Genomic DNA, 56,829 nt, shown 5'->3' with positions numbered 1-56,829 from the left:
GAGCGGCTTCGCCGCCGCCTATCGCAACCTGAAGCGCCGGGACGGCGACCGGCCGGTCGCGATCATCGGCGCGGGCGGGGTCGGCCGGGCGATCGCGTTTGCGCTGATCTCCTGCGGCGTCACCCGCCTGCGCCTGTTCGACCTCGACCGCGACAAGACGGCAGCCCTCGCCCGGCTGCTCGAACGGCGCGCGGATGTCGAGATTTCGGGCAGCGTCGCGGCTGCCGTCGAGGGCGCTGCCGGCATCGTCAACGCCACACCGCTCGGCATGCTGCCAAACCGGGACACGCCCGTGCCGCCGACGCTGATCGAGGCCGCGCAATGGGTGGCTGACGCGGTCTACCACCCGCTCTGGACGCCGCTCCTGCTCGCCGCGCAAAAGGCTGATGCGACGGTGATGACCGGGCGGGAGCTGGCGATCCACCAGGCACTCGACGCGTTCCGGCTGTTCACCGGCGCCGAGCCGTCCGAGACCGCGATGAGCGAGACGTTCGACAGGGTCATGGCGGAGCGGGCCGAGGCGGAACGAGCCGCGTGAGACTAACCCGGCACGGGGCCGGGCGAGACAAGAAACTGATTCAAGTAGAGGAAGCAACATTATGAAAATGCAGTGGATTCTGGCCACGGCGCTGAGCGCGGCCTTGGGCTTGCCGGCCTTGGCGCAGGACAAGGTCAAGCTCGTCGACGTGGTCGAGCTCTCGGGCGCGGGCGCGACCGCCGGCACCAACTGGAAGAACGGCATCGACCTCGCCGTCGCCGACATCAACGCCAAGGGCGGCATCCTCGGCAAGCAGATCGAGATCACCCATTACGACACCCAGACCAATCCGGGGAACACCCGCGCCGCCGTGCAGCGCGCCATCGACGAGGGCACCTATGCCGTGCTCGGCCCGGTCTTCTCCGGCCCGATCGGCGCCTCCATGCAGATCGCGCAGCGCGCCGAGATCGCCCAGTTCGTCGGCGGCGAGGCCGCCAACCTGACCATGCAGGGCAACAAGTACCTGTTCCGCACCTCACTCAGCCAGACGGCGGCGATGCCGAAGATCGCGGCCTATCTCAAGAACACCGTCAAGGCCGGTTCGGTCGCCGTGGTCTGGGTCAATAACGACTTCGGCAAGGGCGGCCGCGACGCGATCCTCCCCGAGCTCGAGAAGGCCGGCATCAAGGTCGCCGTCGACGTCGCGACCGAGCAGGGCCAGGCCGACTTCGCCGCCGACGCGATCAAGGTCAAGAACTCCAATGCCGACGCGATCTTCGTCTACCTGAACGAGGAGGAAAGCGCCCGCTTCCTGCGCGCCGCCAAGCAGCAGGGCGTCACCAAGCCGATGGTCGGCGAGACCACTCTGCTCGGCTCCAAGGTGATCGAGCTCGCGGGCGAAGCCGCCAACGGCGTCAAGGGCCATGTCGGCCTGTCGATCGACGCGCCGATCCCGGCCTTCCAGGAATTCGGCAAGAAGTTTCAGGCCAAGTACAACTACGTCTCCGACCATAACGGCCTGAAGGGCTACATGGCCGTCTACATGATCAAGTGGGCGACCGAGAAGCAGAAGACGTTCGACAAGAAGGGCGTCGCCGACACGCTGCGCGGCGCGACGATCAAGCCCTCGGACGAGCCTGGCATCATGATCGAGACTACGATCGAGCAGAATGGCGACCTCGACCGCGAGAGCTTCCTGGCCGAGGTCAAGGATGGCAAGCAGGTGATCACGGCGACGCTGCCGAAGATCAAGCCGTAAGGGCTGACGAGCCGCGTCCTCTCCCTTCTCCCACCCATCTCGGGCTTGCCCGAGATGGGCAGATATAGGTGCCAAAGTCGGGAACGCCCGATTTTGGTGCGGGAGAAGGTGGCTCGGCGAAGCCGAGACGTATGAGGGGTCGCGCAACGCTCGCAGCTTTAATCGCGTCGGATAGGCTGTTCGCCGGATAGACCTGAGCGACCCCTCATCCGGCCCTTCGGGCCACCTTCTCCCGCAGGGGGAGAAGGGAAGAACCTCCTTCCGACGCGCCACACGAGCGAGAGCCCGCCATGGCTGAATTCATCGCCTATCTCATCGCCGGCATCGCCACGGGCGCGATCTATGCTCTGGCCGCCATCGGCTTCACGCTGGTCTGGCAGACCTCGCAGACGATCAACTTCGCCCAGGGCGAGTTCGTCATGCTGCCGGCCGTGCTGGTGCTGCTCGCGATCAAGCTCTTTGGCGCTCCCATCTGGCTGGGTGCACTGATCGGCATCGCCGCCTTCATCCTGATCTTCGGCGCCGGCTTCAAGCTCGCGGTGGTCGATCCGATGATCAAGCATGGCGTGCTGCCGCTCGCCATCGCCACCATGGCGCTCTCGATCATCATGAAGGAAGGCGCCAAGGACGCGTTCTCGGCCGAGGCGCAGAACTTCCCCTCCTTCGTGCCGACGCAGACCATTTCCGTGTTCGGCGCCTCGATCTCGCTGCAGCATCTCGCCATCATCATCGTCGCCTTCGCTGTGATCGGCCTGTTGCAATGGTTCGTCGGCGGCACAAGGCTCGGCCGGCAGATGCAGGCGACGGCGCAGAACCCGACGGTGGCGCGCATCCTCGGCATCCCCGTGGAGCGCATGGTGCTGCTGACCTTCGTCATCAACGCCGCGCTGGCAGTCGTCGCCTCCGCGCTGATCTCGCCGATCTACCTGGCGAAATTCTCGAATGGCGAGGTCATCGGCCTGTTCGCCTTCATCGCGGCCATCGTCGGCGGCTTCAACCAGGTGCGCGGCGCGTTGGTCGGCGGGCTTGTCGTGGGCATAGTCGACAGCATGGCCGCAGCCTACATCTCGACCTCCTACCGGCTGGCCGTGCCGCTCGTCCTGCTCGTCGTCATCATCCTGCTCAAGCCGGAAGGCCTGATGGGCCGCAAAGAGGAGCGCCGGGTATGACCGCGCCCGCAACCCATGGCGCAGCGACCGAGCGGCGCGGCCTCGCCCTCCCCAGCTCCATCGACGGCACGCTGGTCACGCTCGTGCTCGGCGCCGCCATCCTCTGGTTCGCGCCGGCCGGCATGGGCCGCTACGGCACCTACGTACTCTCGCTCTGGCTGGTGATGAGCATCGCCGTGATGGGGCTGAACCTGACGCTCGGCTATGCCGGCCTGAAATCGCTGGCGCAGGCCGCCTTCATGGGCTTGGGCGCCTATGCGACGGCGCTGCTGACCAGCAAGCTCGGACTGAACTGGTACGCCGCCTTCGCGATCTCGGGCCTGCTGACCTTCGCGGTCGGGCTCGTGCTCGGCTTCCCGGCCTTGCGGGTCCAGGCGCATTATCTCGCCTTCGTCACGCTCGCCTTCTCGACATTGATCTGGCTGATCCTGCGCAACGAGCAATGGCTCACCGGCGGCGTCTTCGGCCTCTCCAACATCCCGCGGCCAAGCTTCCTCAGCGTAAAGCTCGACGGCGCGCTGGAATTCCACCGCTTCGTCGTGGTCGTGACCTTCATCCTCGCGGCCGCGCTGTGGTGGATGATCCGCTCCCCCTGGGGCCGCGCCTTCATGGCGCTGCGCGAGAACCCGGTCCGCGCCGCCAGCCTCGGCGTCGACACCCGCATGTACACGCTGCTCGCCTTCGCGATCGGCTCGGCCTATGCCGGCTTCGCCGGGGCGCTCTACGCGCCGCTGGTCGAGTTCATCGACCCCTCGCCCTTCTCGCTGTCGCAGAGCTTCTTCCTGCTGCTGATGGTCGTCGCGGGCGGCTCGGGCTACCTGCTCGGCCCCTTCATCGGCGCGCTGCTTGGCGTCGTCCTGCCGGAATGGCTGCGCGTCGTCGGCTCGCTCTACCTGATCGTCTTCGCGACCATCGTCATGCTGCTGCTGATCGCCTGCCCGCAGGGCGTCAGCGGGCTGATCGAGCGCGGTTGGGCGAAGCTCACCGGCAAGGCGGGAGGCCGCTGATGGGTCAGGTCCTCGAAGTCAGCAACATCCACAAGGCCTTCGGCGGCATCAAGGCCGTGAACGGCGTCTCCTTCGCCGTGCAGGAGGGCGAGATCCTCGGCATCATCGGGCCGAATGGCTGCGGCAAGTCGACCCTGTTCAACTGCATCCTCGGCCAGCTCGAGCCGAGCGAGGGCTCGGTCAAGCTCGACGGGCGCGACGTCACCGGCATGCGCCCCTCCGACCTCAACCGGCTCGGCGTCAGCCGCACCTTCCAGCTGCTGCAGGTCTTCCCAGAGCTTTCGGTGCGCGAGAACCTGATCCTGGCCGGGCAGGAGCACGAGGGCACGATGCTCTCGCGCTTCTTCGGGCGGCGCGATGCCGGCCTCTCCGAGAAGGCCGACACAATGATCGGCTTCTTCAAGCTCGGCCATCTCGTCGACGCCAAGGCCGGCGGGCTCTCCTACGGCCAGCAGAAGCTGCTCGACGCCGCCATGGCCTTCATGGCCGGCCCCCGCCTCGTGCTGCTCGACGAGCCGGCGGGTGGCGTCAACCTCACCATGCTGGGCGACCTGAAGGAGCGGCTGCGCGCCATCAATGCCGAGCAGGGCGCGACCTTCGTCGTGATCGAGCACAACATGGACTTCGTCATGTCGCTGTGCACGCGGGTCGTGGTGCTGGCCGAGGGCAAGGTGCTGGCCGAAGGCACGCCGGCCGAGGTCAGGGCCAATCCGCAGGTCGTCGAAGCCTATCTGGGACATTGAGGAGCGACGCCATGGACGCACATATCCTCGAACTCGACGGCGTGGTCGGCGGCTACGGCGCCATGACCATCCTGAACGGCACCACCTTCAAGGTCAGGCGCGCCGCGATCACCACCGTGATCGGGCCGAACGGCGCCGGCAAATCGACCGTGTTCAAGGCGATCTTCGGCCTGCTCAAGGTGCGCGAAGGCCAGATCCGGCTGGAGGGCAAGGAGATCACCAACTGGAACCAGCGCAAGCTGCTGGAGGCCGGCATCTGCTATGTGCCGCAGGGCCGCAACATCTTCCCGGAGCTGTCCGTGCGCCACAATATCGAGCTTGGCGCGGTCGCGGCTGGCTCTGATATCACCGACATGCCGAAGCGGCTGGAGGCGGCGCTCGACCGCTTCCCGGCGCTGCGTCGCAAGGCCGACCAGCAGGCCTCGACCCTGTCCGGCGGCGAGCAGAAGCAGCTCGAGATCGTGCGCGGCCTGCTGCTCGACCCGAAGCTCGTGCTGATCGACGAGCCCTCGATCGGGCTCTCGCCGATGCTGGTGCAGGAGACTTTCGGCATCCTGCAGGACCTGCGCTCGCGCGGCGTCACCATCCTGATGGTCGAGCAGAACGCCCGCTCGGCCCTGGAGATATCCGACGAGGGGCTGGTGCTTGAACTCGGCCAGACCCGGATGCAGGGTCCGGCAGCCGACATCCTCGCCGACCCACGCGTCGGCCAGCTCTTCCTCGGCGGCGCGATGACGGAGGCGGCATGATAGCCGTGCTGCTCCTTCCCTTCTCCCCCTGCGGGAGAAGGTGGCTCGGCGAAGCCGAGACGGATGAGGGGTCGCGCCGCCTTACCCGCATTTATCGGTTAGCGCGGCGCGACCCCTCGCCCCAGCCCTCTCCCGCAGGGGGAGAGGGGGCAGGTCGCGCTTCCAGTGAAGGGTCTGCACTGTGACCGCCAAGCTCCAGATCGCGCTGATCGGCGCCGGCCTGATCGGCCGCGCTCATCTCACCCGCATCGAGTCCTCCGCTGATTGCGAGCTCGCGGCGATCTGCGACCCGAGCGAGGCGGCACAGGCGTTGGCAGCCGAACGCGGCGCGCGCTGGTTTCCCTCGCAGCGCGAGATGCTGGCGCTGATCAAGCCCGATGGCGCGATCACCGCCACGCCGAACGCGCTGCATGTCCCGGGCGCGGTCGATTGCCTGGAAGCCGGCGTGCCGGTGCTGGTCGAGAAGCCGCTGGCCGAGAGCGTCGCTGCGGCGCAAAGGCTGGTCGAGGCGCAGGCGCGCACCGGCATCGCCGTGCTCGCCGGCCATCACCGCCGCCACAACCCGATCGTGAAGGAGGCGCGCCGCATCGTGCAATCAGGCGAGATCGGCCGACTGGTCGCGGTCAACGCGCTCTTCCTGATCAAGAAGCCCGACGATTACTTCGACGTCGCCTGGCGGCGCGAGCCCGGTGGCGGCCCCGTGCTGATCAACCTGATCCACGACATCGACAATCTCCGCTTCATCTGCGGCGAGATCGACAGCGTGCAGGCCATGGCTTCGAACGCGACACGCGGCTTCCCGGTCGAGGACACGGCAGCGCTGATCTTCCGCTTCGCCAATGGCGCGCTCGGCACCGCGACCGTCTCGGACGCGACGCCCTCGCCCTGGAGCTGGGAGCTGAGCTCCGGCGAGAACACGGCCTATCCGCAGCGCGAGGGGCATTGCTACCTGATCGCCGGCAGCGAGGGCTCGCTGTCCCTGCCGAAGCTCGAGCACTGGCACCATGAGGGCCGGGCCGGCTGGTGGGAGCCGCTGTCGCAGGCGGATCGCAGCGTGGCGCCGGTCGAGCCGCTGGCCGAACAGCTCCGGCATTTCTGCGCGGTCATCCGCGGCACGGAACAGCCGATCACCAGCGCCGCCGATGCGGCCCGCACGCTGGCCGTGGTCGAGGCCGTGGCGGAGGCGGCCAGGACCGGCGGCACGGTGGCGCTTTCGGAAGCCGCGGCGCCCGGAACGCAGCATAGGCCTTGAAGGGCGGTGCTGTTCCTGGCGGAGCCCAAAACTAGCGGCTCAGGCAATCGGGCTGATATGCTCGAACACCAAGCGAAGCCTCGAGGAAACGCCGTGAAGATCCGCGCCGCCGTCCTGAATGCCAGCCCCGTCGCCGCGCCCTATGCGCAGACCAAGCCGCTCGCGATCGAGGAGGTCGAGCTCGCGCCGCCCGGCCATGACGAGGTGCTGGTGCGGGTGCGGGCAGCGGGCCTGTGCCATTCCGACCTCTCGGTGATCGACGGCAACCGGCCGCGCCCGGTGCCGATGGTGCTCGGCCACGAGGCGGCGGGCGAGGTCGTCGAGCCCGGCGCCGGCGTGAGCGACCTCAAGAAGGGCGACCGCGTCATCATGGTCTTCGTGCCCTCCTGCGGCCATTGCGCGCCGTGCAGCGAGGGCCGGCCGGCTTTGTGCGAGCCCGGCAATGCTGCCAACGGGATCGGCGAGCTGATCGGCGGCGGGCGGCGGCTCTCGGCCGGGGGCAAGCCGGTGCATCACCATATCGGCGTCTCCGCCTTTGCCGAATACGCCGTGATCTCGCGCCATTCGCTGGTGAAGGTCGAGGCCGATATCCCGCACGAGATCGCCGCCCTGTTCGGCTGCGCCGTGCTGACCGGCGTCGGCGCCGTGGTGAACACGGCGAAGGTTCGCGCCGGCGAGACCATTGCTGTAGTGGGGCTGGGCGGCGTCGGGCTGAGCGCGCTCCTCGGCGCAGTGGCCTCGGGCGCCTCGCGCGTCATCGCGGTCGACCTGGCGGAGGACAAGCTCAGGATCGCACGTGAACTCGGCGCGACCGACACGTTCAACGCCGCCGATGCCGACGTGGTCGAGAAGATCAGGGCAGCGACCAAGGGTGGCGTCGATCACGGGCTGGAAATGGCCGGCTCGGTCAAGGCGCTCGACCTCGCCTACCAGATCACGCGGCGCGGCGGCACGACGACGACCGCCGGCCTCGCCAATCCGGCCCATTCGCTCTCGCTGTCGCCGGTGCGGCTTGTCGCCGAGGAGCGGACGCTGAAGGGCTCCTATGTCGGCAGCTGCATCCCCGTGCGCGACATCCCGCGCTTCATCGACCTCTACCTGCGCGGCAAGCTGCCCGTCGACAGGCTGCTGACCAGCACGAGCGGGCTCGACGGGATCAACGAAGGTTTTGACGCGCTGGCGGAAGGGCGGACGATCCGGCACGTCATTCTGATGTGAAGTGCGGGGTTTTGATGTAAGGCGCGGGAGCCCTCTCCTGTAAGGAGAGGGTGGGGTGAGGTGTCGGCCGTTTGACACTGCTGCCGTGACCTAACCGCCGTCCCCACCGAGTTTCACTGGTGTTCTGGCCTACACCTCACCCTGCCCTCTCCTTACAGGAGAGGGTTCCCCGCGCGTTGTTCTGCGCCGTCGCGTTTATCCGTGCTTGTGCACGATGGTCTTGGTGACCGCGAACTCTTCCAGCGCCAAAAAACCCTTCTCGCGGCCGTGGCCGCTCTTGCCCATGCCACCGAAAGGCAGTTCGATGCCGCCGCCGGCGCCGTAGCCGTTGATGAAGACCTGGCCGACGCGGACGCCCTTGGCGACGCGCTGCTGGCGGCCGCCATCCCTGGTCCAGACCCCTGCGACAAGGCCATAGGACGTCGCATTGGCGAGCTTGATCGCGTCGCCCTCGTCCTCGAAAGGGAAGGCGGAGAGGACCGGGCCAAAAACCTCCTCCTGCTCCAGCCTGTTGCCGCGCGGCACCGGGCCGAACAGGGTCGGCGTGACGTAGAAGCCGCCATTGGGCACGCCCTGCGCGATCTGGCCCTCGGCGAGAAGCGGGATACCCTGCTCGCGCGCCTGATCGACGAAGCTTTGCACGCGGCTGCGCTGCCTGGCGTTGATCACCGGGCCGCAATCGAGGTCCATCTCGGGTGTGCCGGCGCGCAGCTTGACGAACTCCTTGGCGACGGCGCCGACGAACTCGTCATAGACCTCCTTCTGGACCAGCACGCGGCTGCCGGCCGAGCAGGTCTGCCCGGTGTTCTGGACGATGGCCTTGCAGACGATCGGCACCGCCGCGTCGAAATCGGCATCGCTGAAGACGATCTGCGGCGACTTGCCGCCGAGCTCGAGCGTGCAGGCGATCAGGTTCTCGGCACAGGCCTTCTGCACCAGCTTGCCGGTCTCGGGCGAGCCGGTGAAGGACATGAAGCCGATGCCGGGATGGGCGGTGAGCGCCGCGCCGGCCTCATGGCCGCGGCCGGTGACGATGTTGATCGCGCCATCGGGGAAGCCGACCTCGCTGGCGAGCTCGGCGAGGCGCAAGGCGGTCTGGCAGGCCTCCTCGGCGGGCTTGAGCACGACGGCATTGCCCATGGCGAGCGAGGCGGTCAGCGAGCGGCCGAACATCTGCGCCGGGTAGTTCCAGGGCAGGATATGGCCGGTGACGCCATGCGGCTCGTGCACGACGTTGACCGTGTAGCCATTGAGGAACGGGATGACGTGGCCGTGCACCTTGTCGGCCGCGCCGCCATAGAACTCGAAATAGCGCACGGTCGCCTCGATATCGGCCCTGGCCTGCGCCATCGGCTTGCCGGTGTCGCGCGCCTCGATCTTCGCCAGCTCGTCGAAGTGGTCGGCAGCCTTGGCGGCAAGCTTCGCGATCAGCCGGCCGCGCTCGGCGGCGGTGAACCTGCCCCAGGCGCCCTCATAGGCGGCGCGTGCGGCGCGGACGGCGTCGTCGATGTCCTCGGCGGTGCCGCAGGCGATGCGGGTGAACTCCTCGCCGGTCGCGGGCGCCAGCACGGCCATGGTCTCGCCGCTGCGGCCGGCGACCTGGCGGCCATTGATGAAATGGGTCATGGGGTTTGCTCCATCCGTTTGAAGACGCTTCGAGCATGGCGGGATCCGGCTTGGCAATTGCCCGAAAAGCCACCGCGCCGTGCGCGCAAGACAGGGTCCGCCCTATTGACGACAAGCGCGGGAGCCCTCTCCTGTAAGGAGAGGGTTGGGTGAGGTGTCGGCCGTTTGACACGGCAGCCGTGAGCTAACCGCGGCCCGGTCGAGTTTCACCGGTGTTCCGGCCTACACCTCACCCTGCCCTCTCCTTCCAGGAGAGGGTTCCCCGCGCTTTTCTTGGATAGGCCTGAAGCAGAGATGACCATCGACATCGCCGCGCTGAAATCCTGGATCGGCAGGAGCGAGGAAGCCTCCGACGTCGTCACGCCTCGGCTGGTGCAAAGCTTCGATGCCACCTTCGCGCCGCACCTCGCCGGTCGCGCCGAGGGCGAGGCGCCGCTGGCGCTGCATTGGTGTCTGGCGCCACCGATCTCGCCGATGGCCGCCATCGGTCGGGACGGTCATGCCGCCAAGGGTGAGTTCCTGCCACCCGTGCCGCTGCCGCGCCGGATGTGGGCCGGTGGGACGATCGAGACCCTCTCCCCGCTGCGCATCGGCGACGAGGTGACGCGGCGCTCCACGATCGGCGACGTCTCCTACAAGGAGGGCCGAACCGGGCCGCTCTGCTTCGTCGCGGTCGACCATGAGATCGTCACGCCCCGCGGCGTGGCGCTGCGCGAGCGGCACAACATCGTCTACCGCGAGGCCGCGAAGCCCGGTGCGCCAGCAGCCGCCGCCCCTGCCACGGCCGAACCGCGCGAGGCCGACCTGACCTGGGAGGTCGAAAGCTCGCCGGTCTTCCTGTTCCGCTATTCGGCGATCACCTTCAACGGCCACCGCATCCACTACGACTATCCTTATGTCACGGAAGAGGAAGGCTATGCCGGGCTTGTCGTGCACGGGCCGATCCAGGCAACGCTGATCCTCAACATCATCGCGACGCTCTCGGGCGGCGAGCCGATCAAGCTCGACTATCGCGGCGTCGCGCCGCTGATCGCCGGCGCGCCGTTCAAGGTGAAGGCGAAGCGGCTGCCTGATGGCGCCACCGCGGCCTGGACCGAGGGAGCCGATGGCGGCTTGCGCATGGAAGGCGTAAGCCGGCTAACTTGACGCCCGGATTCAGCCTGGCTCGAAGTTCGGCGTGTCATGGTCGTGCCGCAGTGCTAGCGTCTCGTGGTGCGCGCAACACTCGGGAGACGGCCAATGGCACGCGACATCCGGTTCAATCGCCGTGACACATTGAAGGCCGGAGCCGCCATAGCAGCCAGCGCCGCCCTGCCCGCCTCGCTCGCCGCGCAGAGCCCGGCCAAGCTGAAGCTGCGCGTGCTGGAGACGACCGATCTGCACGTCAACGTCGTGCCCTACGACTATTTTCGCGACGCCGCCGACGATACGGTCGGCCTCGCCAAGACCGCGAACCTGATCAAGATCGCCCAGGCCGAGGCCAGGAACAGCCTGCTCTTCGACAATGGCGACTTCCTGCAGGGCTCCTCGCTCGGCGACTATGTCGCCTACAAGAAGGGGCTGAAGGCCGGCGACACCCACCCGATGGTCGCGGCGATGAATTCGCTGCCCTATGTCTGCGGCACGCTCGGCAATCACGAGTTCAACTATGGGCTGGACTTCCTCGAGAACGGCCTGGCCAAATCCGAATTCCCGCTGGTCTGCGCCAATGTCGCCAAGACCGAGGGCGCGCCGCTGATCGACCCCTGGATCGTGGTCGACCAGAGCCTGGAGGACGAGGCCGGCTCAAAGCACGTCCTGAAGATCGGCATCATCGGCTTCGTGCCGCCGCAGATCATGCAATGGGACAAGGCCAATCTCGACGGCAAGCTCGTCGCCACCGACATCGTCGACGCCGCGCGCAAGCACCTGCCCGACCTGCTCGCGGCCAAGCCCGACCTCGTCATCGCGCTCTGCCACTCGGGCATTGCCGGCGGCGAGCGCAAGGGCATGGAGGAGAACGCGGCGCTGCACCTCTCGAAGCTCGACGGCATCGACGTCATCCTGACCGGCCACCAGCACCTGGTCTTCCCGGGCGGCAAGGCCTTCGACGACATTCCCGGCGTCGACAACAAGAAGGGCGCGCTCAACGGCAAGCCCGCCTGCCAGCCCGGCTTCTGGGGCTCGCATCTCGGCATCGTCGATCTCGACCTGGAGAAGCGCGACGGCGCCTGGAAGGTCGCCGATTTCAAGGTCGAGCCGCGTCCGATCTACGAGCGCACGCCCGATCGCAAGATCGTCCCGAAGGCCAATGCCGAGGCCAATGTGCTGGCGACCGTGAAGGCCGACCACGAGGCGACGCTTGTCTACATGCGCGAGCCGGTCGGCGCGACCGCGAGCCCGATCAACAGCTATTTCGCGCTGGTGACGGATGACCCCTCCGTGCAGATCGTCTCCGAGGCGCAGGTAGCCTATGTCCAGCCGCTGATGGCGCAGACGCGCTGGAAGGATTTGCCGATCCTCTCGGCCGCCGCGCCGTTCAAATCGGGCGGGCGGGCCGGGCCGGCCTTCTTCACCGACATCCCGGCCGGGCCGATCGCGATCAAGAACGTCGCCGACATCTACCTCTATCCGAACACGGTGCAGGTGGTGAAGGTGACCGGCGCGCAGGTGCGCGAATGGCTGGAGCGCTCGGCCGGCATCTTCAACCGCATCGATCCGGCCAAGACCGAGGAGCAGCCGCTGATCGACCCCGGCTTCCCGGCCTTCAATTTCGACGTGATCGACGGCGTGACCTACAAGATCGATGTCACGCAGCCCTCGCGCTATGACGGCAATGGCGGGCTCGCCAATGCCAGCGCGCACCGCATCGTCGACCTCGCCTTCGACGGCAAGCCGATCGACGAGAAGGCGGAGTTCATCGTCGCGACCAACAACTACCGCGCCTCGGGCGGCGGCAATTTCCCGGGCACCAAGACGACCGTGGTGCTGGAGGCGCCGGACCTCAACCGCGACGCGATCGTGCGCTACATCATCGAGAAGAAGACGATCGAACCCAAGGCCGACGGCAACTGGGCGCTGAAGCCGCTGCCGGAGGGCGTGATCGTGACGTTTGTGACCTCGCCGGCCGCGGCCGGGAAGCTGCCGGAAGGGCTGAAGGCCGAGGCGGTTGGGGATGGCGGCGAAGGGTTCGCGAAGTACCGGCTGCGGGGGTAAAGCTTCAGTGCAACGGCCGCGCTCCTTCAATGGATTGGCCGGCATCCATCTCCGTCACCTCCGAGACTGACCGCTGTCGCCTTGGCGCGCCGGTCTCAAAGGTCACGCGAGGCCCCACAGGCGGCATCTGGATGCTGATCGCCGTGCTCGTGGAGATTGGTGAGAAGGCCGCCGCCGGCTCGCGCTCCTCGGCCTTCCCCTGCCCCGTCCGACTCACTTCGGCCTCGTAGGCATCGGCGCTTTCGCGGTCGAGTTGGCGCAGCCGGGCGATCTCGCCCTTGAAACGACCGAGCTGGCGCAAGGCCTTCTTGAAGGTGCCGCGCAGCTCCGGCCGCAAATAGGTCAGCGCCGTCGCGCGGTCGCCGATGCCGTCCTTCAGGACGACGAAGAGCGCCGTCGCCATCACGCGGTCGTTGACCGGCAAATAGCCGCCGCCCCGCCACCAGCTCCAGTCGCCGCTCGTGACCCGCTCCGGGCTGGTGTTTGAGAGGAAGACGCCGAAGCCGAGAAAGGCGGTGCAAAGGTCGATCACGAACTCGTACTCCTCCGCCTCGACCGGCAATTCCGTGCCGGGCGGCACGAGGACATGCGCGAGTTCGTGCACGAAGGTCGAGACCAGGTTCTCCTGATCCTTCAGCAGGTCGGCGTCGTAGGAGATCTCGAAGGCGCCCGGCGCGAGCATGCGACAGGTGCCGAGCGGCTCCGGCTTGTCATGGACCAGCGCGACGCGCTCATTGACGATGGAGCCTCGGCGCGGCGGCTGCTGGACCAGATCGATCCGGCATTCCGGGCCGACCCGGATATAGCGCCTGATCTGGTCGAAGATCCGCTCCGCCAGCGCGTGGCCGCGCTCGTCATCGGCGATGAAATGGCCGCGCCCGGCGACGACGAGGGTGGAGTCGCCCATCGAATAGCCATCGGCCAGATTGCGGATGAACCACTCGAAGACGCCGAGCTGCCAGGCCACGGTCTCGTCGTCGATGATGCGCGTCGGGAAGGGCCACATCTCAACCGATCTCTCGCTATTCCCGCAGAAGAGCCAACATGACGAGCCATCGTCGACAAAAGGCCGGCGAAGCCAAAGTATCGTTACTGTTTTTCGAGGCTTCGCCTCCCCCGTCAGGTTGATTTGACGGCGGCCTCACGCGCTTCCACCACCATGCCGTGCGTGAACTCGACAAGCTGCTCAACGGATAATATCATCCCTTCCTGCGGGTCGAAGCAGATGCCATCATGTCCGGCAACGAGCGCAGCGGCGACTGCCAAGGCAAATGCGCCTTCCATATAATCGCCGCCCCAACGGAAGGCGACGATCCGTGCCAGCGGGCTCAGCGCACCGTCGAACAGCTCCGTCACTTCCGGTTCGTACTCCGGCTCGAAGAAGTCGATCTCCACGCCGGTCTGCTCTCCGGCCAGCGCACCGGGTTGAAACCCGCCTGCCTTCTCGAAGACGACCTCGGCATCGAATGCGAGTTCGATCCCCAATTGCCGGCTCGACTCCACCAGCGTTTCAACGGTGATCGGGTCTCGCGTCGGCAACGCGACATACAGTTCCATGGACATCGGAATGACCTCGACTCTGCGGCTGGATTAGCGGATTGCGTGTTTGTTTTCGATTTTCCCTCTATGAGTGAAATGATATTTGTTCATGATTTGTTTCGCAATATCCCGTGTGCGGAAATTCGCGAATCCACTCAAAATTCTTACTGATCCATCTAACTAGAGCCTGTGGTGATCTGCCAGAATCAAGTGCCGTCATCCCGGACGCAGCGAAGCGGAGCTCCGGGATCCATCGTAGAGCGCCGGAGTCTTACGATGGATCCCGGAGCTGCGCGGCTTTGCCGCTTGTCCCGGATGACGCGGAGAGGGTTCCGCGTCATCGCAACATGCTCCAGTAGTTTTGGCGCATGATGGAAGTAGGCGAGCCCCCTACCCCTCCACCAGCCTTCTCGCAATCACCTGCGCCTGAATCTCCGCCGCGCCTTCGAAGATGTTCAAAATCCGCGCGTCGCAGAGCACGCGGCTGATCGGGTACTCCAGCGCAAAGCCGTTGCCGCCATGGATCTGGAGCGCGTTGTCGGCCGCGGCCCAGGCGACGCGGGCGCCGAGCAGCTTGGCCATGCCGGCCTCGAGGTCGCAGCGGCGCTCAGCGTCCTTCTCGCGGGCGGCGAAATAGGTGAGCTGGCGGGCGATCAGGATTTCGGACGCCATCATCGCGAGCTTGTCGGCGACGCGCGGGAAGGCGATCAGCGGCTTGCCGAACTGGATGCGCTCCTGGGCATAGCGCAGGCCGAGGTCGAAGGCCGATTGCGCCACGCCGACGGCGCGCGCCGCGGTCTGGATGCGGGCGGCCTCAAAAGTCTGCATCAGCTGCTTGAAGCCCTGGCCCTCAACGCCACCGAGCAGGTTCTCGGCCTTGACCTCGAAACCGTCGAAGGCGAGCTCGTATTCCTTCATGCCGCGATAGCCGAGCACCTCGATCTCGCCGCCGGTCAGGCCCGCGACCGGGAAGGGCTCGGCATCGGAGCCGCGCGGCTTCTCGGCGATCAGCATGGAGAGGCCGCGATAGCCGGGCGCGTCGGGATCGGTGCGGACCAGCAGCGTCATGATGTCGGCGCGGACGGGGTGGGTGATCCAGGTCTTGTTGCCATGAACCTTCCAGACGTCACCATCCCTGACCGCCTTGGTGCGGAGCGAGGCGAGGTCGGAGCCGGTATTGGGTTCGGTGAAGACGGCGGTCGGCAGGATTTCGCCGGCGGCCAGCTTCGGCAGCCAATGCTCCTTCTGGGCGTCGGTGCCGCCGCAGAGGATCAGCTCGGCGGCAATCTCGGAGCGGGTGCCGAGCGAGCCGACGCCGATATAGCCGCGCGAGAGCTCCTCCGAGACGACGCACATCGAGACCTTGGTCAGGCCCATGCCGCCGAATTCCTCGGGGATGGTCAGGCCGAAGACGCCGAGCTCGGCCATCTTCTCGACCACCGGCATTGGGATGTAGTCATTGGCGAGGTGCCATTCATGGGCGTGCGGCGTCACCTCGGCGGCGCAGAAACGGCGCATCTCGGAGCGGATCGCTTCCAGCGTCTCGTCGAGGCCGGGGTCGCCGACGCTGGCGAGCCCGTCGCTCTGGCTGAACAGCGCGACGAGCCGGGCGCGGTTCTCCGGCGTGTTGCCCTCGGCGATCAGCGCCTCGGCGGCCTCGCTGCAGGCTGAAACGATCGCCTTCTGCGACAGGCCGAGCGCCGGCAGGCGCACGATCTCGCCCTGGCTCATCGGGATGCCGCCAAAAATCTGCGCGGCATACTCGCCGGCACCGATGCGCAGCGCGTAGTCCTCGACCGCGCCATAGCGGTCCTCGGCCTGGAGGCGCTCGCCATAGGCCTTCATCTCGCGCAGGGCCATGACATAGGTCGCGAGCCAGGACAGGCCATGGGCAGCGTGCTGCTCGGCTTCCAGCTTGGCGGCGGAGATCTTGCCGTCGACCAGCACCTTCTGGCGCACAGCGGCGACGGCCTCCTCCAGCAGGGTCTCGAAACCGGGCAAGGCGGCGGCGATCAACGCGATGGCGGAGCTCTGCATCGCGGGCTTGAGGGCGGCTTCGGCGCTCATGGCTTCTCTCCCCTTGTTGCGATGCAGCATAAGGGAGATTTCGCGGATTGCGAAAGCCGTCTTTCGGAGAAGACCGTCATTGCGAGGAGCGAAGCGACGAAGCAACCCAGGGGGACTGCGCTCTACGTCCCCCTGGATTGCTTCGCTGCGCTCGCAATGACGGCGCTATTTCCGGCTGGCGAGCACGACACCCAAAATCGCGACCGCCATGCCGGCGAGCTGGACCGGGCTCAGCGTCTCGCCGAAGAGCAGCCAGGCCTCGACCGCCACGGCCGGCGGCACGAGGTAGAGGAAGGTCGCGGTGCGCGAGACCTCGCCACGGCGGATCAGCCAGAGATAGAGCCCGATGCCGCCGAGCGAGAGCGCGACCACCGACCAGGCCAGAACCAGGGCCATGGTCAGGTTCCACTCGATCCGCATCGGCTCCAGCGCATAGGCGAAGGGCAGCGTGACGATGAACGCGGTGAGGTATTGCCAGGCGGTGACGGTGCGCAGGTCGCCCGTGACGACATGCGCCTTCTGGTAGAAGGAGCCGAGCGTCACCGCGAGCATGCCGATGACGTTGACGATCACAGGCAGCAGGATCCCGGCGAGCGCGACGGGATCGACGCCGACGAGCTTGGGCTCGAGCACGAGCGCGATGCCGATGAAACCGCAGAGGATGCCGGCCCAGCGCACCGGCGAGATGCGCTCGCCGACCAGCATCGGCGAAAGCAACGCGCTCAGGATCGGCTGCAGGCCGGCGATCAGGCCGGAAATGCCGGCCGGCAGGCCATGGCGCACCGCCCACCAGACGCCGCCGAGATAGACCGCGTGCAGCAGGATGCCGGTCACGATGCAGTCGAGGATCGCCCTGCCTCTGGGCCAGGGCGCCCGCATGGCGAAGGCGATCGCGGCGATCAGCAGGCCGGCGGAGGCGTAGCGCACCAGCAGGAAGGTCAGCGGGTCGGCGTAGAGGGCCGAATAGCCCGCGACGATCCAGCCGCTCGACCAGAGGAACGTGAAGAGCAGCGGCATCAGCCGCAGGAACAGGGCGGAATCGAGCATGGAACCGGCTTTCTAGGCGCCTGATAAGCCGGATGATGGCAGTTGTCGCCGCCATCGACGCCGATGGGCCATGTGCGGGGAATGGGGCTGGCGCGCGCCTTCCCTTCTCCCTCTTGCGGGAGAAGGTGGCTCGGCGAAGCCGAGACGGATGAGGGGTCGCGCGACGATAGCAGCGTCGGCGCGTGACATCCTCGGTTATTGGATAGGACAGCGCGCGCCCTCATCCGCCCCTGCCGGGGCACCTTCTCCCGCAAGAGGGAGAAGGGAAGAAGGCGTGTCGCTTGCCTCCGGACTTGCCGCTTCCATCGCAAGCGTCACACAATCCCCGGCCCGCCGTCCCGAGCCTGCCCATGTCGCTGCTTTCCGTCCCGGTCCGAGCCTTCGAGCGCTTCATCGCCCATGATTCCTGGGCGATCGCGAGCCATATCGCGCTCTCGGTGCTGATGTCGCTGTTCCCCTTCCTGATCCTGGTGACGGCGCTTGGCGGCGTCTTCGGCACGCAGGACGCGGCCGACGAAGCCACCATGCTGCTGCTCGAGGCCTGGCCGCGCGAGATCGCCGTGCCGATCGCGCGCGAGGTGCGCTCGGTGCTCACCGCCGTGCGCGGCGACGCGCTGACCTTCGGCGCGTTGCTGGCGCTCTACTTCTCCTCCTCAGGGGTGGAGGCGCTGCGCATCGGCCTCAACCGCGCTTATGAGGCCTATGAATGGCGGGCCTGGTGGCATACGCGGCTGGAATCGATCCTCTACGTGGTCGGCGGCGCCGTGTTCATGCTCGGCTTCGCCTTCCTCGTCGTGCTCGGGCCGCTGCTGCTGCGCGGGCTGGTCGGCTTCCTGCCGGAGCTGGCGCCGCTTTCGGCCGCGCTCAGCTTCCTGCGCGTCGCGGCCGCGACCGTGCTGATCGTGCTGGCGCTCGTCGTCGCGCATAAGCTGCTGCCGGCGCGGGCGCCGCATATCGCGGTGCTCTGGCCCGGCATCCTGGTGACGCTGACCTTCTGGCTGCTCGGCGGGCTCGGCTTCGGCTGGTATCTCGACGGCTTCGCCGGCACCTATGTCACGACCTATGCCGGGCTCGCCACCGCGATGATCGCGCTCGTCTTCCTCTACTGGCTGGCTGCGATCTTCCTGTTCGGCGCGGAGCTGAACGCCGCCTACGCGATCAGCCGCAAGCCGCGGGCGGAGCCGGGCGAGGCCATCGCCTCGCTGTAGGCTCAGGCGCCCAGCGCCTCCGCCACATCCTCGAAGTTCCGCAGGCCGGTGCGCGGGGCGTAGACCAGCACGGCCATGTTGCCGGGCGCATGCTCGTTCTTCCACATCTTGTGATGGGCGAGCGGAATCTTGTCCCAGGGGAAGACCTCGGACATGCAGGGGTCGACGCGGCGGTCGAGCACGAACTGGTTGGCGGCGCTGGCCTGCTTGAGATGGGCGAAATGCGAGCCCTGCACGCGCTTCTGCCGCATCCAGACATAGCGGGCGTCGAAGGTGATGTTGAAGCCCGAGGTTCCCGCGCAGAACACGATCATGCCGCCGCGCTTGGCCACGAGGCAGGAGACCGGGAAGGTCGCCTCACCCGGATGCTCGAAGACGATGTCGACATCCTTCTTGCCGGTGATGTCCCAGATCGCCTTGCCGAACTTGCGGGCCTCCTTGGTCCATTCGGTGTATTCGGGCGAGTTGACCTTGGGCATCTGGCCCCAGCAATTGAAGTCCTTGCGGTTGATCACGCCCTTGGCGCCGAGGCTGAGCACGTAGTCGCGCTTGCTCTCGTCCGAGATCACGCCGATGGCGTTGGCGCCGGAGGCGGCGCAAAGCTGCACGCCGAAGACGCCGAGCCCGCCCGAGGCGCCCCAGATCAGGACGTTGTCGCCCGGCTTGATCGTGTGCGGGGCGTGGCCGAAGAGCATGCGGTAGGCGGTCGCCAGCGTCAGCGTGTAGCAGGCCGATTCCTCCCAGGAGAGGTGCTTCGGCTTCAGCATGAGCTGGCGCGACTGCACCCGGCAGAACTGGGCGAAGGAGCCATCCGGCGTCTCGTAGCCCCAGATGCGCTGGGACGAGGAGAACATCGGGTCGCCGCCATTGCACTCCTCGTCGTCGCCATCGTCCTGGTTGCAATGGACGATGACCTCGTCGCCGACCTTCCAGCGCTTCACCTTGGTGCCGACGGCCCAGACGATGCCCGACGCATCGGAGCCGGCGATATGGTGCGGCGCCTTGTGGACGTCGAAGGGCGAGATCGGCTGGCCGAGACCTGCCCAGATGCCGTTATAGTTGACGCCGCCGGCCATCACGAGGAGCAGCACCTCCTCCTCGCCGATCGCCCAGGTCGGCACGACCTCGATCTGAAAACTGTCCTGCGGCGGGCCGTGACGCTCGCGCCGGATCGTCCAGGCATACATGTTGGCCGGGACATGGCCGAGCGGCGGCAGCTCGTCGAGCTCGTAGAGATCCTTCAGCGGCACCTGCGACGGCGCGTCCTGCAGCGTGGCCATGGCCTTCTCCCTTTTATCCCGTCGTGAGCGGCCCGACGGCTTTGGAGGGATCATGACGCCTAATGCTGCGCTGCGCCATCCCCCTTAGGGCCTATGACGCAGCGCAACAACACGAACTGGAAACCATGGCGCGCGGTTCCGCGTGCCTGCCGATGCGGCCATGCTATTTTTACCCGGCAAACCGCCGGAGGCCGCCCATGCGCTTTCTCCCGCCTATGCCTGGCCTATCCTATTTGCCCGCCGAACATCTGATCCTGCTCGCCGGCCTTCTGGCGATGGTCGGATTCCTTGCCGGCTGGCTCGCCGACCTCATCCTGAAGGAGGAGGGCTTCGGCATCATCGTCAACGGCCTGATCGTGATCGCCGGCGCGCTGCTCGGCTTCATGCTGTGGGCCCGGATGGGTTATCCGGTCGGCAACAACAAGCAGTTCATTGCAGCACTGGTGACGGCGATTTCGGGCGTCCTGCTGCTGGTCTCCTGCGGCATCGGCAGGCGCTTCGTCTGAGGCGGCTTGCCTCGCCGCCTTGAGGCCACGAGATTGGCGGCATGGACACGGTCAAAGAGATTCGCGGCGTCAAAGTCCTGACTTGCGGCGCGGACGGCGCCCGGCTGGAGGGCGAGCGCGATATCGGCTCGTTCCTCGGGGACGCCTGGGCGGCGGATGCGGGCATGGTCGCGATCCCAGTCGCGCGGATCAGCGCCGATTTCTTCAAGCTCAGCACCCGGCTTGCCGGCGAGGTCGCGCAGAAATTCGTCAACTACCGGGTTCAGCTCGCGATCATCGGCGACATCTCGCCCTGGCTCGCCGAGAGCAAAGCGCTGCGCGATTTCGTCTACGAGTCGAACCGCGGCCAGGCCCTGTGGTTCCTGGACGACATGGCAGCGCTTGAGGAGCGGCTCGCGCCGGCCCCGGCTTCGCCGTCAGGCTGAGCGGCCCGCCGCCAGCATGTAGTTGACATCCATGTCGCGCGCCGCCGACCAGCGGCCGGTGAGCGGGTTGTAGACCACGCCGGTGCTCTCGCCGAGTTCGAGCCCGCTGCGCTCGATTGCATCGCCCAGTTCGTCGGGGGTGACGAACTTCTCCCAGTCATGGGTGCCGCGCGGCAGCCAGCGCAGGATGTACTCGGCGCCGACGATGGCAAGCGCATAGGATTTCAGCGTGCGGTTGAGCGTCGCCATGACGAGCAGCCCGCCCGGCTTCACGGCCGCGCAGCAGGCAGCCACGAAAGCCTCGACATCGGCGACATGCTCGACCACCTCCATGGCGAGCACGATGTCGAAGCTCCTGCCCTCGGCGACCAGCGCCTCGATGGTCTCGGCGCGATAGTCGATCGAAAGCCCCATCTTCTCGGCATGGGCGCCGGCGACAGCGATGTTGCCCTGCGCCGGATCGAGCCCGGTCACCTCGACGCCGAGCCGCGCCAGCGGCTCGGAGAGCACGCCGCCGCCGCAGCCGATATCGACCAGCGTCAGCCCCTCCAACGCCTGCATCGACTTCGGATCGCGCTCGAAGCGCTCGCAGGCGAGGTCGCGGATGAAGGCGAGCCTGACGGGATTGAACTTGTGCAGCACGGCCATGGGCCCTTTCGGGTCCCACCAGGTCTTGGCCATGGCGTCGAAGCGGGCGATTTCGGCCGGATCGATCGTCGAGCCTTCGCGCGCCGCTGAAGCCACCATCATCCTGTTTCCCCGTTTTCGCCAGCCGAGACACGGCCGCATTGACAGTTTCCGTGCCGCCCGTCATCTACACCCGCCCTTCGCCCGGCGCGAGGGGTCGTTTCGTCCCGGCCCGGCCGGGCGCTGGTAAGAGAGCCTTTGGACGCTATGGCCCGTCTGGTGATGAAGTTCGGCGGCACCTCTGTCGCCACTGTCGAGCGCATCAAGAACGCCGCACGCCACGTCAAACGCGAGTTCGATGCCGGCAACCAGGTCGCGGTCGTGGTCTCCGCCATGTCGGGCAAGACCAACGAGCTCGTCGCCTGGTGCAAGGAGGCCTCCGGGCTCTACGACCAGGCCGAGTACGACACCGTCGTCGCCTCGGGCGAGCAGGTCACGTCCGGCCTGATGGCGATCGTGCTGCAGGAAATGGGCATGCCCGCCCGCTCCTGGCAGGGCTGGCAGGTGCCGCTCTTCGGCTCGGACGCGCATGGTTCCGCCCGGATCGAGGGCGTCGACGGCGCCGGCATTTTGGCCGGATTCGACCGCAATCGCGAGATCGCGGTCTGCTCCGGCTTCCAGGGCGTCAACCCGCGCACCAACCGCATCGTGACGCTCGGCCGCGGCGGCTCGGATACGAGCGCGGTCGCGCTTGCTGCGGGCCTCAAGGCCGATCGCTGCGACATCTACACCGATGTCGACGGCGTCTACACCACCGACCCGCGCGTCGTGCCCAAGGCGCGGCGCATGGACAAGGTCTCGTTCGAAGAGATGCTGGAAATGGCCTCGCTCGGCTCGAAGGTGCTGCAAGTGCGCTCGGTCGAGATCGCCATGGTCCAGCGCGTGCCGACCTATGTGCGCTCCTCCTTCGACGACCCCGAAAACCCCAATCCCGGCACCCTCATCTGCGACGAGGACGACATCGTGGAACAGCAGATCGTCACCGGCATCGCGTTCTCGCGCGACGAAGCCCAGATCACGCTCCGGCGCGTGGCCGACAAGCCCGGCGTCGCCGCGGCGATCTTCGGCCCCCTCGCCGACGCCAACATCAACGTCGACATGATCATCCAGGTCGTCTCCGACGACCAGGCGACGACCGACATCACCTTCACCGTGCCGACGGCCGATTACGAGCGAGCCAAGACCCTGCTCGAATCGATGCACGACATCATCGCCTACCAGTCGCTGCAGGGCGCCAACGACGTGGTGAAGATATCCGCCATCGGCGTCGGCATGCGCAGCCATGCCGGCGTCGCCGCCCGCGCCTTCCGGGCGCTGGCCGAGAAGGGCATCAACATCCGCGCCATCACCACCTCCGAGATCAAGTTTTCTGTGCTGATCGACGCGGCCTATACCGAGCTGGCGGTGCGCACGCTGCACTCGTTGTACGGGCTGGATGCGGCGTAGCAATCCGGCGACAGCCGAGCCGTAATCGTCATTGCGAGCGCAGCGAAGCAATCCAGGGGGTCTCGCTCACCCGGTCCCCCTGGATTGCTTCGTCGCTGCGCTCCTCGCAATGACGGTGCGTTCTAATCGGCAATTGTAGCAGCCGCGAAGGCCGGACCTGCGAGCTTGCGCGCGTGATCGCGCAGGTCGGCCGGCCAGGCCTCGCTGAGCGCGAGAAAGCGGCTCCTGTCGCCGGCATAGAGCGCCCGGGACGCTTCCTCATAGCCAGGCTGGTTGCCGAGCATTGCCGACATGAAGCGGTCGGCCGCTTCCTGCGCCTGACGCACTGATACGCCTGAGCCGTCGCCCTTGCGGGCGGCTTCGACCAGCTTGCGCAAGGTGACCGAGGCGCCGCCGGGCTGCGCCGCGAGCCAGTCCCAGTGTCGCGGCAGCAAGGTGACCTCGCGCGAGACGACGCCGAGCTTTGGGCGGCCGGTGCTGCGCGGCGCTTCGGTGGCGGGCTCGGCAGGCGGCTGCAAGCGCGCCGCGATCTCCTCCGGACTGCCGCGCAGGTCGAAATCGATCTGGCGTCCGGTCAGATCGTCGAAGATCAGGATGGTGCTCGGGCTGACCCTCTGCGCCGCCTTCACCGAAAGCGCGACAGCCAAGGGAGCCCCCGAGGCGAGCAGGCGCTCGCCGGCGAAGGCCGTGCAGGTCGATTGGGTGATCATGTCTCTCTCCATTTCCTGAGAGGCTTTTACCCGGGTATTATCATAAGTCAATATCACCCGGGTAAAATTATCCGCGGGTGAAAGGCTCGACCGGATCGGCCCTCAAACTTGCGTCGCGTTGACCCGCGCCCCTGCCCTCACGATGATGCCGGCCATGACGACCGGCCCCGCTGCCTCCGCTCCCGAATTCGACGCCGCCCGGCTCGACGCTTTCCTGGCTGGCGCCCTGCCCGGTCGGGTCAGCGGCAAGATGGAGTTGGAGCGGATCAGCGGCGGGCAATCGAACCCGACCTTCTTCCTCTCCTATCCTGAGACTGGCGCGCGGCTGGTGCTGCGCAAGAAGCCGCCAGGGCCGCTGCTGCCCTCGGCCCATGCGGTCGACCGCGAATACCGCATCCTGAAGGCGTTGGCCGGCTCGAACGTGCCGGTGCCGCCGGTGCTGCTGTTCCATGGGGAAGACGACGTCGTCGGTACGCCCTTCTACCTGATGGAGCGCCTCGACGGCCGCGTGTTTCACGACACCACCTTGCCCGGCGTGACGCCCGATGAGCGGCGGCAGATGTATTTCGCCATGGCCGACACCCTGGCCGCGCTGCACCGCTTCGACTGGCAGGGAGCGGGCCTCGCCGATTACGGCAAGCCCGGCAACTACTACGCCCGCCAGCTCAGGCGCTGGGGCAAGCAATGGCGCGAAACGAAGACGCGCGACATCCCGGCCGTTGACCGGCTGATCGACTGGCTCGGCGCCCATCTCGACGCGAGCGAGGAGACGACCATCGTCCATGGCGATTTCCGGCTCGGCAACCTGATGTTCGCACCCGGCGAGCCACACGTCATTGCAGTGCTCGACTGGGAGCTCTCGACGCTCGGCCATCCGCTTTCCGACGCCGCCTTTTCCTGCCTGCCCTGGCACTCAACGCCGGACATGTATGCCGGCATCGTCGGGATCGACCGCGAAGCGTTGGGCATCCCGACGCAGGCCGAGTATCTCGACCGCTATTGCACGGCAGCCGGACGCAAGGACGGACCCGGCAATTTCCACATCGCCTTCTCGCTGTTCCGCTTCGCCGTCATCCTCGACGGCATCGCGGCGCGCGCGAAGGCGGGCAATGCGGCGGCGGAGAACGCCGTCGCGGTCGGCGAGATGGCCGAGAGCTTCGCGCGACGGGCTGAAGCCCTGATCGACGCATAAATCGAACGAGGACCGCCATGGATTTCGCCTATTCCGACAAGGTCGAGGCCCTGCGCGCCAGGCTGCAGGATTTCATGGACGCGCATGTCCAGCCGGCCGACGCCGCGTGGAAGCACGAGGTCGAGGCCGGGCGCTACCCGATGGCGCTGATCGACGGCTTGAAGGCCAAGGCCAAGGCGGACGGCCTGTGGAACCTGTTCCTGCCGGCACTGAAGCCGGATGAGCCGGGTACGCGGCTCGCCAATCTCGAATATGCGCCGCTGGCCGAGATCATGGGGCGGATCTTCTGGTCGTCGGAGGTGTTCAACTGCAACGCGCCCGATACCGGCAACATGGAAATCCTGCACATGTTCGCCACGCCCGAGCAGCGCGAGCGCTGGCTCGTGCCGCTGATGAACGGCGAGATCCGCTCCTGCGTCGGCATCACCGAGCCGGGCGTCGCCTCCTCCGACCCGACCAACCTCCAGACCACGATCCTGCGCGACGGCGACCACTATGTCGTCAACGGCCGGAAATGGTGGACGACCGGGGCGCTGCACCCGAACGTCAGGTTCTGCATCCTGATGGGGCTCTCCGACACGCGCCCCGAGGCCTCGCCGCATGCGCGCCACTCCATGGTGATCGTGCCGATGGATGCGCCCGGCGTCACGGTGATGCGCAACCTTCCCTTGCTCAATCATTACTCGCCGGAGGGCCATACCGAGACCGATTTCGCTGATGTCCGCGTGCCGGCCGCCAACCTGCTTGGCGAAGAAGGCGCGGGCTTCGCGCTAGCGCAGGCACGGCTTGGGCCGGGCCGCATCCACCATTGCATGCGCACGATCGGCCAATGCGAGGTCGCGCTCGAGCTGATGGTCGAGCGCGCCCTCCAGCGAAAGGCTTTCGGCCGCAACCTCGCCGACTACGCCAATGTCCAGGACTGGATCGCCGAGGGGCGGATGGAGATCGACCAGGCGCGGCTGCTCTGCCTGCGCGCCGCCTGGATGATGGACAAGCACGGCAACAAGGCCGCCCGCACCGAGGTCTCGGCGATCAAGGTCGTGGCGACGCGGCTGCAGACCAAGATCGCCGACCGGGCGATCCAGGTCTTCGGCGCGGGCGGGCTCTCGAACGATACGCCGCTCGCCTTCATCTATAGCTGGGGCCGGGCGCTGCGCTTCATCGACGGGCCGGACGAGGTGCATCTGCGCACGGTCGCCCGCGCCGAGATCAAGAAGCGGCAGGCGAGCAACCGCAGCACGATGGCCGAGCAGGGCGTGAAGCTGCCTTATCTGAAGCCGGTTTCCGGCTGATACGAAGCCAGAAAGCGGGTGGCTGCATCACGCCGGAGCATGAGAGCGTCTCGACACGTAGAACGCTTGTCGAGAAGGCCAAAGCCATGTCCGCCATCGCCAAACCGCGCAACGCACCCTCACCCGCCGCCCGCGTCGACGATCTCGACTGGTCGCGCATCGAGGCCGAGCTGGACTCGCACGGCGTCGGCCTGACCGGGCCGCTGCTGGCACCCGAGGACTGCGTCGCGCTGGCCGGGCTCTACCCGGATGGAAGCCGCTTCCGCAGCCGGATCGTCATGGCCCGGCACGGCTTCGGCAGCGGCGAATACCAGTACTTCGCCAATCCCCTGCCCGAGCCGATCGCCAGCTTGCGCCCGGCCGTCTATGCGCGGCTGGCGCCGATCGCCAATCGCTGGAACGAAGCGCTCGGCATCGCCCAACGCTATCCGGCAACGCTCGACGGCTTCCTGACGCTCTGCCACCAGGCCGGCCAGACGCGGCCGACGCCGCTGCTGCTGAAATACGGCGCTGGTGACTATAATTGCCTGCACCAGGACCTTTATGGCGACCTGTTCTTCCCGTTCCAGATGGTGATCCTGCTGTCGCAGCCCGGCTCAGACTTCACTGGCGGCGAGTTCACGCTGGTCGAGCAGCGCCCGCGCATGCAGTCGCGGCCGGAGGTGGTGCCTCTAGCTCAGGGCGAGGCTGCGATCTTCGCCGTGCAGCACAGGCCGGTGCAGGGCACGCGCGGCACCTACCGGGTCAACCTGCGCCATGGCGTCAGCCGGGTGCGCTCGGGCGAGCGCTACACGACCGGGCTGATCTTCCACGACGCGAAATAACGGCCGCTAGTGCGAGGCCTCTTCCCGTCATTGCGAGCGCAGCGAAGCAATCCAGGGGCCTTACGCACTCCCGCTGGATTGCTTCGTCGCTGCGCTCCTCGCAATGACGGCTCGGCGTGAGCGCTAGTGCAGCGCTTCCTTCTCCATGCTGCCGCGCAATCCACCGGGAATGCAGAGCTTGGGATAAAGCCGCGACATCTCGCGGATCAGGAACTTCGCCGGCACGTCGAAGAAGGCGCCATGGTCGGCAAGATAGGCCATGAAGGTGCGACCCTGGCCATCATAGCTTTGCAGCAGTGCATCGCTCTTGCCATCGAAGGGCAGCGGCGCGACGCCGAGCTTTTCACACAGCGTTTCGTTGAAGGTCGGCGAGGCCTTGAGCCAGCGCTCGCCGAGATAGATTTCGGTATAGCCGTGATAGGCGAAGACATCGGTGCCAACAGCCTCCAGCAGGCGCGGCGTGGCGAGGTGGTTCCTGACATCGGCCAACCCGACGCGCGCGGGAATACCGAGCACGCGGCAGAAGGCGGCATAGAGCGCCGCCTTGCCGACGCAATAGCCGGTGCCCGCGGCGAGCACGGCGCTGGCGCGATAGGTGCCGGGGTCGAGATAGTCGCCATAGGGATCGTAGCGGATGCCGTCGCGCACCGCCTCGTAGAGGATGCGGGCCTGCTCGATGGGATCGCTGATGCCGGAGGTCAGCAGCTTCGCCTCCGCGATCACGGAGGAGTGGTCGCTGTCGACGAATTCGGCCGGGCTGGTGAAGAGGATGCGGTGGCTGTCCTGCATGGCTTGCTTCCTAGAAAAAGCATGATGTCGTCCGAAAACCGGTTTCCACTTTTCGGCATCATGCTCTAGCGGCCGGTGAAGCGCGGCGGGCGCTTGTCGAGGAAAGCGGCGACGCCCTCGCTGAAACCCGCTGTTGCGGCCGAGGCCATGAAGGCGCCGCGCTCGGCATCAAGCTGTTCGGCCAGCGTGCGGTCACCGGCGCTGCCGAGCAGGCCCTTGACCCGGCCATAGGCCTGCGTCGGGCCATTGGCGAGGCGCCGAGCCAGTTCCGTCGCGGCGGCCGGCAGCATATCGGGCGGGACGACGCGGTTGACGAGGCCGAGTCGCAGCGCCTCGCCGGCATCGATCGTATCCGCCAGCAGCGCCAGTTCCTTGGCCTTCTTCATCCCGACGATGCGCGGCAGGTGATAGGTGCCGGAGCCGTCCGGCGTCGCGCCGATGCGGGCATAGGCGAGGGTGAACTTGGCGTTCTCGGCCGCCACGGCGAGATCGCAGGCGAGTGCGAGGCTGAAGCCGGCGCCCGCGACCGCACTGTGCAGGCAGGCCACGCTCGGCTGCGTCAGGCCGTCGAGCCGGCGCAGGCCTTCGTGCAGCGGGTCGATGATCGCCTTGATCGCGGCCTGCGGATCGCCGCCCTTGGTGAATTGCGAGACGTCGCCGCCGGCGCAGAAACCCCTGCCCTCACCCTTCAGCAGGATGACGCGGACATCGTCTCGCGCCGCGATCTCCTCGATGCGGGCGAGGAAGGCCTCGGCCATCTCGGCGTCGAAGGCGTTCAGCACCTCGGGCCGTTTCAGCGTGAGGGTCGCGATGCCGGCCTCGACCGCGAGCAGGACGGAGGTAGAAGAGGTCATCGGCAGGCTCCGGAGCGCGGGTGTCGCTTCGGTTCTAGCATGGCGGCTCCGGAAGGCGCGCCTTAGACGAAAGAGACGCGGGAGCCCTCTCCTGGAAGGAGAGGGTTGGGTGAGGTGTAGGCCAGAACACCAGCGAAACTCAGCGGAAGCGCGCGGTCAGGTTACGGCAGCAATGTCCAACGGCCGACACCTCACCCTGCCCTCTCCTTACAGGAGAGGGTTCCCCGCGGGTCCTTGCTTCACGCTCAAGTCACGGCCACCTTCGGCGCGTTAGCCTCGACATTGCCCTCCAGCGCCGCCATCGCGGCCTGGACACCGCCGCTGCGATGCGGCACGCCGGCTGCCGCCAGCCCCATCTCGACGCCGGAGAGCGCGCCGATCAGCGTCAGCTCGTTGCACTCGCCGAGATGGCCGATGCGGAAAACTTTTCCGGCGACCTTGCCGAGGCCCGAGCCGAGCGAGATGTTGAACTTCTCCAGCGTGACCTTGCGATAATGGTCGGCGTCATGGCTCGGCGGCATCAGCACGGCCGTCAGCACCGGCGAGTATTCGGCCGGGTTCTGGCAGAGCACTTCCAGCCCCCAGGCCTCGACCGCCTTGCGGGTCGCGGCGGCCAGGCGCTTGTGGCGGGCGAAGACGTTGTCGAGCCCCTCCTCCCGCAGCATCGCGACGGCCTCCTTCAGGCCGTAGAGCAGGTTCGTCGCAGGCGTATAGGGGAAGAAGCCGCCGGCGTTGGGCTTCAGCATCTCCTGCCAGTCCCAGTAGGAGCGCGGCATCGTGTTGGTCTTGGAAGCCGCCAGCGCCTTCTCGGAGACCGCGTTGAAGCTGATGCCCGGCGGCAGCATCAGGCCCTTCTGCGAGCCCGAGACCGTGACGTCGACCTGCCACTCGTCGTGCCGGTAATCGACCGAGGCGAGCGAGGAGATGGTGTCGACCATGAACAGCGCCGGGTGCCCGGCATTGTCGATCGCCTGGCGGATCTCGGCGATGCGGCTGGTCGAGCCGGTCGAGGTCTCGTTATGGACGACCATCACGGCGGTAATCTTGTGCGCGCGGTCCTCGACGAGTCTCGCTTCGATTGCGGCGGGATCGGCGCCGCGACGCCAATCGCCCGGCAGGAACTCGACATTGACGCCCCAGCGCGTCGCGATGTTGCGCCAGAGCGTGGCGAAATGGCCGGTCTCGGCCATCAGCACGGTGTCGCCGGGCGAGAGCGTGTTGACGATCGCCGCCTCCCAGGCACCGGTGCCGGAGGCCGGGAAGATGATGACGGGCTGCGTGGTCTTGAACACGGCCTTGCTGCCTTCGAGCACCTCATGGCCGAGGCGGGCGAACTCGGCGCTGCGATGGTCGATGACCGGCATGTCCATGGCGCGCAGGATGCGGTCCGGCACCGGACTCGGGCCCGGAATCTGCAGGAAATGGCGACCCTGCTGCGTGGCCATGGCGGTTCCCTTTCTCTGCGCCGAGGCGCGCTGATGAGCTTTCGCAGTTTTTGCATTCATTTTTTAGCTTTGCAACCGAACAATAGAACGCAATACTCTGTGCCAGCCGAAGCATGACAGGTACGAGCTTGGACACGCAGGAGATCGACGCCCCCAACAGCAGACCGGCAGACGAGATGCTCGGCGAGCCCTTGCGCGCCGCCCCCTCGCTCCATGACGGCCTCGTCGCGGCGCTACGCGACTATATCGTCGAGGGCAATCTCGCCGATGGTGCACGCATTCCCGAGCGGCTGCTCTGCGAAAAATTCGGTATTTCCCGCACACCCCTGCGCGAGGCGCTCAAGGTGCTGGCCGCCGAGGGGCTGATCGACCTGCTGCCCAATCGCGGCGCCCGCGTGCGCGCTTTCAGCGATGAGGATCTGCGCGAGCTGTTCGACGTGATGGGCGGGCTCGAGGCCCTGGCCGGGCGCCTCGCCTGCGAGCGCATTTCGGACGAGGAAATCACAGAGATCGAGCAGGTTCACCACGAGATGTACCGCTTCTACCTGCGCCGCGACATGCACGGCTATTTCCAGCGCAACCAGGAGATCCACCGCCTGATCGTCGAAGCGGCAGGCAATGCGACGCTGAACGCGACCTATGCCAGCTTCGCCGGGCGAATCCGGCGGGTGCGCTATGCGGCCAATCTCGACAAGGAGCGCGACCGTTGGGGCGAGGCGATGCGCGAGCACGAGGCCATCCTCGACGCGCTGCGCCGGCGGGCCGGCAGCGAACTCAGCGACATCATGTTCCAGCACCTGCGCAACAAGCGGAAGGCGGCGCAGCACCAGAGCGATGCGCAGACCTCCGAACGCAGCGCCCCGAGCTGAGCCGCCGCCAATGCTCGACGCTCACAGCGGCTCATCCTCGTTCACAATTTCGACCATCCCTGCCTTCAAAATGAATGCAAAACTGAACGATCGGACTGACGCCCGATGACCCATGCCTCCCCTCTCGGCAAACAGGGCTCGCGTAATCTGGGATTGGAGCGGCGGCTCGCGCAGGCGCTCGAAGGCGAAGTGCGCTTCGACGCCTTCACGCGCGGGCGCTACGCCACCGACGCCTCGATCTACCAGATCGTGCCGCAGGGCATCGCCTTCCCGAAGAACGAAGCCGATATCGCCGCCGCTCTCCAGATCGCGGCCGAGCATGGCGTGCCGGTGATCGCCCGTGGCGGCGGCACCTCGCAGAACGGCCAGCCGATCGGCGATGCGCTGATCCTCGACATGAGCCGGCACTTCAACGCGATCCGCGACTATGACCCGGCTTCGCGCACGATCTCGGTCGCGCCCGGCATCGTGCTGGAGCAGCTCAACACGCATGTGAAGAAGGACGGGCTGTTCTTCCCCGTCGAGCCCTCGACCGCGAGCCGCTGCACCATCGGCGGCATGGCCGGCAACAACTCGTCGGGCGCGCGCTCGCTGCGCTACGGCAAGATGGTCGACAACGTCATCGCGCTCAGGGCGCAATTCCATGACGGCGAGGCCTTCGCGCTGGGCGAGAGCCCGGTCGGCGACAATGCCTCGGTCAGGGCGCGCGACCTGATGACCCGCCTGCTCACACTTGCCGATACGCATCGCGACGAGATCGAGCGCGTCTTCCCGAAGGTGCAGCGCCGAGTCGGCGGCTACAATCTTGACGAGTTGCTGCCTGTCAGGCCGAACCTGTCGCATCTGCTGGTCGGCTCGGAGGGCACGCTCGCGATCACCACCGAGGCGACGCTGAAGCTTTCGACGCTGCCGGTGCATCGCGTCATGGGCGTCTGCCATTTCCCGAGTTTTCGCGCGGCGATGGAGGCGACGCGGCATATCGTGGCGCTCGGGCCGGTCGCGGTCGAGCTGGTCGACAACAACGTGCTTGTGCTCGGCGCCGACATTCCGCTCTTCGTGCGCACGCTCGCCGACATCACGCGGGGCCAGCCGAACTGCCTGCTGCTGGTCGAGTTCGCAGGCGACGATCTCGATGCGCTCCGACGCGACCTCAAGCGGCTGGACCAGTGCATGGCCGATCACGGCTTTGCCGATGCCGTGGTCGAGGTGGTCGAGCCTTCCAGGCAGAAGCCGGTCTGGGAGGTGCGCGAGGCCTGCCTCAACATCATGATGTCGATGAAGGGCGACGGGAAGCCGGTCTCCTTCATCGAGGATTGCGCCGTCCCGCTGGAGCATCTCGCCGACTACACCGACGCCGTGACCGAGCTCTTCGCCCGGCACGGCACGCGCGGCACCTGGTATGCCCATGCCTCGGTCGGCTGCATGCATGTCCGGCCGATCCTGAACATGAAGGACGAGGCCGGTGTCGCGGCGATGCGCGGCATCGCCGAAGCCGCCTGCGATCTGGTGCGCCGGTTCAAGGGCTCCTATTCCGGCGAGCATGGTGACGGCATCTCGCGCTCCGAATTCGTCGAGCCGATGTTCGGGGCGACGCTGACGCGGGCCTTTGAAGAGGTGAAGGACGGGTTCGACCCGCAGAATAAGCTCAACCCCGGCAAGATCGTGCGGCCGCTCAGGATGGACGACCGCTCGCTGATGCGTTTCCCGCCCGGCTACGCCTCGCCGATCCCGGCCGAGACCGCGCTCGACTGGTCGGACTGGGGCGGGCTCGGCGGCGCCGTCGAGATGTGCAACAATAACGGCACGTGCCGGAAAATGTCCGGCGGCACGATGTGCCCGTCCTACCGCGCCACCAGGGATGAGCAGCACCTGACGCGCGGGCGGGCGAACACGCTGCGTCTCGCCATCTCGGGCCAGCTCGGGCCGGATGCCTTCACTTCGGACGAGATGAAGCAGACGCTTGACCTGTGCGTCTCCTGCAAGGGCTGCAAGCGCGACTGCCCGACCGGCGTCGACATGGCGCGGATGAAGATCGAGTTCCTGCACCATTATCACCGGCGCCACGGCCTGCCGCTGAAGGAGCGGCTGATCGCCTATCTGCCGCGCTATGCGCCCTGGGCAGCCAAGCTGGCGCCGCTAATGAACCTGCGCGACAGGATTCCGGCGCTGGCGAAGCTCTCGGAGCGTTTTCTCGGTTTCAGCGCGAGGCGCTCGCTGCCGGTCTGGCGCAAGCCCTGGGCGCAGGTGGGCAACGCCGCGAGTGCCGCCGAGGTGCAGGGAGACGGGCGCGACATCGTGCTCTTCGGCGACACGTTCAACCGCTACTACGAGCGCGAGAATCTCGAGGCAGCCGAGCGCGTGCTGGCGGCCGGCGGCTACCGCATCCACAAGGTCGAGCCCGCCGATGGCGGGCGCCCGCTCTGCTGCGGCCGGACGTTCCTTTCGGCCGGGCTGGTCGATGAGGCGCGGGCCGAGGCGAAGCGCACGCTCGGGGCGCTCGCTCCCTACGTCGCCAAAGGCGCGCGCATCGTCGGGCTGGAGCCGTCCTGCCTCTTCACCTTCCGCGACGAGTTCGGCGCGATCCTGCCGAAGGACGAGGTCGAGCCGGCGGCCAGGGCGGCATTCCTGCTGGAAGAGCTGCTGGCCGCCGATCTCAGGGCCGGTACGACCCGATTGCCGCTGAAGAACCAGGCGGGCCGGATCGCGCATCTGCACGGGCATTGCCACCAAAAAGCCTTCGACGCGATGGGCGCGGTCGAGGCGACCTTGCGCGCCATTCCCGGCCTGGAGGTACGTCCGATCGAGTCGAGCTGCTGCGGCATGTCCGGCGCCTTCGGCTATGGCGCCGAGACGATGGACGTCTCGCTCGCCATGGCCGAGCTCTCTCTGCTGCCGGCGGTGCGCAAGGCTGGTATTGACGACCTCATCGTCGCCGACGGCACCAGCTGTCGCCATCAGATCCACGATGGCGCCAGCCGCGAGGCGCTGCATGTCGCGCGCGTGCTCGACATGGCGCTGGAGCGCTGAGTTCAAGCTGCGTTTGCGACGGGCACGTCTGCATCCTGGCGCATGGTCAGCCAGCCGCCCGAGCGGCTAAAGATAGCCAGCGCTTTGTGCGGCGCGACATCGAGGTCCGAGGCGAATCATGACCAGCCAGCTCTTCAGCCCCTACAAGCTCGGCGCGCTTGAGCTCAGCAACCGCATCGTGATCGCGCCGATGTGCCAGTATTCGGCCGAAGACGGCAAGGCCACCGATTGGCACACGATCCATCTCGGCCATCTTGCGCTGTCGGGCGCGGCCCTGCTCTTCATCGAGGCGACGGCGGTCGAGCCGGAAGGGCGGATCAGCCCGCTCGATGTCGGGCTCTGGTCGGACGAGACCGAAGCCGCGCTCGGCAAGGTGCTCGACGCCATCCGCAAGCATTCCGACATGCCGATCGGCATCCAGCTCGCCCATGCCGGGCGAAAAGCCTCGGTCGCGGCGCCCTGGCAGGGCGGCGGCCAGCTCGGGCTCGACCAGGGCGGCTGGCAGACGCTGGCCCCCTCGCCCATCGCCTTCGGCAGCCATCCGCGCGCGCCATTGGCACTCGACCTCGCAGGCATCGCCCGCATCCGCGAAAACTTCGCCGCCTCGGCCAAGCGCGCCGCAAGGCTCGGCCTGAATGCGATCGAACTGCATGCGGCACATGGCTACCTGCTGCACCAGTTCCTCTCGCCGCTCTCGAACCGGCGCGAGGATCAATATGGCGGCTCGCTGGAGAACCGCATGCGGCTACCGCTCGAAATCTTCGATGCGGTGCGCGAGGCCGTGCCCGCCTCGATCCCGGTCGGCTTCCGCGTCTCAGGTTCCGACTGGGTCGCGGGCGGCTGGGATATCGAGCAGACCGTCGCCTTCGCTGAGGCTCTGGAAGCACGCGGCGGCGACTTCATCCATATCTCCGGCGGCGGGCTCTCGTCCGAGCAGCAGGTGCCGCTCGGCCCGAACTACCAGGTGCCCTTCGCCCGCGCCGTGAAGCAGGCGACGGGGTTGCCGACCATCGCGGTCGGGCTGATCACCGAGCCGGACCAGGCCGAGGCGATCATCGGCACCGGCGATGCCGACCTCGTCGCCCTGGCGCGCGGCATGCTCTACGATCCGCGCTGGCCCTGGCATGCCGCCGCCCAGCTCGGCGCCAGCGTCAAGCCGCCAAGCCAGTACCTGCGCTCGCAGCCGCGCCAGTTCGGCAAGCTCTTCGGCTGATGCCGTGAGCGACAACCCGCTGACCAACCCGAACATCGCCCATCCCGCCATCGACGATGCCTCGATTGGGCTGCTGGTCCGGACCTTCTATGGCCGCGCCCACGAGGATGATGTGATCGGCCCGGTCTTCGCCGCGGCCGTCGCGGACTGGGACGACCATATCGCGAAGATCACCGATTTCTGGAGCAGCGTGATGCTGCGGACCTCGCGCTATAATGGCCGGCCGATGCGCCCGCACCTGATCCTGCCGCTGGAGGGCCGGCATTTCGACCGCTGGCTCGCGCTGTTCGAGGAGACCGCGCGCGAACTCTTCGCGCAGGACGTTGCGGAGGCCTTCATCATCCGCGCCCGGCGGATCGCCGACAGTTTTGAGATGGCGATCGGGACGCAGCGCGGCGAAATGCGCGCGCCGCGCCATAGCGTGCGGCCTCTCTAGCTCTTTGATTTAGCATCGGCTTTTCCGAAAACCGCAGGCCATTTTTCGGGCCGATGCTTCAGCCCGCCCTCGCCTCGCGCAGCCAGTCCAGCGCCTGATAGCGCCAATAGGTCAGTTGCACCGCCGCCCGCCCGGCCGGCCCGCCATTCCAGACCAGGCCGAAGGGCTCGAACAGGCGGACGCGGTCGGATTGCCCGGTGATCGCCTCCGCGACGACGCGGCCGCCGATCGCGGTGGTATTGAGGCCATGGCCGCCGAAGCCGAGGCAATGCCAGACATTGGGCTGGAGTTGGCCAATCTGCGGCATCAGGTGGCGGGCATAGGACATCAGCCCGGTCCAGGCCGCTTCGACCTTGATGCCGTCGAGCTGCGGATAGGTGTCGGTGATGCTCCGGCGCAGCATCTCGGCCAGCCTGCGCGGCTCCGAGGTGCGCGTGGTGATGCGGCCGCCCCAGAGCAGGCGGCGCCCATCGTCGACGAGGCGGTAATAATCGCTGGCGCGGCGGTCATCGAGGGCTGCGGCGCGGGTCCGGATCGCGGTGGCGAGCCGCTCCGGCGCCGGCTCGGTGATCAGGACATAGGTCGCGATCGGGAGCTGGCTGTCGCGCAGCCTCGGTACCAGCCGGTCGGTATAGCCGCCGCCGGTGAAGACGACATGCTCGGCCCGGACCTCGCCGGCGGCGGTGCGGATGATCTTCTCGGGCTGGTCGAGTTCGGCCGAAACCGCGCGCGAGTGCTCGAAGATCCGGCCGCCCGCCGCCTCGATCGCTGCGGCAAGCGCGCGGGCGTAGTTCAGCGGGTGGATGTGGAAGGCCTGGGGATCGAGCAGCGCCTGACGGTATTTCTTCGAGACCAGCGTCTCGCGGACCTTGTCTGTGTCCCAGAAATCGAGCCGGTAGTTATGGCGATCCCAAGCCTTGTTGCGCATGCGCTGCAGGCTGCCCGGATCGTTGTAGCGGATGACGCGAAGGATGCCGTCGACGCGCTGGGCATCCGTGATGCCGAGGGCGCGGATGTTCTCCGCGACGATATCCATGCCCTCGATCGAGAGGCCGTAGAGCTTGCGCGCCGGCTCCTCGCCGATCGCCGCCTCTAGCGAGGAGAGGCCGCGCGAATAGCCGGGGCTGACGAAGCCGCCATTGCGGCCGGACGCGCCCCAGCCGACCGCCTCGGCCTCCAGCAGCACGACAGAGCGCCCTGCCCGCACCAGTTCGAGCGCCGTCGTGAGGCCTGCGAGGCCGGCGCCGATGATGCAGACATCCGCAGTCTCGATGCCGGCCAAAGCCGCCCGTTCCCGCGGATCGGCAAGCGTGCGGGAATAGTAGCTATCGATGTATGGAATCATCACGGCACCAAACGCATCACCGGGATGATGGCCGATCGCCGGCCGGCGGCATAGCAGCGCGAGCGCTCAGGTGCGGCTGTCGAGCAATGCGTAGGCCGGGCGGACCAGGCCTTCGAGCAAGGCGCGCTCTGGCCGCACGCGCGAGAGCGCGCGCAATCCGAACAGGACGGCCAGGAGGTGGCGCGCGAGATCGTCTGCCGTCTGCGCCGTAGTGATCGTCCCATCCCGCTGGCCGGCGACGGCGCAGCGGCGGAAGAAGGCCTCGATCCTGTCGGTCACCTCCGCGACGGCATCGCGGAACTCGGGATCGTGCGGCGCCAGTTCGAGGGCCGAGTTCACCAGCATGCAGCCCTTGCGCTGCGGGTCGCTCAGGGAGCGCTCGATCACCTCGTCGAAGAAGCCCTCGATCGCCCGGCGCGGCGGCAAGAGACCCTCCAGGCGGCTGACGCGCTCGGCGACCGTGCTCTCGACATAGCGGTCAAGCGCGCGGCGGTAGAGCGAGCGCTTGTCCCCGAAAGCGTTGTAGAGGCTGGCCCCGGTGATGCCCATGGCGCTGGCGAGATCGCGCATCGATGAGGCCTCGTAGCCATGCGACCAGAAGCGCTGGACCGCGGCGTCGAGCACCGCAACCTCCTCGAACTCCCTCGGCCGCGCCATCGCACCCCTCCCGGCATGAACGCCGCGCGCTGCCGCCATTCGTCCAGCGCCAAGACATTATAAAACGATCGTTCTAAAACACCAGAGCGCTCGATTGACGCGTCCCGACGCGACTGGGAGATTTCGATGGCCATGGGTATCGCGCAAAAGGGTTCGGACAGCCGCTCGCCCGCCGAGCGCTCGCTGCTCGCCGGCTTCACCTGGGCGGCGATCTCAGTCGCGATCTTCTCCGGCTGGTTCGTGGTGACGCGCTTCAGCGTCACCCGCGAGCTGCGCATCTGGGACATCACCGCGATCCGCTTCAGCGTCGGCGCGCTGGCCCTGCTGCCGGTGCTGCTCACGGCCAGGCTGCCGGCCCGCGCCTGGGGGCTCGGGCTCGTCTTCGCCGTGCTCTGGGGCGCGCCCTTCGTGCTGCTCGTCGCGCTCGGCCTGCAACTCAGCAGCGCGGCGCAGGCGGCCTCGACCGCGCCGACGCTGATGCCGGTTTTCTCCGGGCTGATCGGCTGGCTCGTTCTGCGCGAGAGGCCGGGCAAGCCGCGCCTTGCCGGCTATGCCGCGATCGTCGCCGGGCTGGCCATCCTGTCGATCGCGACCGCACCCGCCAATGGCGCGTTCAACCCGTCCGGCCTGATCGCGCTTGCGCTGGCGGCGGCGATGTGGGCGCTCTACACGCTGATCTTCCGTCGCACCGGGCTGAGCGCGCTTCAGGCGGCGGCACTGATCTGCTTCTGGTCGGCCCTGCTCTTCCTGCCCGTCTATCTCTGGCTCGGCCTCGGCCATCTCGACCACGCCTCGATGCAGGAGCTGGTGCTGCAAGGCATCTATCAGGGCATCCTGATGAGCGTCGTCGCCGTCATCACCTTCAACCGGGCAGTCGCGCTGCTCGGCTCCGCCGCGGCGACCGCGATGATCGCGCTCGTTCCGGTCGCGGCCTCGCTGATCGCCATCCCGGTGCTCGGCGAGGTTCCGAGCCTGCTTGCAAGCGCCGCGATCCTGATCATCGTCACCGGCGTCGTGCTTGCCGCGCGGCCCCAGCCAACCCAAGTCGAAGGAACAGCCTGATGCGTTTGCTCGTGGTGGGGGCCGGCTCGACCGGCGGCTATTTCGGCGGGCGGTTGGCAGCGGCCGGGCGCGACGTGACCTTCCTGGTGCGGGCCCGCCGGGCCGCGCAGCTCAAGGCCGAGGGGTTGCAGATCGTCAGCCCGCATGGCGACCTGACGCTCCAGCCGAAGATCGTCACGGCCGAAAGCATCGATGGAACCTATGATGCCATCCTGCTGAGCGTGAAGGCCTTTTCACTGGCAGCTGCGCTCGACGACCTCGCGCCCGCAGTCGGCGCCGACACGGTGATCGTGCCGGTGCTCAACGGCATGAAGCATGTCGATCTCCTGCAGGCTCGCTTCGGCAAGCAGGCCATCGCCGGCGGCGTCTGCAAGATCGCGGCGACGATCGACGCGCAGGACCGCGTCGTCCAGCTCGCGCCCTTCCATGACCTCGCCTATGGCGAGTTGAGTGGAGCTAGTTCCGAGCGGATGGCGGCACTCGACGTGTTCATGCAGGGCGCTGGCTTCGATGCCCGGCTGTCGCCGACGATCCAGCGCGAGATGTGGGAGAAGTGGATCTTCCTGTCCTCGCTCGGCGCCATCACCTGCCTGATGCGCGGGACGATCGGCGAGACCGAGGCCGCGCCGGGCGGGCTCGCCTTCGCGAATGCGCTGTTCGAGGAGGTCGTGGCCATCGTCAGGGCCGTGGGTACGCCGCCTGGCGAGGGCTTCCTCACGACGATCCGCGGGCAGCTCACCGCCAAGGGCTCGCCGCTGACCTCCTCGATGTATCGCGACCTGCAAAAGGGTGGTGCGATCGAGGCCGAGCAGATCATCGGCGACCTGCTGGCACGCGGGGAGCGGGCGGGGATCGCCGCGCCGCTGCTGAACGCAACCTACGCGAACCTGTCGATCTATCAGGGACGCGTCGGGACGGCGTAGCGGATCGCGGCCAGCGACATCCGTTTGCGATCGCCCGGCTCCTGTGCTGCAACGGCGCAGGACCTTTGAGGCTGGCTGCGATGACGACATTCCTGAGCGACGGGCCGGAGCAAGCGAAGGCGACCATCCTGCTTGCGCATGGCGCGGGAGCGCCGATGGATTCGGCCGCGATGACCGCGATTGCGAAGGCGCTCGCCGGTGCCGGCCTGCGCATCGCCCGCTTCGAGTTCGGCTACATGGCGAGCCGCCGCACCTCCTCGGCGAAGAAGCCGCCACCGCGCGCGGACACGCTCAAGCCGGAATACCTCGCCGCCATCCAGTCGCTTGGCGCAAAGGGACCGCTGATCATCGGCGGCAAGTCGATGGGCGGCCGCATCGCCAGCATGCTCGCCGATGAGCTGCACGCGTCCGGGCGGATCGCGGGCCTGCTCTGCCTCGGCTATCCCTTCCACCCGATCGGCAAGCCGGAGCAGCTGCGCACCGAGCATCTCGCCGGAATGACGACGCCGGCGCTGATCGCGCAGGGAACCCGCGACCTGTTCGGCACGCGCGAGGAGGCCGCCGGCTACACGCTCTCGAAAGCCATCGAGATCCTCTGGCTGGAGGATGGCGACCATGATTTGAAGCCGCGCAAGGGCGTGTCCGGCTTCTCTGCCGCCGATCATTTGAAGACGCTGGCGGAGACTGTCTCGGCGTGGGTGGACAGGGTCGTCCGCTAGGCCCGCGCGACCAGCCGGCGCATCTCCTCGACCGTCGGAAAAGACGGCGTCGTGCCGCGCCGCGTCACCGAGAGCGAGGCGGCGGCCAGCGCAAGCGCCAAGGCGTCGGGCAGCGAGCGGCCGAGCGCGAGCGCGCCAGCGAGCGTGCCGACCGTGACATCGCCCGCCCCCGAGGTATCGACGACATCGACGGTCGCGACCGGCAGGTGAACCAGGCTGGCGAGGTCGGCCAGCAACGCGTCATTGGCGCCCCGCGTGACGATGGCCGCGCCGGCGCCGGCCTCGATCAGGCTGAGCGCCGCAGCCTCGTCGACGAAGCCCGTCAGACTCTCCGCCTCGCCGGCATTGGCGACGACGATATCGGCCTCTGCCGCGATGCCGCGTTGGTCCCAGGCGATGGGCGCGGTGTTGAGGATCGTCGTCGCCTCGCGCGCCCGCGCCGTCCGCAGCGCCGCACGCGTGGTCGCCTCGGTGAGGTTGCCCTGGAGGATCAGGATGTCGCCCGCCCCGAGGCTGGAGGCCGCAGCGACGGCCGCCTGGGCCGAAAACCAGCGCGCGCTCGCCGCGGTGCTGACGATGGCGTTCTCGCCGCCTGCGGCAATCGAGATGATCGAGATGTCGGTCGGGTGCGGCGAGGCCAGCCAGCCTGTCTGCACCGGCTCGGGTCGGAGCGCCTCGCGCAGGAAGCGGCCATCGGCATCCTCGCCAAGGGCGGCGACCAGCGTCGTCGGAACGCCGAGCCGGGCGGCCGCGACCGCCTGGTTCAGGCCCTTGCCACCGGCGCAGCGGAACTCCGTCTCGGCCAGCACCGTCTCGCCCGGCGCCGGCAGATGCCGGACCGACAGGATGACGTCGACCGTTGCGTTGCCGATGACGAGGACGCGTTTCACGCCCGCGCCGTCCTGACCACGTCCATGAAATGGGCGACGCGCTTGGGGTCGACCTCGTTCCACCAGCCGCCCTCGTGCTTGAGCGAGCTGGCGACGATGACCGCGTCGGCGAAGCCGAAGATCGCGGCGACGTTCTCCGCCGTGACGCCGCTGCCGACAAGCACCGGCAGCTTGGTCGAGTCGCGCACGGTCTCGAGCTGGTCGAGGCGGGCGCTGTCGCCAGTGCGCTGGCCGGTGACGATCACCGCGTCGGCGTCGAAGAACTCGCTGTCGCGGGTCAGCTCGGTCAGCGTCCGGTCGGCGGTGATGGCGTGGGCGCCGTGCTTGACGTGGACATCGGTGAAGATCGCGACGTCCTTGGCGCGCAGCCAGGCGCGATAGCGGCTCGCCTGCCCGGCCTTGCCCTCCATGAAGCCCTCGTTGGCGACATAGGCATTGGCCCATTGGTTGACGCGGATGAAGGCCGCGCCGGACGCCTTGGCCACGGCCAGCGCCTGGACCGCGCCATTGGCGAGCACGTTGATGCCGATCGGCAGCTTGCTCGCCTGGGCGACGCGATGGCTCATCACGGCCATGGTCGCGGCGGTCTCGGGGCCAAGCTCGTCAGGCTTGGCGAAGGGGATGTCGCCATGGTTCTCGACGATGAGGCCGTCGACGCCGCCATCGCGATAGCGCAGCGCCTCGGCCTCGGCATAGGCGTAGATGCGCTCGACCGGATCGCCGTCGTAATGCGGCGAGCCCGGCAACGGCAGCGAGTGGATGACGCCGATGACCGCCTTCCGCCGCCCGAACAGGCGCTGGATGGCGTTCTCCTTGTCACGATAGATCGACTGCGACACGGTCTGTACTCCGGCTGGTCTCAGGTGTGATTGCAAGTTCGGCCGCGCTTTCGCGGCAGCCGGTCAGATCATCGGCCAAAGGGCGCAACTCCTGCGCTCCGAAGCACGTGACGGCGAGGCTGCCGGCGATGCAGGCGAGGCTCGCGGCCTCGCGCGCAGAGCGCTGGTTCAGCCAGGCGGCCAGGAAGGCGCCGACGAAGGCGTCGCCCGCGCCGGTCTTGTCGATCACCGGGACGGGGATGGCCGGCACGTGGTCGATGCGCCCGCCGCGGGTCAGCGTCGCCGCGCCCTCGGCGCCCAGCGTGACGGCGACGATCTCCGGCCAGGCATCGGCCTTTGCGGCGCGTGCGGCAAGGTGCTTCAGCCCGGCCTCGGGCTCGGCCGGGCAACCCGGGATCATCGCCAAGGTCTCCCGGTGCAACACGACGATGTCGAAGGCGGCGAACATCTCCCCGGCATGCCGCGCCAGCCACTCCGTCGTCAGCCCCGTCGCCTGCATGCTGGTGCGGAAGCCCTTGGCCCGCGCCGCCGCCATCAGGCCGATCTGGCGCGGCACCTGATAGCCTTCGAGATGCAGGCACCAGCTGGTGCCGGCCGGGTCGTTGGTCTCGATGAAGCGGCGGACATCGACCTCGGCGAGGTTCGAAGGCTCGTTGATGATCGTGCGCCGACCATCGGCCTCGACCATCACGATGGCGCGGTCGAGCCGGCCCTGGCGCGGTTCGCGCGGCACGATCAGATCGACGCGGCGGTCGGCCAGCTCGGCCGCGGCCCAGTCGCTCTCCTGGTCCATGCCGATCACCGTGATCAGCGAGACCGCCAGTTGCAGCGGCGCGCCGAGCCCGGCGGCGATCGCCGCGACATTGGCCGCCGGCCCGCCGATCGACTTGATGATCTCGCGCGAGAGCCGGCGCTCCTCGCGCTCGGGCAGCCGGTCGAGGCAGGCGAAGTAATCGACGCTGACATAGCCGACCGCGGTCAGCCGCGGCACGCTCGCATCGAGCTTCGGCTCGAAATCCATGCGCTTGCGCGAGGTCAGCGCGCGCGCCGATTCCGCCGGCCGGAAGGAGAGATCGGCAATCGCCTGCTCGACCTTGCGGCGGGTCTCCGGCGCGACCGTGACGCGGCCGTTGATCACATTCGAGACCGTGCCCTTGGAGACGCCGGCGGCCTGCGCCACGTCGTCGATCGTAGCGTTGCGCTGCGCATTCGCGGGGGAGTCGCCGCTCATGCCGCGCACCCCCATCCAAGCCATGCCGAACCGTCCCCAACGCATGGGGCGGCTCGATACTTGCATGGGCTAAGCATTGACAGATGCATGGTCACCGGGAAGTATCATCTCGATTGAACCGGTTCAATAGCCATACCCCCGAGAACCATGCAAGTCGTCGTGACGCGTCTGCTCAGCCTGTTGCCGGTCCTGTTCGGAACGTCGCTGGTCTCGTTTTTCCTGATCAGGCTGGTGCCGGGCGATCCGGCGCTGGCGCTGCTCGGGCTTGAGGCCGACAACGCCGCCATCGCCGCGCTGAGGCAGAAGCTCTCCCTCGATCAGCCGCTCGTGGTGCAGTACCTCTCCTGGCTCGGCAACGTGCTGACAGGCGATTTCGGCCGCTCGATCCAGGGCGGGCGCGAGGTCTTCCCGCTGCTGATCGGCGCGCTCGGCCCAACCGCACTGCTCGCCTTCGCGGCGCTGCTGGTCTCGCTGGCGATCGCGCTGCCGGCCGGCATCATCGCCGCGACCCGGCGCAACAGCGCGGCCGACTACTCCGCCTCATTCCTGGCCTTGTGCGGGCTCTCGATGCCGAGCTTCTGGCTCGGCGTGCTGCTGATCCTGGCGCTCTCGATCTGGCTGCCGATCTTCCCCTCCTCCGGCTATGCCTCGCCGCTCGCCTCTCCCGTTGAGTTCCTGCGCCATCTCGTGCTGCCGGCGCTGACGCTGGGCGCCGCGCTCGCAGCCGCCACCATGCGCATGACGCGTGCGACCATGCTGGAGGTGCTGCGCAGCGACTATGTCCGCACCGCCAAGGCCAAGGGGCTGGCCGAGCGCTCGGTCGTACTGCGCCACGCCCTGCCCAATGCGCAGATCCCGATCATCACCCTGATCGGCATCCAGATCGGCCAATTGCTCGGCGGCGTGGTGATCACCGAGACGGTGTTCTCCTGGCCCGGCATCGGCAAGCTCACGGTCGATGCGATCTTCGCCCGCGACTATCCGGTGGTGCAGGGCGCGGTGCTGCTCACCGCCGCGCTGTTCGTGCTGATCAACTTCGCCACCGACGTGATCTACACGCTGGTCGACCCGCGCGTGAGGGCGAGTTGAGCGACGTTCCGGCACAGGTACTGCCGCCTGCGCCGCGCGGCATGCTGGTGAAGCTCCTCGCCGACCGGCGCTCGGCCGCCGGCGTGGCGCTCGTCGGGCTTGCAGTCGTGATGGCGCTGGCCGCGCCGCTGCTCGCGACGCATGATCCGAACAATCCCGACTTCATCGCGATCCTGGCGCCCCCCTCCGGAGAGCATTTCTTCGGCACCGACGATCTCGGCCGCGACACGTTCTCACGCATCGTCTACGGCGCGCGCACCTCGATCCTGGTCGGGGTGCTCAGCGTCTTCGCCGCCTTCATCCTCGGCACGGTCGCCGGGCTCGTCGCCGGCTTCTTCGGCAAATGGGTCGATGCGCTGATCATGCGCGTCATGGACGTGATCTTCGCCTTCCCGAGCATCCTCTTGGCGCTGGCGATCACCGCCGTGCTCGGCCCGAGCCTGACCAATGCGGTGCTCGCGATCGCGGTGGTCAACCTGCCGGTCTTCGCCCGGATCGCGCGGGCGCAGACGATGGTCGTGGCGCGGCTCGATTTCGTCGAAGCGAGCCGCGCGCTGGGCGCGGGCACGCCGCGCATCCTGTTCCGCACCATCCTGCCCAACATCCTGACGCCCGTGATCGTGCAGGGCTCGCTGCTCTTCGCCGCGGCGATCATCACCGAATCCTACCTGTCCTTCCTCGGCCTCGGCGTGCAGCCGCCGACGCCGACCTGGGGCAACATGCTGCGCAACGCCATCGGCTTCCTCGACCTAGCGCCGTGGCTCGCCTGCTTTCCCGGCCTCGCCATCTTCCTGACCGTGCTCGGCTTCAACCTGCTGGGCGACGGGCTGAGGGACAGGCTCGACCCGCGCGACGCATCGCCGGGCTGAAGTTCCAACGATCGCCAACACCAAAACCAACAGGGGACTATCGCCATGCCAAACGGACTTTCCCGCCGCAGCCTCATCGCCTCTCTCGCCGCGACGCCGGTCGCGCTCTCATCCAGCCTGAGCTGGGCTCAGGCCGCCCGCACGCTGACCGTCGGCGTCGTCTCCGACCCGGTGACGCTCGACCCCGCCATGATGGCCTCGTTCTTCGAGCTCTCCGTGCAGTTCAACATCCACGAGCCGCTGGTGAGCGTGACGCCGGAGATGAAGATCGAGCCCGGCCTCGCCAGCGTCGAAAACCCGGACCCGCTGACCTACCGCTTCACGCTGAAGCCGAACCTGACCTTCCATGACGGCACGGCGCTCGACGCCGCCGCCGTGAAGGCCAATTTCGACCGGATGATGGACCCTGCCCTGGGCTCGCCGCGCCGCAGCGAGCTCGCGCCGGTCGACAGCGTCGAGGTCACCGGCCCGACCACCTTCACCATCAAGCTGAAGACGCCCTATGCGCCGTTCCTGCAGGTCATCGCCATCCGCGCCGGCATGATGGTCTCGCCGACGGCGGTGAAGGCGCTCGGCGCCGATTTCGCGACCAAGGCGGTCGGCGCCGGCCCCTACAAGGTCGTGTCCTGGACCAAGAACTCCGAGCTGGTGCTGGAGCGCTTCGACGGCTACTGGCGCGGCAAGGCGCCGATCGAGCGCATCGTCTTCCGCCCGATCGCCGACGAGACCGTGCGCCTGGCAAACCTGCGCTCCAGCACGGTGCAGCTCGTCGATGCGGTTCCGGCGCAGACCGTCGCGGCGTTGTCGCGCGAGGCGAACGTGACGCTGAAGCAGTCGCCCGGCATCGGCTTCAACGCCTTCTCGTTCAACTGCACCAAGGCGCCCTTCGACAATCCGGCAGTGAGACGCGCCTTCGTCACGGCGATCGACCCGCAGACCGTGCTGCGCGCGGTCTATTTCGGCACGGGCAGCGTCGCCTATGGCGCGATCCCGCCCTCGATCGGCTGGGCCTACGATCCCAAGTTCGCGCCCTACAAGCCGAGCGCCGACGCAGCCAAGAAGCTGCTTGCGGATGCAGGCATCACCAGCGCGGTGCCGGTCTCGATCACCGTGACCAACTCGCCGGCGCAGGTGCGCACCGCCGAGATCCTGCAGGCGCAGGCCAACCAGGCCGGCTTCAAGGTCGAGGTCAAGCAGATCGACGCGACCAGCCTGATCACCGTGCTCCGGCAGAAGGACTTTGACCTCTGCATGTCGCCCTGGTCGGGCCGCACCGATCCGGACGGCAACATGTACAACTACTTCACCAAGACCGGCCCCAATAACTTCGCCGGATACCAGAGCGACAAGGTCACCGACCTCTTGGAGAAGGCCCGCTCGGCCCCGGTCGAGGCGGAGCGCGCCAAGCTCTACCGCGAGGCCGAGGCCGCGATCGCGCAGGATGCGCCGATGCTCTTCCTCGCCTTCCCCGCGACCTTGCAGGCTTCCGCAAAGACGCTCGACTGGGTGCAGTATCCCGACGGCGCCTTCCGCCTGCAATTCGCCAAGTTCGCCTGAGCCCGGGCGAGCCCCGCTTTTCGCCGCCGGCCCGTCGGCCGGCGGCGCATTTCAACTTGAGACATGAGCGACATGGCCAAGAAGATCCTGCTCGCCGGCGAAAGCTGGACCTCGACCGCGACCCATATCAAGGGCTGGGACCAGTTTCCCTCGGTGACGCATCACCGCGGCGCCGACGACTTCCTCAAGGTGCTGGCCGATCCCGGCTTCGACTTCACCTACATGCTCTGCCACGAGGCGGCCGAGAGCTTTCCAGCGACTGTCGAGGAACTCGCGCAATACGATGCGATCATCCTCAGCGACATCGGCGCCAACACCCTGCTGCTGCCGCCGGCGGTCTGGATTCAGTCGAAGCGCTTCCCCAACCGGCTGAAGGCGATCCGCGACTACGTGCTCGGCGGCGGCGGCCTGATCATGGTCGGCGGCTATTACAGCTTCCAGGGCATCAACGGCGCGGCGCGCTATCACAAGACCCCGGTCGAGGCCGTGCTGCCGGTGACGATGCAGCCCTATGACGACCGCATCGAGATGCCCGAGGGCATCGAGCCGGTCGCGGCGGCGAAGGCTGCGGCGCACCCCGTCATGGCCGGCGTCACGCCGACCCTGCCCTATATCCTCGGCATCAACGAGGTCGTGGCCAAGCCCGATGCGGATGTGCTGCTCAGCCTGCCGGCGGATGAGGGCGGCCAGCCGCTGCTGGTCTGCGGCACGGCCGGCAAGGGCCGCAGCGCCGCCTGGACCACCGATATCGGCCCGCATTGGCTGCCGAACGAGTTCCTGCACGCGCCTGCGTTTCGGACGCTCTGGCTGAATCTGCTCGGCTGGGTCGCCCGCGCCTGAGCTTGAAGCCACGTCGAGGCGAACCCCTCGCCGTCATTGCGAGCGCAGCGAAGCAATCCAGGGGGTCTCGCTCGCCCGGTCCCCCTGGATTGCTTCGCTGCGCTCGCAATGACGGTGGGCGCCAACGCGATTCCATCTGATCGGAAACCGCTCCAGTTCAGACGGTCACGCCCAAAAGGCTCGCGTGAGCCGAGACGATGCGCCAGCCGTCGGGCGTGCGCACTAGGGTCTTGGTCTCGCGGCCGGACAGCGTCTCGCCATCGCGCTCGTATTCGGTGTTGGCGGTGGCGAAGTCGCGGCCATAGGTCGTGATCACCGTGTTGAGCAGCGTGCGACTGAAACGGCCGAGCTTGCCGCTGCGCCGGAACTCCGAGATCGCCTGCCAGCCGCGCAGGTTCTCTCCGACGCCGTAGCGGGTCGTGTGGCCGGAGTTCCAGAAGATCTCCTCCATGACCGGGATGTCGTTGGCCTGGAGCGCCTGCTCATAGCGCTCGAAGACGGCGCGGACTTCCGCGACCACGTCCGGCAGGTTGATCTCCATCGCAATCCCTCTTGTTCGCTCGTTGAAGGCCTCGGCCGGTTCAGCCCGGATTGGGCAGCTCGCCGACATAGCGCGCCCGCGGGCGGATCAGCCGTCCGCTCTGATACTGCTCGATGGCGTGAGCGATCCAGCCGGTGCAGCGCGCGGCGGCGAAGATCTGAAACGGCGCGTCCTGCGGCAGATGCAGCGCCTGGGCCAGGGCCGTCAGCGCGAAGTCGATATTGGGCAACTCGCCGGTCATCGCCTCCGTCGCCCGCTGAATCCCGGCATATTCGGGCGGCAGCGCAAAGGCGTCGAGCAAGGCGCGCGCCCTGGGATCGCCTTCCGGGTAGAGCGGATGGCCGAAGCCGGGCACCGACGCGCCGAGTTCAAGCCTCGCGTTGATTGCGGCCTCGATGCCGTCGCGCCTGGTATCGCTGACGAAGGCGCGCACGCGCGTCGACATGCCGCCATGCAGCGGCCCCGATAGCGCCGAGAGGCCGGCGAGGACGCAGGCCGCCAGCGATGCGCGCGTCGAGGCCGTGACCCGCACCGCGAAGGTCGACGCGTTCAGCTCGTGATCGGCGAGCAGAACCAGCGCCCGGCGGATGAGGTCGACGCCGGCCTCGCAGCCCCAGGCGCGAGCGATGCGCTCGTGGATGGGGCCCTCGCCCGGCCGGCCGGCGACGGCATCGACCAAGGCGTCGAGCACGGCCGCGGCCTCGAAATACAAGGCCTTGGGCGCCCGGCTGCCAATGACCGGGTCGCTGGCGGCACGGGCGGCGATCATCGCGAACATGCGCTGGCTGCCAGTGCCCTCGCCGACGATGTTGAACTGGGTCGGGAAGCGGGCATCGCCGCAGGCCCAGAGCAGGCGGGCGACGTCCTCGAGCCGAGCCGTCCGCGCCAGAATCTCCGCGTCCTGGCCGCGATACCAGAGCCGCCCCTGCGCGACCGTGGTGATGCTGGAGGCCAGCACCGGCTCGCCCCAGGCGATGGCGTCCTCGGCGATCGCGGCGTTCCGCCGGCCGCGCGTCTTGCGATATTCGAGCCTTGCGACGTCGGCGGCGCGGTAGAGGCTGCGGCGCGGGTCGCCCGCATCGCCCTTCGCCTCGATGCGCCCGCGGCTGACATAGGCGTAGAGCGTCTGCGGCTTCAGCGAGAGCCGCTTCATCACCTCCTGCGCCGTCAGCCAGTCGCTCACCTGCTATCGCTCATCCGCATATGTTGATTTTTTCGTTCAAGATTGATTCTACCTAGCTCAATCCCAATCCTCAAGACGGTTCTTGAAAGGAGAGTCCGATGTCGGATGGGCTTGAAAACGTCGTCGCAGCGGAGACGATCTTGTCGGAGGTCGATGGCGCGGCTGGCCGCCTGGTCATACGCGGGCACCTGCTCGACGAACTCGCCGGGCACACCAGCTTTGCCGAAGCAGCAGAGCTGATGCTGCATGGTTTCTTCGATTATCTGCCCTCCGGCGCGGATTTCGAGGCGGCGCTCGGCCGCAGCCGGGTCGAGGTCTTCGCGGAGGTCGCGGGTCTCGATGAGACCCTGAAGAACCGGACGCCGGTCGAGGCGGTGCGCGCGCTGACGGCGCGGCTGGCCGATGGCGACGATGTCGCCACAGCGCTGCGGCTGCTGGCGGCGCCGGCCGTGTTCACGCCCGCGGTCGTCAGGGCGCAGCAAGGGCTCGCGCCGGTCGCGCCCGATGCGACACTGCCGCATTCGGCCGATATCCTGCGGATGATGCGCGGCGAGGCCCCGAGCCCGGCGCAGGCGGCGGCGCTCGACGCCTATCTCGTCACGGTCTGCGACCATGGGCTCAACGCCTCGACCTTCGCCGCCCGCGTCGTCGCCTCGACGCGCGCCGGCCTCGCCTCGGCCGTGCTGGCCGGCTTGAGCGCTCTGAAGGGGCCGCTGCATGGCGGCGCGCCGGGGCCGGTGATCGAGATGCTCGACGAGATCGGCGAGGCCGGCAATGCCCGCGCCTGGCTGGAGGCGGCCCTGCAGCGCGGCGACCGGCTGATGGGCTTCGGCCACCGCATCTACCGGGTGCGCGACCCGCGCGCCGACGCGCTGAAGCGCGCGATCCGCAAGCTCGACGCGACTTCAGGCCGGCTCGCCTATGCCGAGGCGGTGGAGCAGGCGGCGCTTGCCATCCTGCGCGAGCGCAAGCCGAACCGCGCCCTGCAGACCAATGTCGAGTTCTACACGGCGCTGCTGCTGGAGGCCCTCGCCTTCCCGGCCGACAGCTTCACCTGCGTCTTCGCCATGGGCCGCACCATCGGCTGGCTCGCCCATGCGCAGGAGCAGATCGCCGGCGGCCGGCTGATCCGGCCGCAATCGCGCTATGTCGGCCCGACGCCGCAGCAGGCGGCCTGAACCACCGGCAACAAGAGCTTGGAGCCCATTTGAGACTTCGCTGGCGTGAGTCGGCTGGCGCGATCGTCGAGAACCGGAGCGGAGCGTACGTTTGTACGTGAGCACCGGAAGCGCAGACGATCGCGCCAGACGGCCGCGCCAGTAGAAGTATCAAACGGGCTCTTACGGCGCCGGACTGCCATGGAGCTGGTGGACGGCGTCGATCCGCGCCTCGATCTCCGGCGTGATGACCACGTCGACCGAGGCGAGATCGGCCTTGAGCTGTTCGATGCTGGTCGCGCCGATGATGTTGGCCGTCACGAAGGGGCGGCTGGTGACATAGGCGATGGCGAGTTGCGCCGGGTCGAGGCCGAAATCGCGGGCGATGGCGAGATAGGCGTCGATGGCAGCCTCAGTCCCCGGCTTCTCATAGCGGTTGCCGCGCGAGAACAGCGTGACGCGGGCGCCGGGCGGCCGGGCGCCGCGCTGGTACTTGCCGGTGAGATAGCCCTGCCCGAGCGGCGAATAGGCCATGAGCCCGACCTGCTCGCGCTCGCAGAATTCGGCGAGTCCGACCTCATAGGTCCGGTTGAGCAGGTTATAGGCGTTCTGGACGCTGGCGACGCGCGGCCAGCCCTTCACCTCCGAAAGGTGCAGGAAGCGCGACAGGCCCCAGGCGGTCTCGTTGGAGAGGCCGATATGACGGACCTTGCCGGCGCGAACCAGACCATCGAGCGCATCCAACGTCTCCTCGATCGGCACCTCGGAGCCGTCGCCGCCGCGCGACTGCGCATGCGCGCCGCCGCCGAAGAGCGCCAGCGGGCGGTGCGGCCAGTGCAGCTGGTAGAGGTCGAGATAGTCGGTCTGGAGCCGGGCCAGCGAGTTGTCGATGGCCTCGTTGAGGTTCCTGGCGTCGAGCCGCGGAAACTGGCCGTCGCTGCGCAGGTAGGTCCGGTCGCTCGGGCCGGAGACCTTGCTGGCCAGCACGATCTTGTCGCGCTTGCCGCGCGCCTTCAGCCAGGTGCCGATGATGCGCTCGGTCGAGCCTTGCGTCTCCTTGCTCGGCGGGATCGAGTAGTTCTCGGCCGTGTCGATGAAGTTGATGCCGAAATCCAACGCGTGGTCGAGCTGGGCATGGCCCTCGGCCTCGGTGTTCTGCTGGCCCCAGGTCATGGTGCCCAATGCGATCGCCGAGACGCGGATATCGCTGCGTCCGAGCTGACGGTACTCAATCATCGTGAAATGCCTCGTGGGATCGGTTCGACGGGGACGCGGGTTTTGCGGGAATGCGTCCATCTGTGGCGCGGCGAGTGCCGCGCGACTGTAACGGCATTCCATTGAAGCAATGATCACGCGCGAGGAAAAGCGTCCAGATAGGACGTGCCATCAGCGGTTTCCCGGCAAGGTAGGGCTTTGGCTCCCCTCCTGGCATTTTCGCCATGCGCTTGGGGCGACGGCGCTACGCGCGGCCGGCCGGCCGGGTCCCGTCCGCGCCGCCCTGCGCCTCGCCCCAGAGATCGGCCTGGGCGAAGAACTCGCGCACGAGCGGGAGATGGCGGCGCTCCGCCAGGCAGACCGCGTATTCGCGGATGACCTGCCTGGCGTCGTGAATGGGCACGAAGCTGAGCCTGGTATCGTGGCCGAATTCGTGGCGGGTGACGGCGCTGATGCCGAAGCCGGTCGCGACCGCCTCGCGCACGCCTTCGCGGGTCGAGATCTCCAGCGTCGGGCCGAGCGTGACGTCGTGCTCGGCGAGGTTGCGCTCGAACATCTCGCGGGTCAGCGATCCCCGCTCGCGCATGACGAAGGGCAGGCCTGCGATGTCCGCCATCGCGACGGAGGCGCAGCGCGCCAGCTCATGCTCGTTCGGAACGCAGAGCCCGAGGCTCATGCTGGCGAAATGGCGCGCATAGAGGCGCGGGTCGCCCGGCAGCCGGGCGGTGATGCCGACATCGGCGCGATAGCTCACGATCAGCTCGACGACCCGGTCGGAATTGTCGATCGCGAGCGTGAAGCCCAGCCGCGGCCGCACGCCCCGCAGCCGCGCCAGGACCGGCAGGGACAGGAAGGCGCCGTCGGCCGCGACGCGCAGATGCCCGCCGGTGCGCCCGGCCTCGTCGCGCAGGAAGGCGCGCGCCTCCGCCTCGGCGGCGAAGAGGCGCGAGGTCAGCTCGAACAGCGCCTGCCCCTCCGGCGTCAGCACGACGCCGCGCGGCTTGCGCTCGAAGAAGTTGATGCCTGAGCTCGCCTCGAGTTGGCGCACCTGCGCCGACAAGGTCGACTGTCCCGTCGCCATTTCGCGGGCGGCCTGGGAGAAGCCCCCAGCCAACGCGACGAAATGGAAAGCCCGCAGCTGCGTCGTGGACATGAGGCCCTATCCGGCCCCGGCGCGACAGCCTGATGACATCGCCGCGCCAGGGCCGGAAAAGGGCCGTCCCATCGATTCCAACGAACGCAGTCTCGCGCAGAAGACGGCCGCTTGGCGGCGATCGAGCCAGCCGGCCACCGCCTCTCTAGCCGGGGAAACATCGCGCCGGACGGCCATATCACGCAGCGTCCGTGGTCTGGCTATCATTCTCTGCAGCGTCGAGCCGAAGTATTTCCATTGGTCCTGAGGATACCCGGTATCGACAATTTGAATGGATCGCGAAACCGGATTTTCACCGGCCTGTCATCTCGGCCTCCCAGTTCTTCACGCCGAAGGCAGGAGCCATTTCTGGACTTCTGCCGCCGCCACTCCGGTCCATAGCCGGCACGACGTTTCTTGAGGCAGTGAGGACGAAGCCATGACCAGCATCATCAAGTCGATCCAGGATATGATGGTTACGCCCGACGCGGAGAACGCGACGATCGACCTCTCGACGATCTTCTCCGGCACCAACCTCACCTACACCGTGCAGGTCGGCGAGGAGACCGTGGTCGATCCGACCATCGTCGACGGCAAGCTCGTGCTCGATTTCGGCGAGCTGGGCTTCTCCGACATCAAGATCACCGCGACCGACGCCCAGGGCTCGGCGATGAGCGACTATTTCCGCGTCCGCGTCGCCGGCGAGCACGCCTATACGGTCGCGGTCTTCCCCGACACGCAGGACTACACCAGCAACCCCTCGCTGAACCACATCTTCGGCGACATGACCCAGTGGCTCGTCGACAACAAGGACAGCCACAACATCCAGTTCATGGTCCATGTCGGCGACATCACGCAGAACAACCTGTCCTCGCAGTGGGACATCGCCGAGGCGGCGCTGCGCAAGCTCGACGGCAAGATCCCCTACTCGCTGCTGCCCGGCAATCACGACCAGGCCAGCGGCGGCTCGGCGGCCGACCACAGCTCGGTCTATCTCGACGAGCGCTTCTCGCCCGACAAGCAGAACGGGACCAATCCGGATAATTTCGGCGGCGCCTACGACCAGGAAAGCACGAGCGCGCGCAACACCTACAACACCTTCACGGCGCCTGATGGCACCAAGTGGCTGGTGCTCTCGATGGAGTTCGGGCCGCGCGACGATGTGATCCGCTGGGCCGGCGACGTCATCGAGCAGCATCTCGACCACCGCGTCATGATCGCCTCGCACTCGCTGACGAGCTTCGCCGGCCGCCAGGACCCGCTTGCCGCCCCGCTCTACGACGAAGGCGCGGGCTACGATTACGGCATCGGCAAGGATCCGCGCGGCGCCAATGACGGCGAGACGATCTACCGCGAGCTGCTCGCCAAGTATCCGAACATCAGCATGACCTTCTCCGGTCACATCTTCGGCGACGGCGCCGAGACCGATGTCAGCTATTCGCAATACGGCAACCCGGTCTACCAGTTCCTGGTCAACTACCAGAACGGCATCTCCCGCGAGATCACCGGCAACGGCAACCCGGCGCTGGGCAACAACGGCGGCAACGGCGCCATCCGCCTCGTCGTGATCGACCCCGACAACAACACCGTCTCGACCGAGACCTACTTCACCCAGTTCGACGACTATCTCGACGGCTACCGCGTCAAGCCCGAGCTCGACCGCGACGGCCTGACCGGCGAGTATCGCGGCCACCAGGAAACCTTCACCGACGTCGATTTCGGCGCGCCCGAACTCTTCGCCATGGCCAAGGCCGGCGACGACCTGCAAGTGTCGGCCAGCGCCGGCGAGGACAAGGCGAGCGTCCAGCTCGACGCCTCCAAATCGCTCAATCCGAACTCGGAAGCGCTGAGCTATTCCTGGACCGACGAGAACGGCGACGTGGTCGCGACCGGCGCCAACGCGACGGTCGACCTCGACCTCGGCAAGCACAACCTGACGCTGACCGTCACCGACGCCGCCGGCGTGACGACGACCGACAAGGTCGTGGTGATCGTGCAGGGCGACGATACCCTGCTGGTCGAGACCTTCAACGACGGCAACGCCGATGGCTGGAGCCGCCCGGGCCAGACCGTCACCGCCTCCACCGGCTCGACCTCAGGTTACGGCATCGTCGGCCTGCCGGCGGAAGATCCGCGGGTTCCCGCGCCTGTCGACGCCACGGTCACCGCGATCCCGAAGCTGACCAAGGCGAATGGCGGCATCCTGCTCAAGATCGACGACGCCGCGGCCGGCACCGTCGTGAAGTCCTATTCGCTGGTTTATGACGTCTACCTGAAGTCGGGCGCCTGGTTCTCCTTCCTGCAGACCGACCTGACCAATGCCACGGACGGCGAGCTCTTCCTCAAGGGCGGCGCCGGCATCGGCATCAACCAGGATTATGAAGGCTCCTTCAGCTTCAACGCCTGGCACCGCGTCGCCTTCACCATCACCGACCGCGGCAGCGACGTCCTGATCACCAAGTACATCGACGGCCTGAAGGTCGGCGACACCGTTCAGTCCGGCACCAATTACGGCCGCTATGCCATCGACCTCAGCAAGGGCATGCTGCTCTTCGCCGACGAGAACGGCGACACCGCGCCGGCCTATGTCTCCAGCGTGCTCTTCACCGACAAGGTCTATACCGGCGCCGAGATCGCGGCGCTCGGCGGCGTCAAGGCCGGCGGCATCGTCGACACCCTGCCCTCGGGCCTGTCCAAGGAGATCGACTTCTCCAACCCGGCCGTCGCCGCCGGCTTCGGCAACGGCGCGACCTCCGGCAAGGCCTCCGATTACGGCATCGGCCTGCTGCCCGGCGCCGATGTCCCGGCTCCGCAGCCTGACGAGGCGAATGTCTCCTTCATCCCGAAGCTCGCCACCAACCAGGCGCTGACCCTGACTCCGGCCCAGCCGCTGCCGACCGGCGTCTACGTCGTCTCCAGCTACACCCTGGCTTTCGACATTCTGGTGCCGGGCGCGGGCGCGGGCGGCTACACTTCCCTGTTCCAGACCAATACCAGCAACGCGGACGACGCCGATTTCTTCATCAGGAACAACAATAACGGCACCGGCAGCATCGGCATCAACCAGGACTATAAGGGCACCTTCCACTACGACCAGTGGCAGCGCGTGGTGATCCGCGTCACCGACACCGGCGACACCGTCACCATCTCAAGGTTCATCGACGGCGTGCTGGTCGGCAGCCAGTCCATGGACGACGACCGCTACACGATCGACCTCGCCAAGGGCCTGCTGCTGTTCTCCGACGAGGATGGCGAGACCTCGAACCTCTATGTCTCGAGCTTCCTGTTCTCCGACAAGCTCTACACCGACCAGGAGATCGCCGATCTCGGCGGCGTCAAGGCCGGCGGCATCGTCGATGAGCAGCCGACGCCCTATTCCGTGCAGATCGACTTCAGCCAGCCCGGCATGGTGGACGAGTGGGGCAATTCCTCGGTCGTCGCCGGTGATGTCGGCGCCGGCGTCGGCAACTTCCTGGTGAAGGGCACCGCCGCCTCGCGTCCCGAAGGGACGGACGGCATGCCGGCGCCGGAAGGCGCGCTCTACGAGCAGTCCGACGCGGTGGGCAACATCCTGGTCTGGGGCTCGGCCGGGGCGAAGAACTGGTCGGACTACGTCTACGAGATCGCGCTGACCTCGATGGATAACGATGCCATGGGCGTCGTCTTCTACTATCAGGACGAGCGCAACTACTACCGCTTCAGCATGAACGGCGAGACCAACCGCCGCGAGCTGGTCAAGGTGCAGGACGGCGTCCAGACCGTGCTCGCCTCCACTGCCGCCGGGCTGCAGTTCAACGCCGAGCTGTCGCTCAAGGTCGCGATCACCGACGGCCGGATCGACATCTTCCTCGGCGACCGCAGCGTCTTCGGCGGGCCGGTCGTCGACGGCACCAACCCGCTCACCCACGGCACGATCGGCGTCTATTCCAGCGAGCAGCGCAGCTCGATCTTCGACGACGTGGTGGTGACCCGCCTCGACCTGACCGCCCATGCCGGCGAGAACGAGCGCGCCTACGACCTCGACGGCGA

Annotated in this window: 50 protein-coding genes (2 of these 50 running past the window's edge); 30 read left to right on the top strand and 20 right to left on the bottom strand. The window is 67.5% G+C overall.

Annotated features, from left to right (window positions below):
• The 8 genes from DWF00_RS21440 to DWF00_RS21405 all read left to right on the top strand — a co-directional run.
• Positions 1–538, top strand: the 3' portion of a protein-coding gene (locus DWF00_RS21440; RefSeq protein ID WP_114829773.1) for a shikimate dehydrogenase. Its footprint begins 347 nt before the window's first position; only the last 538 of its 885 coding nucleotides appear in the window; its start codon lies beyond the left edge, outside the window; it ends in the stop codon at positions 536–538.
• A gap of 61 nt (positions 539–599) precedes the next feature.
• Positions 600–1,736, top strand: coding sequence for an ABC transporter substrate-binding protein (locus DWF00_RS21435; protein ID WP_114829774.1), 1,137 nt, complete (start codon positions 600–602; stop codon positions 1,734–1,736).
• 290 nt (positions 1,737–2,026) lie between these two features.
• A complete protein-coding gene (locus DWF00_RS21430) occupies positions 2,027–2,905 on the top strand; it encodes a branched-chain amino acid ABC transporter permease (RefSeq protein WP_114829775.1) in 879 nt (292 codons plus the stop codon).
• A complete protein-coding gene (locus DWF00_RS21425) occupies positions 2,902–3,912 on the top strand; it encodes a branched-chain amino acid ABC transporter permease (protein ID WP_114829776.1) in 1,011 nt (336 codons plus the stop codon). Before DWF00_RS21430 ends, DWF00_RS21425 begins: the two co-directional genes overlap by 4 nt.
• Entirely contained in the window at positions 3,912–4,655 is a 744-nt protein-coding gene (locus DWF00_RS21420; RefSeq protein ID WP_114829777.1) for an ABC transporter ATP-binding protein, read from the top strand. Before DWF00_RS21425 ends, DWF00_RS21420 begins: the two co-directional genes overlap by 1 nt.
• An 11-nt stretch (positions 4,656–4,666) precedes the next feature.
• Positions 4,667–5,404, top strand: coding sequence for an ABC transporter ATP-binding protein (locus DWF00_RS21415; protein ID WP_114829778.1), 738 nt, complete (start codon positions 4,667–4,669; stop codon positions 5,402–5,404).
• Between the two features lie 181 nt (positions 5,405–5,585).
• A complete protein-coding gene (locus tag DWF00_RS21410) occupies positions 5,586–6,656 on the top strand; it encodes a Gfo/Idh/MocA family protein (RefSeq protein ID WP_114829779.1) in 1,071 nt (356 codons plus the stop codon).
• Positions 6,657–6,749: 93 nt separating this feature from the next.
• Positions 6,750–7,874, top strand: coding sequence for a zinc-dependent alcohol dehydrogenase family protein (locus DWF00_RS21405; RefSeq protein ID WP_181832683.1), 1,125 nt, complete (start codon positions 6,750–6,752; stop codon positions 7,872–7,874).
• Between the two features lie 195 nt (positions 7,875–8,069).
• On the opposite strand, the gene DWF00_RS21400 is transcribed toward DWF00_RS21405, so the two are convergent.
• Positions 8,070–9,500, bottom strand: coding sequence for an aldehyde dehydrogenase family protein (locus DWF00_RS21400; protein ID WP_114829781.1), 1,431 nt, complete (start codon positions 9,498–9,500; stop codon positions 8,070–8,072).
• A 294-nt stretch (positions 9,501–9,794) separates the two neighbouring features.
• Between DWF00_RS21400 and DWF00_RS21395 the strand changes: the two genes are divergently transcribed.
• Together DWF00_RS21395 and DWF00_RS21390 are read left to right on the top strand one after the other, a co-directional pair.
• Entirely contained in the window at positions 9,795–10,646 is an 852-nt protein-coding gene (locus DWF00_RS21395) for an HTD2 family dehydratase (protein WP_181832684.1), read from the top strand.
• Between the two features lie 93 nt (positions 10,647–10,739).
• Positions 10,740–12,695, top strand: a complete 1,956-nt coding sequence (locus tag DWF00_RS21390; RefSeq protein WP_114829782.1) for a bifunctional 2',3'-cyclic-nucleotide 2'-phosphodiesterase/3'-nucleotidase — start codon at positions 10,740–10,742, stop codon at positions 12,693–12,695.
• A 4-nt stretch (positions 12,696–12,699) separates the two neighbouring features.
• Here the strand turns inward: DWF00_RS21390 and DWF00_RS21385 are convergent, their stop codons facing one another.
• The 4 genes from DWF00_RS21385 to DWF00_RS21370 form a co-directional block, all read right to left on the bottom strand.
• Positions 12,700–13,701 carry a hypothetical protein gene (locus DWF00_RS21385; protein WP_114829783.1) on the bottom strand — a complete coding sequence of 334 codons (1,002 nt, stop codon included), beginning with the start codon at positions 13,699–13,701 and terminating at the stop codon, positions 12,700–12,702.
• 113 nt (positions 13,702–13,814) lie between these two features.
• Positions 13,815–14,258: a hypothetical protein gene (locus DWF00_RS21380; RefSeq protein ID WP_114829784.1), complete on the bottom strand. Its 444-nt coding sequence runs from the start codon at positions 14,256–14,258 to the stop codon at positions 13,815–13,817.
• A 366-nt stretch (positions 14,259–14,624) separates the two neighbouring features.
• Positions 14,625–16,301: an acyl-CoA dehydrogenase family protein gene (locus DWF00_RS21375; RefSeq protein WP_114829785.1), complete on the bottom strand. Its 1,677-nt coding sequence runs from the start codon at positions 16,299–16,301 to the stop codon at positions 14,625–14,627.
• A 165-nt stretch (positions 16,302–16,466) separates the two neighbouring features.
• Positions 16,467–17,348, bottom strand: a complete 882-nt coding sequence (locus tag DWF00_RS21370) for a DMT family transporter (RefSeq protein ID WP_114829787.1) — start codon at positions 17,346–17,348, stop codon at positions 16,467–16,469.
• A 350-nt stretch (positions 17,349–17,698) separates the two neighbouring features.
• Between DWF00_RS21370 and DWF00_RS21365 the strand changes: the two genes are divergently transcribed.
• Positions 17,699–18,556, top strand: a complete 858-nt coding sequence (locus tag DWF00_RS21365; protein ID WP_114829788.1) for a YihY/virulence factor BrkB family protein — start codon at positions 17,699–17,701, stop codon at positions 18,554–18,556.
• A gap of 2 nt (positions 18,557–18,558) precedes the next feature.
• Here DWF00_RS21365 and ccrA read toward each other — a convergent pair whose 3' ends face one another.
• A complete protein-coding gene (gene ccrA, locus DWF00_RS21360) occupies positions 18,559–19,836 on the bottom strand; it encodes a crotonyl-CoA carboxylase/reductase (protein ID WP_114829789.1) in 1,278 nt (425 codons plus the stop codon).
• 62 nt (positions 19,837–19,898) lie between these two features.
• On the opposite strand from ccrA, the gene DWF00_RS29165 reads away from it, so the two are divergent.
• The gene (locus tag DWF00_RS29165) at positions 19,899–20,342 is read left to right on the top strand and encodes a GlsB/YeaQ/YmgE family stress response membrane protein (protein WP_147283715.1); all 444 of its coding nucleotides are present in this window, start codon (positions 19,899–19,901) and stop codon (positions 20,340–20,342) included.
• A gap of 41 nt (positions 20,343–20,383) precedes the next feature.
• Positions 20,384–20,767, top strand: a complete 384-nt coding sequence (locus DWF00_RS21350; protein WP_114829791.1) for a DUF4180 domain-containing protein — start codon at positions 20,384–20,386, stop codon at positions 20,765–20,767.
• Here DWF00_RS21350 and ubiG read toward each other — a convergent pair.
• Positions 20,759–21,514 (bottom strand): bifunctional 2-polyprenyl-6-hydroxyphenol methylase/3-demethylubiquinol 3-O-methyltransferase UbiG, encoded by a 756-nt coding sequence (ubiG, locus tag DWF00_RS21345; RefSeq protein ID WP_114829882.1) that lies wholly within the window; start codon positions 21,512–21,514, stop codon positions 20,759–20,761. The two genes, DWF00_RS21350 and ubiG, sit on opposite strands and share 9 nt — an antisense overlap.
• 147 nt (positions 21,515–21,661) lie before the next feature.
• On the opposite strand from ubiG, the gene DWF00_RS21340 reads away from it, so the two are divergent.
• Positions 21,662–22,900, top strand: a complete 1,239-nt coding sequence (locus DWF00_RS21340) for an aspartate kinase (RefSeq protein ID WP_114829792.1) — start codon at positions 21,662–21,664, stop codon at positions 22,898–22,900.
• Between the two features lie 122 nt (positions 22,901–23,022).
• Here the strand turns inward: DWF00_RS21340 and DWF00_RS21335 are convergent, their stop codons facing one another.
• Positions 23,023–23,610, bottom strand: coding sequence for a DUF2239 family protein (locus DWF00_RS21335; protein ID WP_114829793.1), 588 nt, complete (start codon positions 23,608–23,610; stop codon positions 23,023–23,025).
• A gap of 154 nt (positions 23,611–23,764) precedes the next feature.
• Here DWF00_RS21335 and DWF00_RS21330 point away from each other — a divergent pair, with 154 nt between their 5' ends.
• From DWF00_RS21330 to DWF00_RS21320, 3 genes are all read left to right on the top strand, one after another.
• Entirely contained in the window at positions 23,765–24,802 is a 1,038-nt protein-coding gene (locus tag DWF00_RS21330) for a phosphotransferase family protein (RefSeq protein WP_114829794.1), read from the top strand.
• Between the two features lie 17 nt (positions 24,803–24,819).
• Positions 24,820–26,094: an acyl-CoA dehydrogenase family protein gene (locus DWF00_RS21325; RefSeq protein ID WP_114829795.1), complete on the top strand. Its 1,275-nt coding sequence runs from the start codon at positions 24,820–24,822 to the stop codon at positions 26,092–26,094.
• An 86-nt stretch (positions 26,095–26,180) separates the two neighbouring features.
• Positions 26,181–26,918 carry a 2OG-Fe(II) oxygenase gene (locus DWF00_RS21320; RefSeq protein ID WP_114829796.1) on the top strand — a complete coding sequence of 246 codons (738 nt, stop codon included), beginning with the start codon at positions 26,181–26,183 and terminating at the stop codon, positions 26,916–26,918.
• A 123-nt stretch (positions 26,919–27,041) separates the two neighbouring features.
• Here DWF00_RS21320 and DWF00_RS21315 read toward each other — a convergent pair whose 3' ends face one another.
• The 3 genes from DWF00_RS21315 to DWF00_RS21305 form a co-directional block, all read right to left on the bottom strand.
• Positions 27,042–27,707, bottom strand: coding sequence for a transglutaminase-like domain-containing protein (locus DWF00_RS21315; protein WP_114829797.1), 666 nt, complete (start codon positions 27,705–27,707; stop codon positions 27,042–27,044).
• Positions 27,708–27,772: 65 nt separating this feature from the next.
• Positions 27,773–28,561, bottom strand: a complete 789-nt coding sequence (locus DWF00_RS21310; protein ID WP_114829798.1) for an enoyl-CoA hydratase/isomerase family protein — start codon at positions 28,559–28,561, stop codon at positions 27,773–27,775.
• Positions 28,562–28,806: 245 nt separating this feature from the next.
• Entirely contained in the window at positions 28,807–30,006 is a 1,200-nt protein-coding gene (locus DWF00_RS21305; protein WP_114829799.1) for a pyridoxal-phosphate-dependent aminotransferase family protein, read from the bottom strand.
• 113 nt (positions 30,007–30,119) lie between these two features.
• Between DWF00_RS21305 and DWF00_RS21300 the strand changes: the two genes are divergently transcribed.
• The 4 genes from DWF00_RS21300 to DWF00_RS21285 all read left to right on the top strand — a co-directional run bounded on the left by DWF00_RS21300 (position 30,120) and on the right by DWF00_RS21285 (position 35,551).
• Entirely contained in the window at positions 30,120–30,875 is a 756-nt protein-coding gene (locus tag DWF00_RS21300) for a GntR family transcriptional regulator (RefSeq protein WP_114829800.1), read from the top strand.
• A 105-nt stretch (positions 30,876–30,980) separates the two neighbouring features.
• Positions 30,981–33,902 (top strand): FAD-binding and (Fe-S)-binding domain-containing protein, encoded by a 2,922-nt coding sequence (locus DWF00_RS21295; RefSeq protein WP_114829801.1) that lies wholly within the window; start codon positions 30,981–30,983, stop codon positions 33,900–33,902.
• A gap of 118 nt (positions 33,903–34,020) precedes the next feature.
• The gene (locus DWF00_RS21290; protein ID WP_181832685.1) at positions 34,021–35,115 is read left to right on the top strand and encodes an NADH:flavin oxidoreductase/NADH oxidase; all 1,095 of its coding nucleotides are present in this window, start codon (positions 34,021–34,023) and stop codon (positions 35,113–35,115) included.
• A 4-nt stretch (positions 35,116–35,119) separates the two neighbouring features.
• Positions 35,120–35,551: a group III truncated hemoglobin gene (locus tag DWF00_RS21285; RefSeq protein WP_245974168.1), complete on the top strand. Its 432-nt coding sequence runs from the start codon at positions 35,120–35,122 to the stop codon at positions 35,549–35,551.
• A 58-nt stretch (positions 35,552–35,609) separates the two neighbouring features.
• Here DWF00_RS21285 and DWF00_RS21280 read toward each other — a convergent pair whose 3' ends face one another.
• A complete protein-coding gene (locus DWF00_RS21280) occupies positions 35,610–36,893 on the bottom strand; it encodes an NAD(P)/FAD-dependent oxidoreductase (protein ID WP_181832697.1) in 1,284 nt (427 codons plus the stop codon).
• 69 nt (positions 36,894–36,962) lie between these two features.
• Entirely contained in the window at positions 36,963–37,553 is a 591-nt protein-coding gene (locus DWF00_RS21275; protein ID WP_114829805.1) for a TetR/AcrR family transcriptional regulator, read from the bottom strand.
• A 126-nt stretch (positions 37,554–37,679) separates the two neighbouring features.
• On the opposite strand from DWF00_RS21275, the gene DWF00_RS21270 reads away from it, so the two are divergent.
• The 3 genes from DWF00_RS21270 (at position 37,680) to DWF00_RS21260 (ending at position 40,257) form a co-directional block, all read left to right on the top strand.
• Positions 37,680–38,615, top strand: coding sequence for a DMT family transporter (locus DWF00_RS21270; protein ID WP_114829806.1), 936 nt, complete (start codon positions 37,680–37,682; stop codon positions 38,613–38,615).
• Positions 38,615–39,538: a 2-dehydropantoate 2-reductase gene (gene panE, locus DWF00_RS21265; protein WP_114829807.1), complete on the top strand. Its 924-nt coding sequence runs from the start codon at positions 38,615–38,617 to the stop codon at positions 39,536–39,538. Before DWF00_RS21270 ends, panE begins: the two co-directional genes overlap by 1 nt.
• Before the next feature lie 80 nt (positions 39,539–39,618).
• Complete coding sequence (locus DWF00_RS21260; RefSeq protein ID WP_114829808.1) at positions 39,619–40,257, top strand: alpha/beta hydrolase family protein; 639 nt, start codon at positions 39,619–39,621, stop codon at positions 40,255–40,257.
• Here DWF00_RS21260 and DWF00_RS21255 read toward each other — a convergent pair.
• From DWF00_RS21255 to DWF00_RS21245, 3 genes are read right to left on the bottom strand one after another with little or no spacing between them, the layout of a single operon-like run.
• Positions 40,254–41,147, bottom strand: coding sequence for a PfkB family carbohydrate kinase (locus DWF00_RS21255; protein ID WP_181832686.1), 894 nt, complete (start codon positions 41,145–41,147; stop codon positions 40,254–40,256). The two genes, DWF00_RS21260 and DWF00_RS21255, sit on opposite strands and share 4 nt — an antisense overlap.
• The gene (locus tag DWF00_RS21250; RefSeq protein WP_114829809.1) at positions 41,144–41,986 is read right to left on the bottom strand and encodes a BtpA/SgcQ family protein; all 843 of its coding nucleotides are present in this window, start codon (positions 41,984–41,986) and stop codon (positions 41,144–41,146) included. Before DWF00_RS21250 ends, DWF00_RS21255 begins: the two co-directional genes overlap by 4 nt.
• Entirely contained in the window at positions 41,964–43,217 is a 1,254-nt protein-coding gene (locus tag DWF00_RS21245) for a carbohydrate kinase family protein (RefSeq protein ID WP_181832687.1), read from the bottom strand. Before DWF00_RS21245 ends, DWF00_RS21250 begins: the two co-directional genes overlap by 23 nt.
• 159 nt (positions 43,218–43,376) lie before the next feature.
• Here DWF00_RS21245 and nikB point away from each other — a divergent pair, with 159 nt between their 5' ends.
• The 4 genes from nikB (at position 43,377) to DWF00_RS21225 (ending at position 47,572) form a co-directional block, all read left to right on the top strand.
• Complete coding sequence (gene nikB, locus DWF00_RS21240; protein WP_210207893.1) at positions 43,377–44,306, top strand: nickel ABC transporter permease; 930 nt, start codon at positions 43,377–43,379, stop codon at positions 44,304–44,306.
• Positions 44,303–45,175, top strand: coding sequence for an ABC transporter permease (locus DWF00_RS21235; RefSeq protein ID WP_245974166.1), 873 nt, complete (start codon positions 44,303–44,305; stop codon positions 45,173–45,175). The genes nikB and DWF00_RS21235 overlap by 4 nt, the downstream gene beginning before the upstream one ends.
• A gap of 45 nt (positions 45,176–45,220) precedes the next feature.
• Positions 45,221–46,732 carry an ABC transporter substrate-binding protein gene (locus DWF00_RS21230; protein ID WP_114829812.1) on the top strand — a complete coding sequence of 504 codons (1,512 nt, stop codon included), beginning with the start codon at positions 45,221–45,223 and terminating at the stop codon, positions 46,730–46,732.
• A gap of 72 nt (positions 46,733–46,804) precedes the next feature.
• Entirely contained in the window at positions 46,805–47,572 is a 768-nt protein-coding gene (locus DWF00_RS21225) for a glutamine amidotransferase (RefSeq protein ID WP_425453165.1), read from the top strand.
• A gap of 157 nt (positions 47,573–47,729) precedes the next feature.
• Here DWF00_RS21225 and hpxZ read toward each other — a convergent pair whose 3' ends face one another.
• The gene (gene hpxZ, locus DWF00_RS21220) at positions 47,730–48,113 is read right to left on the bottom strand and encodes an oxalurate catabolism protein HpxZ (protein WP_114829814.1); all 384 of its coding nucleotides are present in this window, start codon (positions 48,111–48,113) and stop codon (positions 47,730–47,732) included.
• A gap of 40 nt (positions 48,114–48,153) precedes the next feature.
• Complete coding sequence (locus DWF00_RS21215) at positions 48,154–49,296, bottom strand: citrate synthase family protein (RefSeq protein ID WP_114829815.1); 1,143 nt, start codon at positions 49,294–49,296, stop codon at positions 48,154–48,156.
• Between the two features lie 98 nt (positions 49,297–49,394).
• On the opposite strand from DWF00_RS21215, the gene DWF00_RS21210 reads away from it, so the two are divergent.
• Positions 49,395–50,474, top strand: coding sequence for a citrate synthase/methylcitrate synthase (locus tag DWF00_RS21210; RefSeq protein ID WP_114829816.1), 1,080 nt, complete (start codon positions 49,395–49,397; stop codon positions 50,472–50,474).
• A 162-nt stretch (positions 50,475–50,636) separates the two neighbouring features.
• On the opposite strand, the gene DWF00_RS21205 is transcribed toward DWF00_RS21210, so the two are convergent.
• Together DWF00_RS21205 and DWF00_RS21200 are read right to left on the bottom strand one after the other, a co-directional pair.
• Entirely contained in the window at positions 50,637–51,686 is a 1,050-nt protein-coding gene (locus DWF00_RS21205; RefSeq protein ID WP_114829885.1) for an aldo/keto reductase, read from the bottom strand.
• Between the two features lie 226 nt (positions 51,687–51,912).
• Positions 51,913–52,821, bottom strand: coding sequence for a LysR family transcriptional regulator (locus tag DWF00_RS21200; protein ID WP_114829817.1), 909 nt, complete (start codon positions 52,819–52,821; stop codon positions 51,913–51,915).
• 418 nt (positions 52,822–53,239) lie between these two features.
• On the opposite strand from DWF00_RS21200, the gene DWF00_RS21195 reads away from it, so the two are divergent.
• A protein-coding gene (locus tag DWF00_RS21195) for a 3-keto-alpha-glucoside-1,2-lyase-like domain-containing protein (RefSeq protein WP_114829818.1) crosses the window boundary here: on the top strand, positions 53,240–56,829 show its 5' portion. The gene runs 2,617 nt beyond the window's last position; the window shows 3,590 of its 6,207 coding nt (coding positions 1–3,590); its start codon is at positions 53,240–53,242; its stop codon lies beyond the right edge, outside the window.

It is taken from the genome of Allobosea caraganae (genome assembly GCF_003351345.1).
In the GTDB taxonomy this organism is placed as follows: domain Bacteria; phylum Pseudomonadota; class Alphaproteobacteria; order Rhizobiales; family Beijerinckiaceae; genus Allobosea; species Allobosea caraganae.
Note: the sequence above shows the minus strand (reverse complement) of the source record. Positions and strands in the feature narration are given on the sequence as shown.

Excerpts from the sequence above, each read along its gene's own strand:
- DWF00_RS21435 (WP_114829774.1), top strand. The coding sequence starts at position 600 with ATGAAAATGCAGTGGATTCTGGCCACGGCGCTGAGCGCGGCCTTGGGC.
- DWF00_RS21430 (WP_114829775.1), top strand. The coding sequence starts at position 2,027 with ATGGCTGAATTCATCGCCTATCTCATCGCCGGCATCGCCACGGGCGCG.
- DWF00_RS21425 (WP_114829776.1), top strand. The coding sequence starts at position 2,902 with ATGACCGCGCCCGCAACCCATGGCGCAGCGACCGAGCGGCGCGGCCTC.
- DWF00_RS21420 (WP_114829777.1), top strand. The coding sequence starts at position 3,912 with ATGGGTCAGGTCCTCGAAGTCAGCAACATCCACAAGGCCTTCGGCGGC.
- DWF00_RS21415 (WP_114829778.1), top strand. The coding sequence starts at position 4,667 with ATGGACGCACATATCCTCGAACTCGACGGCGTGGTCGGCGGCTACGGC.
- DWF00_RS21400 (WP_114829781.1), bottom strand. The coding sequence starts at position 9,500 with ATGACCCATTTCATCAATGGCCGCCAGGTCGCCGGCCGCAGCGGCGAG.
- DWF00_RS21395 (WP_181832684.1), top strand. The coding sequence starts at position 9,795 with ATGACCATCGACATCGCCGCGCTGAAATCCTGGATCGGCAGGAGCGAG.
- DWF00_RS21390 (WP_114829782.1), top strand. The coding sequence starts at position 10,740 with ATGGCACGCGACATCCGGTTCAATCGCCGTGACACATTGAAGGCCGGA.
- DWF00_RS21385 (WP_114829783.1), bottom strand. The coding sequence starts at position 13,701 with ATGTGGCCCTTCCCGACGCGCATCATCGACGACGAGACCGTGGCCTGG.
- DWF00_RS21380 (WP_114829784.1), bottom strand. The coding sequence starts at position 14,258 with ATGTCCATGGAACTGTATGTCGCGTTGCCGACGCGAGACCCGATCACC.
- DWF00_RS21375 (WP_114829785.1), bottom strand. The coding sequence starts at position 16,301 with ATGAGCGCCGAAGCCGCCCTCAAGCCCGCGATGCAGAGCTCCGCCATC.
- DWF00_RS21370 (WP_114829787.1), bottom strand. The coding sequence starts at position 17,348 with ATGCTCGATTCCGCCCTGTTCCTGCGGCTGATGCCGCTGCTCTTCACG.
- DWF00_RS21365 (WP_114829788.1), top strand. The coding sequence starts at position 17,699 with ATGTCGCTGCTTTCCGTCCCGGTCCGAGCCTTCGAGCGCTTCATCGCC.
- ccrA (WP_114829789.1), bottom strand. The coding sequence starts at position 19,836 with ATGGCCACGCTGCAGGACGCGCCGTCGCAGGTGCCGCTGAAGGATCTC.
- DWF00_RS29165 (WP_147283715.1), top strand. The coding sequence starts at position 19,899 with ATGCTGCGCTGCGCCATCCCCCTTAGGGCCTATGACGCAGCGCAACAA.
- DWF00_RS21350 (WP_114829791.1), top strand. The coding sequence starts at position 20,384 with ATGGACACGGTCAAAGAGATTCGCGGCGTCAAAGTCCTGACTTGCGGC.
- ubiG (WP_114829882.1), bottom strand. The coding sequence starts at position 21,514 with ATGGTGGCTTCAGCGGCGCGCGAAGGCTCGACGATCGATCCGGCCGAA.
- DWF00_RS21340 (WP_114829792.1), top strand. The coding sequence starts at position 21,662 with ATGGCCCGTCTGGTGATGAAGTTCGGCGGCACCTCTGTCGCCACTGTC.
- DWF00_RS21335 (WP_114829793.1), bottom strand. The coding sequence starts at position 23,610 with ATGATCACCCAATCGACCTGCACGGCCTTCGCCGGCGAGCGCCTGCTC.
- DWF00_RS21330 (WP_114829794.1), top strand. The coding sequence starts at position 23,765 with ATGACGACCGGCCCCGCTGCCTCCGCTCCCGAATTCGACGCCGCCCGG.
- DWF00_RS21325 (WP_114829795.1), top strand. The coding sequence starts at position 24,820 with ATGGATTTCGCCTATTCCGACAAGGTCGAGGCCCTGCGCGCCAGGCTG.
- DWF00_RS21320 (WP_114829796.1), top strand. The coding sequence starts at position 26,181 with ATGTCCGCCATCGCCAAACCGCGCAACGCACCCTCACCCGCCGCCCGC.
- DWF00_RS21315 (WP_114829797.1), bottom strand. The coding sequence starts at position 27,707 with ATGCAGGACAGCCACCGCATCCTCTTCACCAGCCCGGCCGAATTCGTC.
- DWF00_RS21310 (WP_114829798.1), bottom strand. The coding sequence starts at position 28,561 with ATGACCTCTTCTACCTCCGTCCTGCTCGCGGTCGAGGCCGGCATCGCG.
- DWF00_RS21305 (WP_114829799.1), bottom strand. The coding sequence starts at position 30,006 with ATGGCCACGCAGCAGGGTCGCCATTTCCTGCAGATTCCGGGCCCGAGT.
- DWF00_RS21300 (WP_114829800.1), top strand. The coding sequence starts at position 30,120 with ATGACAGGTACGAGCTTGGACACGCAGGAGATCGACGCCCCCAACAGC.
- DWF00_RS21295 (WP_114829801.1), top strand. The coding sequence starts at position 30,981 with ATGACCCATGCCTCCCCTCTCGGCAAACAGGGCTCGCGTAATCTGGGA.
- DWF00_RS21290 (WP_181832685.1), top strand. The coding sequence starts at position 34,021 with ATGACCAGCCAGCTCTTCAGCCCCTACAAGCTCGGCGCGCTTGAGCTC.
- DWF00_RS21275 (WP_114829805.1), bottom strand. The coding sequence starts at position 37,553 with ATGGCGCGGCCGAGGGAGTTCGAGGAGGTTGCGGTGCTCGACGCCGCG.
- DWF00_RS21270 (WP_114829806.1), top strand. The coding sequence starts at position 37,680 with ATGGCCATGGGTATCGCGCAAAAGGGTTCGGACAGCCGCTCGCCCGCC.
- panE (WP_114829807.1), top strand. The coding sequence starts at position 38,615 with ATGCGTTTGCTCGTGGTGGGGGCCGGCTCGACCGGCGGCTATTTCGGC.
- DWF00_RS21260 (WP_114829808.1), top strand. The coding sequence starts at position 39,619 with ATGACGACATTCCTGAGCGACGGGCCGGAGCAAGCGAAGGCGACCATC.
- DWF00_RS21245 (WP_181832687.1), bottom strand. The coding sequence starts at position 43,217 with ATGAGCGGCGACTCCCCCGCGAATGCGCAGCGCAACGCTACGATCGAC.
- DWF00_RS21230 (WP_114829812.1), top strand. The coding sequence starts at position 45,221 with ATGCCAAACGGACTTTCCCGCCGCAGCCTCATCGCCTCTCTCGCCGCG.
- DWF00_RS21225 (WP_425453165.1), top strand. The coding sequence starts at position 46,805 with ATGGCCAAGAAGATCCTGCTCGCCGGCGAAAGCTGGACCTCGACCGCG.
- hpxZ (WP_114829814.1), bottom strand. The coding sequence starts at position 48,113 with ATGGAGATCAACCTGCCGGACGTGGTCGCGGAAGTCCGCGCCGTCTTC.
- DWF00_RS21210 (WP_114829816.1), top strand. The coding sequence starts at position 49,395 with ATGTCGGATGGGCTTGAAAACGTCGTCGCAGCGGAGACGATCTTGTCG.
- DWF00_RS21200 (WP_114829817.1), bottom strand. The coding sequence starts at position 52,821 with ATGTCCACGACGCAGCTGCGGGCTTTCCATTTCGTCGCGTTGGCTGGG.